At 48.4% G+C, this 57671-nt stretch carries 55 protein-coding genes (2 of these 55 cut by a window edge); 15 read left to right on the forward strand and 40 right to left on the reverse strand.

Translation table 11 applies throughout. The features are described from left to right. Positions 1–115, forward strand: the 3' portion of a protein-coding gene (locus tag ACFPTP_RS17200; protein WP_465269811.1) for a DUF2804 domain-containing protein. The gene continues 905 nt to the left of window position 1, outside the view; the window shows 115 of its 1020 coding nt (coding positions 906–1020); the start codon falls outside the window, past its left edge; its stop codon occupies positions 113–115. A 381-nt stretch (positions 116–496) separates the two neighbouring features. Beyond that, positions 497–967: a YusW family protein gene (locus ACFPTP_RS17205; RefSeq protein ID WP_381447349.1), complete on the forward strand. Its 471-nt coding sequence runs from the start codon at positions 497–499 to the stop codon at positions 965–967. A 67-nt stretch (positions 968–1034) separates the two neighbouring features. Here the strand turns inward: ACFPTP_RS17205 and ACFPTP_RS17210 are convergent, their stop codons facing one another. The 3 genes from ACFPTP_RS17210 to ACFPTP_RS17220 form a co-directional block, all read right to left on the reverse strand. Beyond that, positions 1035–2864 carry an ABC transporter ATP-binding protein gene (locus tag ACFPTP_RS17210; RefSeq protein WP_381447352.1) on the reverse strand — a complete coding sequence of 610 codons (1830 nt, stop codon included), beginning with the start codon at positions 2862–2864 and terminating at the stop codon, positions 1035–1037. Beyond that, entirely contained in the window at positions 2845–4587 is a 1743-nt protein-coding gene (locus ACFPTP_RS17215; protein WP_381447354.1) for an ABC transporter ATP-binding protein, read from the reverse strand. The genes ACFPTP_RS17210 and ACFPTP_RS17215 overlap by 20 nt, the downstream gene beginning before the upstream one ends. A 189-nt stretch (positions 4588–4776) precedes the next feature. Continuing rightward, complete coding sequence (locus ACFPTP_RS17220; protein WP_381447357.1) at positions 4777–5700, reverse strand: DMT family transporter; 924 nt, start codon at positions 5698–5700, stop codon at positions 4777–4779. Between the two features lie 132 nt (positions 5701–5832). On the opposite strand from ACFPTP_RS17220, the gene ACFPTP_RS17225 reads away from it, so the two are divergent. After that, on the forward strand, positions 5833–7482 hold the full coding sequence (locus tag ACFPTP_RS17225; RefSeq protein ID WP_381447359.1) for a sensor domain-containing protein: 1650 nt from the start codon (positions 5833–5835) through the stop codon (positions 7480–7482). Positions 7483–7633: 151 nt separating this feature from the next. On the opposite strand, the gene ACFPTP_RS17230 is transcribed toward ACFPTP_RS17225, so the two are convergent. Beyond that, a complete protein-coding gene (locus tag ACFPTP_RS17230) occupies positions 7634–9550 on the reverse strand; it encodes a beta-propeller domain-containing protein (protein WP_381447362.1) in 1917 nt (638 codons plus the stop codon). Positions 9551–9691: 141 nt separating this feature from the next. On the opposite strand from ACFPTP_RS17230, the gene ACFPTP_RS17235 reads away from it, so the two are divergent. Continuing rightward, positions 9692–11005, forward strand: a complete 1314-nt coding sequence (locus tag ACFPTP_RS17235; RefSeq protein WP_381447365.1) for a short-chain fatty acid transporter — start codon at positions 9692–9694, stop codon at positions 11003–11005. A gap of 43 nt (positions 11006–11048) precedes the next feature. Here the strand turns inward: ACFPTP_RS17235 and ACFPTP_RS17240 are convergent, their stop codons facing one another. Genes ACFPTP_RS17240 through ACFPTP_RS17250 form a run of 3 tightly spaced genes read right to left on the reverse strand, consistent with a single transcriptional unit; the run spans position 11049 to position 13768 of the window. Beyond that, positions 11049–11651, reverse strand: coding sequence for a pyroglutamyl-peptidase I (locus tag ACFPTP_RS17240; RefSeq protein ID WP_381447368.1), 603 nt, complete (start codon positions 11649–11651; stop codon positions 11049–11051). A gap of 36 nt (positions 11652–11687) precedes the next feature. Then, on the reverse strand, positions 11688–12995 hold the full coding sequence (locus ACFPTP_RS17245; protein WP_381447370.1) for a glycosyltransferase family 2 protein: 1308 nt from the start codon (positions 12993–12995) through the stop codon (positions 11688–11690). Further along, positions 12992–13768, reverse strand: coding sequence for a hypothetical protein (locus ACFPTP_RS17250; protein WP_381447372.1), 777 nt, complete (start codon positions 13766–13768; stop codon positions 12992–12994). The genes ACFPTP_RS17245 and ACFPTP_RS17250 overlap by 4 nt, the downstream gene beginning before the upstream one ends. A gap of 129 nt (positions 13769–13897) precedes the next feature. Here ACFPTP_RS17250 and ACFPTP_RS17255 point away from each other — a divergent pair, with 129 nt between their 5' ends. Continuing rightward, the gene (locus ACFPTP_RS17255) at positions 13898–14779 is read left to right on the forward strand and encodes an SDR family oxidoreductase (RefSeq protein ID WP_381447374.1); all 882 of its coding nucleotides are present in this window, start codon (positions 13898–13900) and stop codon (positions 14777–14779) included. 44 nt (positions 14780–14823) lie between these two features. Here the strand turns inward: ACFPTP_RS17255 and ACFPTP_RS17260 are convergent, their stop codons facing one another. The 8 genes from ACFPTP_RS17260 to ACFPTP_RS17295 form a co-directional block, all read right to left on the reverse strand. Beyond that, positions 14824–17025 (reverse strand): YhgE/Pip family protein, encoded by a 2202-nt coding sequence (locus tag ACFPTP_RS17260; RefSeq protein WP_381447376.1) that lies wholly within the window; start codon positions 17023–17025, stop codon positions 14824–14826. A 70-nt stretch (positions 17026–17095) separates the two neighbouring features. Then, entirely contained in the window at positions 17096–17668 is a 573-nt protein-coding gene (locus ACFPTP_RS17265) for a TetR/AcrR family transcriptional regulator (RefSeq protein ID WP_381447379.1), read from the reverse strand. Between the two features lie 95 nt (positions 17669–17763). Further along, positions 17764–18030, reverse strand: a complete 267-nt coding sequence (locus ACFPTP_RS17270) for a hypothetical protein (RefSeq protein WP_381447381.1) — start codon at positions 18028–18030, stop codon at positions 17764–17766. A 14-nt stretch (positions 18031–18044) separates the two neighbouring features. After that, a complete protein-coding gene (locus ACFPTP_RS17275; RefSeq protein WP_381447383.1) occupies positions 18045–18431 on the reverse strand; it encodes an SHOCT-like domain-containing protein in 387 nt (128 codons plus the stop codon). Between the two features lie 12 nt (positions 18432–18443). Next, complete coding sequence (locus tag ACFPTP_RS17280) at positions 18444–18809, reverse strand: DUF2089 domain-containing protein (protein ID WP_381447385.1); 366 nt, start codon at positions 18807–18809, stop codon at positions 18444–18446. A 185-nt stretch (positions 18810–18994) separates the two neighbouring features. Beyond that, positions 18995–20854, reverse strand: a complete 1860-nt coding sequence (gene abc-f, locus ACFPTP_RS17285) for a ribosomal protection-like ABC-F family protein (protein ID WP_381447387.1) — start codon at positions 20852–20854, stop codon at positions 18995–18997. Positions 20855–20969: 115 nt separating this feature from the next. Beyond that, complete coding sequence (locus tag ACFPTP_RS17290) at positions 20970–21092, reverse strand: RAxF-45 family protein (protein WP_381447389.1); 123 nt, start codon at positions 21090–21092, stop codon at positions 20970–20972. A gap of 70 nt (positions 21093–21162) precedes the next feature. Beyond that, entirely contained in the window at positions 21163–22410 is a 1248-nt protein-coding gene (locus ACFPTP_RS17295; RefSeq protein WP_381447392.1) for a serpin family protein, read from the reverse strand. A gap of 125 nt (positions 22411–22535) precedes the next feature. Here ACFPTP_RS17295 and ACFPTP_RS17300 point away from each other — a divergent pair, with 125 nt between their 5' ends. Further along, positions 22536–23111 carry a Uma2 family endonuclease gene (locus ACFPTP_RS17300; protein ID WP_381447395.1) on the forward strand — a complete coding sequence of 192 codons (576 nt, stop codon included), beginning with the start codon at positions 22536–22538 and terminating at the stop codon, positions 23109–23111. A 314-nt stretch (positions 23112–23425) separates the two neighbouring features. On the opposite strand, the gene ACFPTP_RS17305 is transcribed toward ACFPTP_RS17300, so the two are convergent. The 5 genes from ACFPTP_RS17305 to ACFPTP_RS17325 all read right to left on the reverse strand — a co-directional run bounded on the left by ACFPTP_RS17305 (position 23426) and on the right by ACFPTP_RS17325 (position 30181). Then, positions 23426–24616, reverse strand: a complete 1191-nt coding sequence (locus ACFPTP_RS17305) for an acyl-CoA dehydrogenase family protein (RefSeq protein ID WP_381447397.1) — start codon at positions 24614–24616, stop codon at positions 23426–23428. Between the two features lie 28 nt (positions 24617–24644). Beyond that, positions 24645–25811, reverse strand: a complete 1167-nt coding sequence (locus ACFPTP_RS17310) for a saccharopine dehydrogenase family protein (protein WP_381447399.1) — start codon at positions 25809–25811, stop codon at positions 24645–24647. 136 nt (positions 25812–25947) lie between these two features. Further along, a complete protein-coding gene (locus tag ACFPTP_RS17315) occupies positions 25948–27426 on the reverse strand; it encodes an aldehyde dehydrogenase family protein (protein ID WP_381447401.1) in 1479 nt (492 codons plus the stop codon). A gap of 136 nt (positions 27427–27562) precedes the next feature. Then, positions 27563–28603 (reverse strand): YecA family protein, encoded by a 1041-nt coding sequence (locus ACFPTP_RS17320; protein WP_381447403.1) that lies wholly within the window; start codon positions 28601–28603, stop codon positions 27563–27565. Between the two features lie 48 nt (positions 28604–28651). Then, positions 28652–30181, reverse strand: coding sequence for a DHA2 family efflux MFS transporter permease subunit (locus ACFPTP_RS17325; protein ID WP_381447762.1), 1530 nt, complete (start codon positions 30179–30181; stop codon positions 28652–28654). Between the two features lie 186 nt (positions 30182–30367). On the opposite strand from ACFPTP_RS17325, the gene ACFPTP_RS17330 reads away from it, so the two are divergent. Beyond that, on the forward strand, positions 30368–31252 hold the full coding sequence (locus ACFPTP_RS17330) for a TetR/AcrR family transcriptional regulator (protein ID WP_381447405.1): 885 nt from the start codon (positions 30368–30370) through the stop codon (positions 31250–31252). A gap of 59 nt (positions 31253–31311) precedes the next feature. Further along, the gene (locus ACFPTP_RS17335) at positions 31312–32109 is read left to right on the forward strand and encodes a TIGR00266 family protein (RefSeq protein WP_381447407.1); all 798 of its coding nucleotides are present in this window, start codon (positions 31312–31314) and stop codon (positions 32107–32109) included. A gap of 317 nt (positions 32110–32426) precedes the next feature. Here the strand turns inward: ACFPTP_RS17335 and ACFPTP_RS17340 are convergent, their stop codons facing one another. From ACFPTP_RS17340 to ACFPTP_RS17355, 4 genes are all read right to left on the reverse strand, one after another. Further along, complete coding sequence (locus ACFPTP_RS17340; protein WP_381447410.1) at positions 32427–33740, reverse strand: YjiH family protein; 1314 nt, start codon at positions 33738–33740, stop codon at positions 32427–32429. A gap of 91 nt (positions 33741–33831) precedes the next feature. Further along, the gene (gene hutI / locus ACFPTP_RS17345) at positions 33832–35085 is read right to left on the reverse strand and encodes an imidazolonepropionase (RefSeq protein WP_381447412.1); all 1254 of its coding nucleotides are present in this window, start codon (positions 35083–35085) and stop codon (positions 33832–33834) included. Continuing rightward, complete coding sequence (gene hutU / locus ACFPTP_RS17350) at positions 35082–36755, reverse strand: urocanate hydratase (protein WP_381447414.1); 1674 nt, start codon at positions 36753–36755, stop codon at positions 35082–35084. Before hutU ends, hutI begins: the two co-directional genes overlap by 4 nt. A gap of 184 nt (positions 36756–36939) precedes the next feature. Then, the gene (locus tag ACFPTP_RS17355) at positions 36940–37785 is read right to left on the reverse strand and encodes a pyridoxamine kinase (protein ID WP_381447417.1); all 846 of its coding nucleotides are present in this window, start codon (positions 37783–37785) and stop codon (positions 36940–36942) included. A gap of 191 nt (positions 37786–37976) precedes the next feature. Between ACFPTP_RS17355 and ACFPTP_RS17360 the strand changes: the two genes are divergently transcribed. After that, positions 37977–38528, forward strand: coding sequence for an ECF transporter S component (locus ACFPTP_RS17360; protein ID WP_381447419.1), 552 nt, complete (start codon positions 37977–37979; stop codon positions 38526–38528). Between the two features lie 166 nt (positions 38529–38694). Here the strand turns inward: ACFPTP_RS17360 and ACFPTP_RS17365 are convergent, their stop codons facing one another. Both ACFPTP_RS17365 and ACFPTP_RS17370 read right to left on the reverse strand, forming a co-directional pair. Continuing rightward, the gene (locus ACFPTP_RS17365) at positions 38695–40086 is read right to left on the reverse strand and encodes a VanZ family protein (protein WP_381447422.1); all 1392 of its coding nucleotides are present in this window, start codon (positions 40084–40086) and stop codon (positions 38695–38697) included. A 101-nt stretch (positions 40087–40187) separates the two neighbouring features. Next, positions 40188–41660, reverse strand: coding sequence for a helix-turn-helix transcriptional regulator (locus ACFPTP_RS17370; protein ID WP_381447425.1), 1473 nt, complete (start codon positions 41658–41660; stop codon positions 40188–40190). A gap of 79 nt (positions 41661–41739) precedes the next feature. On the opposite strand from ACFPTP_RS17370, the gene hutG reads away from it, so the two are divergent. Next, positions 41740–42693 carry a formimidoylglutamase gene (gene hutG, locus ACFPTP_RS17375; protein WP_381447427.1) on the forward strand — a complete coding sequence of 318 codons (954 nt, stop codon included), beginning with the start codon at positions 41740–41742 and terminating at the stop codon, positions 42691–42693. Positions 42694–42735: 42 nt separating this feature from the next. Here the strand turns inward: hutG and ACFPTP_RS17380 are convergent, their stop codons facing one another. The 8 genes from ACFPTP_RS17380 to ACFPTP_RS17415 form a co-directional block, all read right to left on the reverse strand. Beyond that, a complete protein-coding gene (locus tag ACFPTP_RS17380) occupies positions 42736–43698 on the reverse strand; it encodes a 2-hydroxyacid dehydrogenase (RefSeq protein ID WP_381447429.1) in 963 nt (320 codons plus the stop codon). Between the two features lie 42 nt (positions 43699–43740). After that, on the reverse strand, positions 43741–43893 hold the full coding sequence (locus tag ACFPTP_RS17385; RefSeq protein ID WP_381447431.1) for a hypothetical protein: 153 nt from the start codon (positions 43891–43893) through the stop codon (positions 43741–43743). Between the two features lie 82 nt (positions 43894–43975). Next, a complete protein-coding gene (gene moaA / locus ACFPTP_RS17390; protein WP_381447433.1) occupies positions 43976–44986 on the reverse strand; it encodes a GTP 3',8-cyclase MoaA in 1011 nt (336 codons plus the stop codon). A gap of 5 nt (positions 44987–44991) precedes the next feature. After that, positions 44992–45564, reverse strand: coding sequence for a molybdenum cofactor guanylyltransferase (locus ACFPTP_RS17395; RefSeq protein ID WP_381447436.1), 573 nt, complete (start codon positions 45562–45564; stop codon positions 44992–44994). After that, on the reverse strand, positions 45564–45797 hold the full coding sequence (gene moaD, locus ACFPTP_RS17400; RefSeq protein WP_381447438.1) for a molybdopterin converting factor subunit 1: 234 nt from the start codon (positions 45795–45797) through the stop codon (positions 45564–45566). Before moaD ends, ACFPTP_RS17395 begins: the two co-directional genes overlap by 1 nt. Further along, the gene (locus ACFPTP_RS17405) at positions 45794–46240 is read right to left on the reverse strand and encodes a molybdenum cofactor biosynthesis protein MoaE (RefSeq protein ID WP_381447440.1); all 447 of its coding nucleotides are present in this window, start codon (positions 46238–46240) and stop codon (positions 45794–45796) included. Before ACFPTP_RS17405 ends, moaD begins: the two co-directional genes overlap by 4 nt. Then, positions 46227–46739, reverse strand: coding sequence for a molybdopterin-guanine dinucleotide biosynthesis protein B (mobB, locus tag ACFPTP_RS17410; RefSeq protein ID WP_381447442.1), 513 nt, complete (start codon positions 46737–46739; stop codon positions 46227–46229). Before mobB ends, ACFPTP_RS17405 begins: the two co-directional genes overlap by 14 nt. Next, on the reverse strand, positions 46736–47992 hold the full coding sequence (locus tag ACFPTP_RS17415) for a molybdopterin molybdotransferase MoeA (RefSeq protein WP_381447444.1): 1257 nt from the start codon (positions 47990–47992) through the stop codon (positions 46736–46738). Before ACFPTP_RS17415 ends, mobB begins: the two co-directional genes overlap by 4 nt. A gap of 61 nt (positions 47993–48053) precedes the next feature. Here ACFPTP_RS17415 and moaC point away from each other — a divergent pair, with 61 nt between their 5' ends. Beyond that, complete coding sequence (gene moaC / locus ACFPTP_RS17420) at positions 48054–48551, forward strand: cyclic pyranopterin monophosphate synthase MoaC (protein WP_381447447.1); 498 nt, start codon at positions 48054–48056, stop codon at positions 48549–48551. Positions 48552–48717: 166 nt separating this feature from the next. On the opposite strand, the gene ACFPTP_RS17425 is transcribed toward moaC, so the two are convergent. The 6 genes from ACFPTP_RS17425 to ric all read right to left on the reverse strand — a co-directional run bounded on the left by ACFPTP_RS17425 (position 48718) and on the right by ric (position 53579). After that, the gene (locus ACFPTP_RS17425; RefSeq protein ID WP_381447450.1) at positions 48718–49230 is read right to left on the reverse strand and encodes a MogA/MoaB family molybdenum cofactor biosynthesis protein; all 513 of its coding nucleotides are present in this window, start codon (positions 49228–49230) and stop codon (positions 48718–48720) included. A 15-nt stretch (positions 49231–49245) separates the two neighbouring features. Next, on the reverse strand, positions 49246–50265 hold the full coding sequence (locus ACFPTP_RS17430; protein ID WP_381447452.1) for a ThiF family adenylyltransferase: 1020 nt from the start codon (positions 50263–50265) through the stop codon (positions 49246–49248). Positions 50266–50474: 209 nt separating this feature from the next. Next, on the reverse strand, positions 50475–51122 hold the full coding sequence (locus tag ACFPTP_RS17435) for a response regulator (protein ID WP_381447455.1): 648 nt from the start codon (positions 51120–51122) through the stop codon (positions 50475–50477). Next, on the reverse strand, positions 51119–52186 hold the full coding sequence (locus ACFPTP_RS17440) for a sensor histidine kinase (RefSeq protein WP_381447457.1): 1068 nt from the start codon (positions 52184–52186) through the stop codon (positions 51119–51121). The genes ACFPTP_RS17435 and ACFPTP_RS17440 overlap by 4 nt, the downstream gene beginning before the upstream one ends. Continuing rightward, positions 52170–52646 carry a GAF domain-containing protein gene (locus ACFPTP_RS17445; RefSeq protein WP_381447460.1) on the reverse strand — a complete coding sequence of 159 codons (477 nt, stop codon included), beginning with the start codon at positions 52644–52646 and terminating at the stop codon, positions 52170–52172. Before ACFPTP_RS17445 ends, ACFPTP_RS17440 begins: the two co-directional genes overlap by 17 nt. A 234-nt stretch (positions 52647–52880) precedes the next feature. After that, positions 52881–53579 (reverse strand): iron-sulfur cluster repair di-iron protein, encoded by a 699-nt coding sequence (gene ric / locus ACFPTP_RS17450; protein ID WP_381447462.1) that lies wholly within the window; start codon positions 53577–53579, stop codon positions 52881–52883. A 573-nt stretch (positions 53580–54152) separates the two neighbouring features. On the opposite strand from ric, the gene ACFPTP_RS17455 reads away from it, so the two are divergent. The 4 genes from ACFPTP_RS17455 to ACFPTP_RS17470 all read left to right on the forward strand — a co-directional run. After that, entirely contained in the window at positions 54153–55175 is a 1023-nt protein-coding gene (locus tag ACFPTP_RS17455) for a LytTR family transcriptional regulator DNA-binding domain-containing protein (RefSeq protein ID WP_381447465.1), read from the forward strand. A 249-nt stretch (positions 55176–55424) separates the two neighbouring features. Next, the gene (locus ACFPTP_RS17460) at positions 55425–56273 is read left to right on the forward strand and encodes an ABC transporter ATP-binding protein (protein ID WP_381447467.1); all 849 of its coding nucleotides are present in this window, start codon (positions 55425–55427) and stop codon (positions 56271–56273) included. Then, the gene (locus ACFPTP_RS17465) at positions 56270–56974 is read left to right on the forward strand and encodes an ABC transporter permease (protein WP_381447469.1); all 705 of its coding nucleotides are present in this window, start codon (positions 56270–56272) and stop codon (positions 56972–56974) included. The genes ACFPTP_RS17460 and ACFPTP_RS17465 overlap by 4 nt, the downstream gene beginning before the upstream one ends. Before the next feature lie 106 nt (positions 56975–57080). Further along, positions 57081–57671 carry the 5' portion of a site-2 protease family protein gene (locus tag ACFPTP_RS17470; RefSeq protein WP_381447765.1) on the forward strand. The gene runs 483 nt beyond the window's last position, so the window shows 591 of its 1074 coding nt (coding positions 1–591); its start codon is at positions 57081–57083; its stop codon lies off the right edge, out of view.

The raw sequence follows: 57671 nt of genomic DNA on the forward strand, positions 1-57671 counted from the left end.
GAACGTCAACCAACTCGTCGGCTATTTCAACGGCCGCGTCAAGCTGCACGACGGCTCGACGCTCAGAATCCGGCAAATGCTCGGCTGCGCGGAAGACCACCGCGCAAAATGGTAATGTAAACAACCGGCGAAAGCGCCGGTTGTTTTTCATGTGCAAACATAGTGTTTACCACCGATTCTCGGCACTTTACCACCGATTCGGACTAGTTTACCACCGACTCGGCTGAAATTGTCCATTTCAGGGCGCCCTAAAATAGGTTATCACTGGTTAACAGCACTTTATCACCGCTCGGGCACTGGTTATCACCACTCGCACCATGTTTATCACCGCATAAATAACTTTTATCACCACTCAGACGGAGTTTATCACCACTTGTCCCCTTTTCAAGCGATTGCATGTGGACAGTCCCCGCTCCCTTCGAAACGGCCATTGTGTTTAATTTCGTAGAATGAAGGAAATTACTGAACAGAAGACTACAACAGGAGGTTTGCAATCATGAGAGATACGATGAAGATCGTCATGCTCTTTTTAGCTGCCGTGCTCGTCTTGAGCGCGTGCGGGAATTCGAGCAAGAATGCGGATAATCCTAAGCGGGAAGATGCGACGATTATGTATGAAAATGAAAAAGAAGGCGGCACTATGAATACAGGGGGCGGGTATGGCTTCAATAAGTTCGATTTGGAGATTGATGTCGATGGGAAAGATGTCATCGACGTGGAATATGAAGTCGCGAAAAATCATAGAGCCAAGTATGTGAATAAATTGGCGGGCTTGAATTTGAAGGCTCAGGAAGCTTTCAATGAACTAGATCCGCTTTTCGTGAAATTTGCGACGAAAAAGAGTTTATCGGAAAAAGACGTCAAGGAGAATATTATGGAGTGGTTTGGCGTAGACACGTATACGAAGTTCGATTTGGAAATCGACTTTGATGACGGTACAAAAATGGTTATTGAAGATCATAAATGATTCCCGGTTCTGCCGGGGTGTGAATTGGAACAGGCGGAGGAAAAATTCCCCGCCTGTTTTTATGCGCTCAAATCTTCGAATCCTTCAGCATCGTGTAGTAAACCCCTTGTTTTTCGATCAATTCCTCTTGGGTGCCGGATTCGATGAGCTTCCCTTGGCCCATGACGTAGACGGTGTCGGCTTTCCGGACCGTGTTCAATCTGTGGGCGATGACGAAACTCGTCCTGCCTTGCATCAATCGTTCCAATGCTTCCTGGATTTGCAGTTCCGTGACGGTGTCGATGCTGCTTGTAGCTTCATCTAACAACAGTAGTACCGGATCGGCGACGAGTGCCCTTGCGATGGAAAGCAATTGTTTCTGGCCTTGTGAAATTTCTCCTCCATCGGCTGTCAAAACGGTGTTGTAGCCATCTTCAAGCCTTGAAATGAAGCTATGGGCATTCGCCTGTTTCGCCGCCTCGATCACTTCTTCATCAGTAGCGTCAAGCCTACCGTACCGGATATTCTCCATGACAGATGCTTCGAATAGGAACGGATCTTGCAAAACGAATGCCATTTGACTCCGCAGCGTTTGACGCGGCAGCTCTTTGATCGGGATGCCGTCGATTAAAATCTGACCTTTATTCGTTTCGTAGAATCGGGCAAGAAGCTGCATGATTGTCGTCTTCCCTGCACCGGTTGCGCCGACGAATGCAGCGGTTTCACCCGGTTTTACATGGAAGGAGACATCGTCGATCGTATAGCCGTCCGTGTCGACAGCATAACCGAAGGAAACATTTCTGAACTCGACGTCCCCTGCAAGGATCGTGTCTGCATGTTCAGTCGCGTCATCCTGCTCAATCGGCTCATCCATGATTCTGAATACACGTTCCGCCCCGGCAATTGCCGAAAGGACCGTGTTGAACTGGTTGGACAGATCATTGAGCGGCCGCGTGAATTGGCGGGCGTACTCGGAAAAGATGACGATTGTACCGATCGTGACGAGACCATCACTCTTAAGCGCCAACAGGCCACCGACGCCCGCAACGATTGCGAAGGCGGCGTTATTCAGCATGTTCATCACTTTCGGAATGAACCCGGAATACGTCATTGCCCAAAATCCCGTCCGACGAAGACGTTCGCTTTTTTGTGCAAACTCTTCCATGACCCGTTCTTCTTGGGAAAACGCTTTGACGATCCGCTGCCCGGAAATCGTTTCCTCAATCATTCCGTTCAACTCACCGACAGCTTGCTGTTGCTCCTTAAAAAGCAAACCTGTTCGGCGGGTGATCCACCGGATCGCGATAAACATGACGGGTACGATGATCATCGTCAACAATGTCAAAATCGGGCTTAAGTAAAGCATGACAGCCAATGTCCCCGTCAACGTCAAAATACTCGCGAACACTTGGATGAATGAAGAGTTCAACGTCTGGCTGACGTTTTCAATATCATTCGTCAGACGGCTCATCAATTCTCCATGCTGCCGTCTATCGAAAAACGTTACCGGCAGCTTTTGAAGATGTGAAAATAAATTCGTGCGCAATCTAAGGATCGTTTGTTGCGCGATGCCAACCATCCAAAAGCTTTGGAAATAGGTTGATAATGACAGCCCCGCGTAGATTGCAATCAGCAGCCCAATGATGCCCGCCAAACCGTCAAATTGCATCGGGATGATATACTCATCAATGATCTTCCCAATTAGGAGCGGCCCCAATAGCGCGAAACCGGAGCTGAAAAGAACGAGTACAAGCACAGTAATGAGCAAGCCCCGTTGTTCATCAACGAGCTTCCAGATCCTCGATAAAACAGACTTCCAATCCCCTGCCCGTTCCACCTTTTTCCTGCCTGGCCCTTTAATATCTTCCTTCTTAATAATCGGTTCATATCCGAAAGGTTTACGCGTGATCCTCACCATGGATGACCACCTCCTCTTCTGACTGGGATTCAGCAATCTTCCGATACAATTCGGATTCTGCCATCAAGTCTGAATGGGTGCCGTATGCAACAACTTTCCCCTCATCGAGCAGAAGAATCTGATCCGCACCTCTCGCTGTCTGCACTTTTTGCGTAACGACGAGCATTGTCGCAGCTTCTTCTTCCAATGCATCCCATAAGGCGTTTTCCGTTTTAACGTCGAGCGCGCTCGTGCTATCGTCAAGTATGAGAATTGATGGCTTTCGGACAAGTGCACGCGCAATGGAGAGTCGCTGCTTTTGCCCGCCTGATAGATTGACGCCTTTTTGTCCAACACGCGTTCCGTACCTCTGTGGGAATAAATCAATTGATTCATGAATTTGCGCCTTTTTCGCGGCTTCCTCCAACTCATCCGGCGCTGCATCGGCATCCCCCCAGGAGAGGTTCTCGAGAATGGACCCTGTGAAAAGGATCGATTGCTGCGGAACAAGCCCGATCGTGTCACGTAAATCCTTCAACGGCCAATCATTCACTTCGACTCCGCCGACAAAGATCTTCCCTTCGGTCGCTTCGAAAATGCGCGGAATGAGATTCAGAAGAGTGGATTTTCCGGATCCGGTCGCCCCCATAATGGCAAGCTTCTCACCCGCCGCTACATGGAACGACACATTATCCAATATCGGCTCGGACTTTCCTGGATAATTGAACGAAACGTTTTCGAATCGCAGATCTCCTGTAAACCGAGTGAAGCTGGAACTTTCGGATTCATGCTGTTCCAAGTCTTCGTTCGCAAGCAATACTTCCTCCATTCGTTCGGATGACGCTTTGGCCCGGGAGAACGCAACTAGGATCCACGCGAACATTGAAAATGCACCAGTCATCCGCATTGCATAGTTGACGACGGCAACAAGTTCACCGACTTGTGCATTCCCCGTGCGGATTTCAACGGATCCGAACCAAAGGACGGCCATCAAGCTAACGTTCATGACAAACAACAGGACCGGCAAAATCAGCTCCATCATCCGCATCGCTTTAACGGTATCCTTCTTTAATGCATCTGCCACTTTCATGAATCGGCTTGCTTCGTACATTCCACGCAAATACGCTTTTATTAAACGGACCGCTTGTAAATTCTCCTGGATGACGCGGTTGACGCGGTCAAGCCTATGTTGAACGTTGGCGAAGTAGCCGACCCCTTTTCGCGCCATGATGAATAGGAAAATGAACAGGAAAGGCGCACCGATGACAAGATACATAGCAAGTTTTACATTGACGACAAATGCCATTGCCAAACTCCCGATAACTAACAACGGTGCTCGCATCATGACGCGCAAGCCCATGAAGAGGACGTTTTGCGCCATCGTCACGTCGCTCGTCAATCGAGTGATCAATCCCGCTGTCGGGAATCTCAAAAAAGTCGCCATGGAAAATGACTGCACTTGGCGGAATAATGCCTGGCGCAGGTCAAAAGCGAAACTTTGCGCTGCGTGCGCCGCGAAATAGGAATTGATCACACCTGAAAAGAATGCGATAAAAGCCAATCCCATCATGACGCTTCCCCACGTCCAAATGACGCCAACATCTTCCGCCAAAATACCATCGTCGATGATTTTGGCTATCAATAATGGCTGGATCAGCTCGACCGCAAGTTCCGTCAGCATGAGGAACAGGGCAATGAGTATCGGCCATTTGTACGGCTTTGCATAAGAAAAAACTGTTTTCATCGTACCGGACCCCCAAAAACTCTTTCGTATTACGAATTATTTTTATTGTCACCATTATGACACAGAGAGCGGTTTCTGTATAGGGCGTATATTGATTAGTTAGGATGTTCAGACATCTAAAAATCGCATCGGGACGTCTCTTTCTACATGTAATTAATTTCAAAAAGCACTAAAAAACCGGAACCCTCATTAGGATTCCGGTGGTATGCCCTCTTCTTCCTTCGCCTTGCTTCCCGCCACTGAGAGACCTGTGACGCCGAGGAGCATGATTGCGCCGCCGACCATTTGCCAAACGCCCAATACGCTGCCGAACCAGATGACGGAAATGATCATTGCCGTCAGCGGTTCGAAGCTTGAAAGGATGCTCGTTTCGACCGGCGATATATATTTCATGCTTCCGAGGAACAGGAGGAATGCGACCGTTCCGACGATGATGACGAGCAGCAGCATGGCAGACAGCTTCACATCGGCGAGTGCACCGATTTCATTGCCGAACCTCAATATATTCAATAGAAGGAGTGTGAGTCCCCCGATGAGCATCCCCCACCCTACGGAGAGGAGGACGCCCCATTCATTCATCAGCCGGACAGGATACAGCGTGTAAAATGCGAATGTGAATCCGACAGCGAGTCCGAATAGGAGCGCCACTTTCGTCAAAGCGAAGTCGGAAAGCGACCCGTTCGTCAGAAGGAGGAAGAGGCCTGCCATTGTGACAGCCATTCCGATCACTTGGGATGCAGGCGGGCGCTCCTTTTGCCTGATTGAAACGAAAAGGATGATATAGATCGGCGCCAGGAATTGAAACAGCGTTGCGACGACCGCGTTGCTCGTATTGATGGAGCCCGCGAATGTAAATTGAACGCCGAGCATTCCGACGATGCCGAAGATGACCATTTGACGCAGCCATACTTTGTTGCGAAGCGGGCGGGTTATATGTACGCCTTTCATTTTCAAAACGAGAAGGAGTCCGAGTCCTGCAAGCACCAGCCGGATGATGAGCATGAAGGAGACGGACATTTTTCCGGAGTCAAGAATCCATTCCATCATCGGCCCTGTTGCACCCCAAAGCATTGCCCCCAAGATGATCATGAAAATCCCTTTTGCTCTTTCCATATCATTCCACCACCTTTTCTAGTTGTCTAGTAACTTCTTAGATGTGCTTGTTCCGCCACAAAAGATGTACTGTAAATTTACTGAACTTCCTATATAATAAAATACATATGACATCCGAAAGGGGACAAAAAGATGAAATCGGCAAACCAAGTAGACAGAACCGAGCTGCCGCTTGTTATGGACAGTCTCATTGAGTTCTTAATGGTGACCCGTACGGATGGTGAAGGCTTGATCACTTATACGAATCATAACTTCCTAGCTTCAAGCAATTGGACACCAAAACGTATTCTCGGAAAATCCTTTTGGCAAATGTTTTCCGAGGATGAACATAGCCAAACGCAGGCACATGCGATATGGAACCGAGTGACGAACGGGAAATCCTGGTTCGGCAAAGTCGAAAAACTGACCCGGCATGGCGAGCCCTATTACGTCCAGATGATGGCGATCCCCGTACTTGATGCGGAAGGAAAACTTGAGTCCTGCACGTTTTTAGAGCTTGATATTACTGAAGAAGTTGAGCTGAAGGAGAAACTGCAGCAAATCGCCTTCATCGATTTTGAGACCGGACTGATGAGCCGGCACAAATTGGAGACGTTGGTCAATGAATACATTCATGAGGATCGACACTTTTCGTTCGTCTACATAGCAATCGATCACTATTATACACTGAAAGATCTGCAGTCGTATGATTCGGAATCGGTTTTAGTTCAAGAATTTACGAACCGGCTGAAACGATATTTCCAAGGAGACCCAATTGCAAGAATCGGCGTCAGCCAATTTGTCGTATTGACGTCCTTCGGAGATTGGTTTGTCCAAGGGTTCCTGGAATTTTTGAAAGAACAGCCGATCTACGTTGAAAACCATTCATTGCCGTTATCGGTAAGCGGCGGAATCGTCCGCTTCCCGGAGGATCAGCTCTCTTATTCCCATCTGTACAAAGCTGCGTTGGCGGCGACGAAGAATATTACCGAGCAAGGCGGAGGACGCATCGCTTCCTTATCCGCGGAGTCCCACAAAGTGTTGAACCGCCGTTCGCTCATCGACAAGAAGATGCTGACCGCGCTGGATCACAACAGCTTGCAGGTCGTCTATCAGCCGCAACTGGATATTGTGACGGGCAAGGTTCTTGTGTACGAAGCGCTTGTCCGCTGGGAAGACGAGGAAATCGGGCATATCCAGCCGGATGAACTGATTCCGATTGCAGAGGAAAACGGTTTGATCCACGCAATTGGGGCCTACGTGCTTGAGGAGGCGGCAAGACTTGCAGTAAAGCTGACAGCCAATAAGCCGGATATCCGCATTTCCGTCAACTCATCCGTGCGGGAGTTCGGCGAAGCTTCTCAAATGAAGGAAAAACTGATGGGCATTCTTGAAAAGACGAAGTGCCCGGCGGATAAGCTCGAGTTGGAGATCACGGAGAAATTCGCCTTCCAAGCTGAGCAGGAACATGCAATCATCCAACAAATGAAAGCGTTTGAGGAGACGGGCATCCGTTTCATCCTGGATGATTTCGGAACGGGCTATGCCTCTTTCCGGTACATGCAGCAATTGCCGATTTCCAAAGTAAAAATCGATAAAGTGTTCATCAATTCCTTGCTGACGATGCCGAAAACGCGGCAGCTCGTCGAAGGCATGATCCTTTTCGGCAAATCGATGGGCCTTTACGTCATCGCTGAAGGCGTTGAAACCGAGGAGCAATTCGAAGCATTGAAGGAAATGGGCGTCGATGCTGTACAAGGTTATTATATCGGAGCACCTGTAAAAGGTAATGAAATTTCATAAGGAACGGAGCCGCTTCGGTGCGGCTCCGTTTTTGTTTGTGTGATTAATGGAGTCTTTGTGCAAAAGAATGGACCTTGGAACGGGATAAATGGACCCTTACAGGATTTCCACATAAAAAAGAGGGAGCGCAAGGCGCTCCCTCCCCCATACATCATTTCATCTTCAACGTGCCGATCTCCTTGAAGGAGTCGAGCTTGTAGCTTTTGACTTCATCCATCGATAGCGTGAACACGCTGTCCCCGCTGTATACGAGGCGCTGGATCTGCTTCTCCCAGTCTTCGTATTGTTCGCCGGACGCTTTCTTCTTTACCAAATCGCCTTTCAGCACGATTCCGTGTTCAGGGGTAATTTCATAGACGAGCGCTCCTGAACCTTTATAGTCCACTTCGAATTCCTTGGCGCCCTCTTCATAGATGCTCACCGGGAAGCCGAACAGATTTCTCTTTTTATGTTGGAGCAACGCTTTATGGTCGTATTGGAGAGCCGAATACGTACCCCGTCCCCCGATGACTTCCGTGTACTTCTCTTTCGGATTATGAAAATCGGTGACGTCGAACAGCGAGATTTTCATCCCCTTCGTCAAAATCAGCGGCTCGCCTCCCGATGGATTTTTCTGCGCGACTGTGTCATATCCGAAACCGATCAAATGATTTTCATCCAATGGGTGCAAATAATTCGAGAACCCCGGTATCTTCAATTCGCCCAACACTTTCGGCTTTGCTGGATCCGCGACATCGATGACGAAAAGCGGGTCGGTCTCCCTGAACGTCACCATATATGCTTTATCCCCCATGAACCGCGCCGAATAAATGCGTTCCCCTTTCGCCAGGCCATTCACTGAACCGGTCGTCTCCATCTTTTCATTCAAAATATAGAGATGGTTTTTCGAAGGGTTTTTCTGATCCCACATATTCCCCTCCGTCATGACGACCCGGAAATTCCCTTTGTATTCGTCCATCGAAAATTGGTTCAAAATCGTACCGCTCAACTGTGCCGATTGATAAAACTTGACGTCCGTCCCGTCCAGCTTGAATTTGAAGATCTCCGTATCCGCTTTGCCAGGATTCCAGATCAGCGTTTCAATCCCGCGGGAATTTGTGCGCGCTTCATACTTCAAAGCCGTCAAATACAGATGGTTTTTCGTCATGTACATCTGATCGCTGCTTCCGAGAAAGCCTTTCGTTTTGAGCTCGGAAGTTTTCGGCGACGACAGGTCGATTGCCGCGATGACGGAATAGGAAGGGTCCACCGCGCCTGGCAGAATGGAGATATCCTTGAATTCCATGAATTTCTCTTCTTTTTCATTCGAATCAATGATGCGCGGACGCAGTGCATCGCCTTCGATTTCATTCATCGCCCAGAAGTTCGGAAACACATTCGTCACTAGATAAAGCATGCCGTCTGTCTTCCTGGCACTTTTCAAATAGCCTTCCACGCCAATTTCACGGATGAACTCCGGCTTTTCAGGCTTCTCGATGCTGTACAGCCGGACCGTCGTCAAGCTGTTCATCGGCATGATCCGATCCATAGCTGCTGATTTGTCCATGGCATCCGATGGATCCGGATAGCGAATCATTTTTTCCCCGAGTACAACGAGCAAATCGTCATGTAAAAATAACTGGGATGGATAATAGTCGTCATCCGGTTTTATTTCAGCGGCAACTTTCATCTGTTGAGGATTCCGGATATCGACGATCTTCACGGACGTGCCTGCGAAAATGGAGTACAGATATTCGCCATCCGTTTTCACCATATCCGATTCATCGACGCCTTCCACTTGATTATTCGTCGTCGAATGGTCGCCCCCTCCTACCGCGTTTGATGACTCCGAACTCGCGCTATCCATGGAGGCTTTTTCTTCCGCAACTTCGGAATACTTCACTGCAGCGGACTGCTGCATCTTTTTCGCTCTTTCAAAATAAGCTTTCAAATCAGCTTCGGACTTGATCGTTTCGATAGAATCATAGGCGGCAACATTCTCCTTCTTCATGAACATCGCAACCGCCATAACGACCATAACCATCATCAAAGCCACACTGTACCAAATTACCTGTCTCCTCAATTTCATCACCTTTCCTCATCTGCTTCTTTACAAAGTAGACTTGTTGGAAACAATTACGTTTCACATTTCGGAAAAAACATTTTTGCGGATAATTCGAATATGGTAGTCTAGTAGGGCAGGTAAAAAAATATAGGGGGTAAAAAGGGAATGAAAACACTTACTAGATGGTCGAACACCATCATGGAAAGGTATTTGCCAGATCCATACATATTCGTTGCCATTCTGACATTGCTCGTCTTTTTGCTTGGCATCGGCCTGACGGATTCGGGTCCGCTCGATATGACGGTCCACTGGGGAAATGGGTTCTGGGGGCTTCTCGCCTTTACGATGCAGATGGTCATCGTGTTAGTCGCGGGACATGTATTGGCAAGCAGTCCATTTTTCAAGAAGTTATTAAGTACATTGGCAGGATTGGCGAAGTCGCCTGGCACGGCGATTCTACTTGTGACAGTCGTATCGCTTATCGCTTGCTGGATCAACTGGGGATTCGGTCTCGTCATCGGGGCGTTGTTCGCTAAGGAAATCGCCAAAAAAGTGACGACTGTCGATTATCGGCTGTTAATTGCAAGCGCTTACTCAGGTTTCATCATCTGGCATGGAGGGCTTGGCGGATCCATTCCCTTGTCCATCGCAACGGCGGATCATCCGTACGCCAAAATGATGGGTGTCGTTCCAACGTCCGAAACGATTTTTTCAACGTATAATCTATTCATTATCGCAGTCATATTTATAACGTTACCGTTGTTGAACCGTTTCATGATGCCAAAACCGGAGGACACGGTTACCGTCGATCCGAAACTGTTGGAAGATGAAATCGAAGTGGAAGAGGCTGAAGAGAAAACACCTGCAGCGCGGCTTGAAAACAGCGTGATTCTTTCCATGCTGATCGGTGCATTGGGTGTCGTCTATCTTGTGCAGCACTTTGTCACGAAAGGGTTCGACTTGAACCTGAATATCGTCAACTTGATTTTCTTTATTCTAGGTATCATTTTCCATGGCACGCCGAAACGTTTTCTTGCGGCAGTTGCGAATGCTGTGAAGACATCGGGCGGAATCATCATCCAGTTCCCGTTTTACGCAGGGATCATGGGGATGATGGTAGATTCTGAACTAGCGAAAGTCATGTCCCAATGGTTCGTCAGCATTTCAACCGAGGCGACTTTCCCGCTTTTCACATTCTATGCGGCGGGGCTCGTTAACTTCTTCGTTCCGTCAGGCGGCGGGCAGTGGGCTGTACAAGCGCCGGTCATGCTTGATGCGGCGCAAACGCTTGGCGTCAGCTACTCGAAAACTGCGATGGCCATCGCATGGGGCGATGCGTGGACGAATATGATCCAGCCGTTCTGGGCATTGCCTGCACTCGCGATTGCAGGATTGCGCGCGAAAGACATCATGGGCTATTGCGTATTTGTCTTGTTGTTGAGTGGTATTGTCGTGAGTATCGGGCTTTATTTCTTTTAATGAATCAAAAAGCTGGGAGAGCCATTCTCCCAGCTTTTTTCATTCAACCCAACTGTTCAATACACGTTACAATTGCCCGCTTCAAATCTTCATGCGACCAGCTTGGCACCCGGCCGTGTTCGACGGCGAGTTCGTGGGAAGCTGGGATGTGGATGAAACCCGCTTGCATATCGGGACGTTGTTGATTGACGAAATGAAGGACACGGTACATGACATGGTTGCATAAATAGGCGCCGGCCGTATTCGAAATTTCGGCCGGCAGTCCAGCATCCTTCAGCGCATCGACCATTTTCCGGATCGGCATATTCGTGAAATAGCCGTCCGCTCCCTCATCGATAATCGGCTCGTCGACTGGGGCATGGCCGCTATTGTCCTTCGCTCCGTCATTCACATTGATGGCGATCCGTTCGGGCGTGATCTTGAATCGGCCGCCAGATAAACCGAGCGACAGGACCGCATCCGGTTTGACCGCTTCAATATGCGAAATGACGCGGTTCCCCGAAACGCTGAAATCGACCGGCAGCACTTCACTATGGATCCGATATCCCCCGATTTCCTTCCCATGCAATTCTTCAACAATCCGCGCAGTCGGATTGACAGGAAAATTCAAAAATGGCTCAAAGCCGGTTAACAGCAATGTTTTCATTTCCACACATCCCCTTTTCCCCTATTATAACTCATATCATTTCGATTTGAATCGAGCGGTTTTATCCCAACCGATGATTTGGCGATTTTTCTTCGCCTTCACGTAACGGACCAGGCTCCGAACGAACAAATATGAAAATAGTTGAGCATACGTAAAGTACATAATGATGCTGATGAATATGTTAATCGGCGTAAACGTCCGTTCCGCGGCTTGTGCGGCAAACAGCTGGGATGTGTAGACGATGTAGGAAAGATACCAAATGAACAGCAGCGGATAACTGTAGTGGACTGAAAAAATATCAAAAACCCCTAGAATGAACCACACATAGGAGACAATCAGGAACAACCAAAAAATCACATACACCATGAGCTGATGGATGGAGTGGACGAGTAGCTTCCCTTTAAAATACCCGGGTTCCATCAACGTCTTTTCGACGATGTACAGGTTCCCCTGCAGCCAGCGTGTCCGCTGCTTCACGTAAACGGAGAGCGTTTCCGGCTCTTGCTCCCATGTGACGGAGTTCGGGACGATCGGCAATAAATACCCCTTTTGGGTAATGCGCAATGTCAATTCCGCATCTTCCGCGATTGCGTAAGGGTCATATCCACCCAACTCCTCAATGACGGACCGTTTCACGAGCATATTCGTCCCGGTCAACGAACCCGTCTTGAACAGTTGCCATCTACCTGACTGCATGAGCAACTGGAACACTTGAAATTCGATCGAAATCATCCTCGTCAGCCAATTCGTAGACTCATTCAACGTCCGCACATAACCGACGGCGCCTGCGGATTGCACATTTTGTTCCGCCGTTTCCACCAATTTAGTGAGCGCATCAGGTTCAGGCTGATTGTCCGCATCATACACGCAATAATATTTATTGCCCGAAATGCTCAACCCATAGTTCAGCACCCTTGACTTGCCTCGGGGCTCCCCTGGCGGCACTTGGATATGATGCACATTCCTATACGTATCATTGAAGGCCTGGGCGATTGCAGCCGTTTCGTCTGTTGAATGGTCGTTCAATATGTATATCTGCAAATCGCCTGGATACTCAAGTTCGACCATCGCTTCAATCGTCTCTTTAATGACAACCCCTTCATTATGGGCAGGAATGAGAATATCGACGCCCGGATAGTGTTCAAGCGGCGGCAGCCTTTTTTTCCCTACTTTCATCCGATTGTAAAGACCCGCAATCATCAACAATGTGTAATACGTCAGGAGCAATAGGAATAATGAGGTCGTAAACAACAGCAGGAAAAGGATATTGTATGCCGCTCCCACGATGATCATTGCGATGAATAACAAGAATACGAGAAGCAAAAGGCCCGTCCTCCTAGTCATGAGATCACCTCATCCATCACTGCCGTCTGCCCCTCGATCCGTTCCGTCGTCCACGTCATTTTGTCAATCGCCCGCTCCTCAAAAGCTTCCCTCAGCCTTTTGTCAATTCTGCTTTTCACTACCTCCAACCCGTCCGCATCCGTGTTTTGTACTAAAACCACTAGACCTTCCTGCGATTTCCCCACGATATCAAAATGTTGACGAACGGACATATGTAAAATGCTTCCGACCGATGCAACCGCGGTCCGCTTCGTTGAACGCGGCAGTTCGGAGAGGTCCACACGAATGAAATATCCTGTCTCTTCCCTTCGAGCCATCGCCGATAAAATGAAACTCGCCCGCTTTTCAAATTCCATCCCCGACAGTACACCCTCTTCCGACAGAAACCCTTCCAAGCGCAACACCCGCTCCCTCAGAAAATAGTTTTCACTTCTGAATTGATAGGCGTACTTCGCCAAACTATAGAGGGCGAATAGATGGACGAGGAACAGGAAATGCAAGAAGATCGCCATTCCTTGATCCGCCGGGGACCAATTCTCGCGAAAAGCGAATACGAGAAATAAAAAAACCGTCCCTACCGTCAAAATGACATAATAGAAAAAGGCCAATCGATCGGATCCGCTGAAAAACAGGATGGTGACCAATCCTAAAATGGAATAGGCAGCAAACGGAACCGTTTTAAATGTAAATAGAATGATAACGACCATCGATAACAACCAAACAATCGATGCTACAGGCATCTTCAGTTGATTCCAAACGATAGATTTCCCCATAGACATAACACCTCCTATTACCCAATTCCCTGCTTGCTGAAATAAAAAACCAAATCCCGCCGCAACGTTTATCAGACCCCATACAGGGAATATCCCAACTAGACGATTTTTTAAAGGAGGATACCATGAATGCCTGAAGATAAATATGAAAAAAAGGATGAACAAGTGACACCTCAAACGCAGAATCGACAGCCCGGAATCGAAGCGGAAATGGATCCGCTCCCCCTTTACGACGATGAAAACTACAAAGGCTCCGGCAAGTTGAAAGGGAAAAACGCCTTGATTACCGGCGGGGATAGCGGCATCGGCCGCGCAGTGGCTGTTGCATTTGCAAAAGAGGGAGCCAATGTGGCGATTGCCTACTTGGATGAGGCGGAAGACGTCGATGCGAATAAAACCGTCGAGCTCATCGAACAATATGGCGGCAAAGCGATGAAAATCTGCATCGACATCAGCGAAGAGGAAAATTGCGAGAAGCTGATCGACGATGTTATCCAGGAATTCGGCAGCTTGAACATCCTCGTGAACAATGCCGGCAAGCAGTTCCCTCAGGACGACATCTCCCAAATTTCAGGCGACCAGCTGCGCGAAACGTTCGACACCAATTTCTTCGGCCTGTTTTATTTATCGAAAGCAGCGCTCGCCCATATGAAGGAAGGCGATTGCATCATCAACACTTCCTCCGTCACCGCTTATAATGGCTCGCCGGGATTAATTGATTACTCGGCAACGAAAGGCGCAATCACGACATTCACACGCTCCCTCGCCTTGAACTTGGCGACAAAAGGAATTCGTGTCAATGCGGTTGCGCCCGGTCCGATTTGGACCCCGCTTATACCGGCGACGTTTGATGCACAAAAAGTCGAGCAGCACGGGGCGGACACACCAGTGAAGCGCCGTGGGCAGCCGGCAGAAAACGCACCGGCTTATGTCTTCCTAGCTTCTAGCGATTCCAGCTATATGACCGGGCAGACGATCCATGTGGATGGCGGGGATTATGTAGGTTCTTAATAAAAAAGCGATTTGCAGATTTCTCATCCGCAAATCGCTTTTTCTTATGCTTCTACAGTATCCTGTGAATACCGCTTTTTGAAAATCAACGCAAAATAGCCAAACGTAATCGCCAAGCATGCGGCCATGAAGCCGATCAGCACACCGTTGCTCGCCCATAGATGCGCAAGGTCCCCAGTGGAGATCGACGCCTTGAACGCCTGGACGGAATATGTCATCGGCAACAATGTGTTGAACACTTGAAGAGGTTCAGGAATTAATTCCAACGGGAACGTTCCTGCACTCGTCGTCAATTGCAAAATCAAGATGATGATCGCCATGAATCGTCCCGGATCACCGAATAGCGACACCAGCATCTGGACAATCGCGATGAATGTGTAGCTCGTAATGATCGCCGTCAAAATGAACAACGGCAAGTTGACCGTTTCCATGCCAAGTGCACCTTTGATGATGCCGACCGCGACGAGTGCTTGCACGAGTCCAACAATCGCAAGGACAGAAACCTTGCTTGCCATCCATCCGAAAGCGCCTGTTGGCTTGATCGCCGGTTCAACTAGCGGGAAGACGATCGATAACAGCAATGCCCCGACGAATAATCCAAGAGAAAGGAAGTACGGTGCGAAACCGGTACCGTAGTTCGGTACTTCATTGATGCCTTCTTTCTCGACATCAACAGGAGATGCTGCCATCTCATACGTCTTCTCGTTCGGATTCACTTCGCTTGCAGTCGCATTCGCTTCCGCAAGTTTCTCCTGCAATGTCGCTGTTCCTTCATCCAACTCTTTCATGCCATCCGTCAACTTCGCTGAGCCATCCGCAAGTTCCTTCGATTTCGAAGCCAACGTTCCGGTACCTTCTTTCAACGTACCTGTTCCCGCATTCAACTCATTCAAGCCGGACGCCAAATCGGATGACCCTTTTTGCGCTTGTGCGACGCCTTCCGCTAGCTGACCAAGACCGGATGCCAATGCACCGTTCCCTTGCGCAAGAGCGGAAGCCCCCTCCTTCAATGCTGCGGAAGATCCATTCAATTGATCAAGACCTGCGAATGCCTGCGCATGGCCGTCACGCAATTGACCTGCCGCTCCGCTCAACTGGGCGGCACCGTCGCTAAGCGCAGCCGTACCCGCAGAAAGCTCGGACATGCCGCCTGCCAGTTCGGCACTTCCTTGTTGCAGTTGACCCAATGCCGCCTTCAAACCTGCTTGTTGTTCCTCAGGCAATGAAGCCAACAACGGCGCCAATTTTTCGGATAGGTCATTGATGCCCGCATTCACATTTTTTGAGCCTTCCGTCAGCTTTTGTGCCGCCCCATTCAACGCAGCCGATTTATCCTTGATTGTCCCGACCGCCTTTCCGAACTCGGCTTCTTTTTGTGCAATTTGAGCGTAGCTGTCTCTCAATTTCTGGACACCCGCCGTGTAATCGGCAATCCCGCCTTGCATATTCGCAGCCCCTTCACTTGCCTGAGCCGCTCCATTTTGAAGATCCGCCACACCTGAAGAAAGTGCGCCAATTCCTTTATTCAAATCAGCCGCACCTTTCGCAGCATCAGCAGTCCCTTTCGCCAAACGGTCCGATCCATCTTTCAACGTCACCGTGCTGGCCGCCAACGTTTCCAAATACCCTTTCAGATCATCCGCACCTTTTGCGAGTTCGCTGGCACCGTCATGCAATTTGCCTGCACCGTCCGCAGCCTCGCCAAAACCATTGCCCATCTCGTTGATGGAGTCAAACAACTGCTCTGCATACGTCGAAGCAACCTTCTCATTTACTTCAGCACGGATCCGATCCATCGCCGTCTCCCCGATTTGAGCAGACAAGAAGTTGAAGCCCTCATTCGGCTTGTACACGATCGTCAGCTTCTCCGGATTTTCATCGAGCAGCGTCGTGGCGTGCTGCGAGAAGTTCTCCGGTATTTCAATCGCGATATAGTAGTCCTGGTTTTTCAGGCCTTTCTCCGCGTCCGCCTTGGAGACTTCTTGGATATTGAAATTATTTCCTTCCATCAGCTTGTCAACCAACTCATCCCCAAGCGCAAGCTGTTTACCTTCAAAATTTGCGCCTTCATCCAAATTGACAATCGCCACAGGTAGTGCATTCATATTGGCATAAGGATCCCAAAAAGCCCATAAGAACATACCGGCATATAAAACCGGAATGAAGAGGATCGCAATCATCGGTACAAGCATTTTCCTTGTACGTAGAAGCTGCTTCCATTCCGCGAATATCATTGATTTTTTCATCCGTTCATTCCTCCATTTGTACTGACTGACCAAAACCTTCATTCAGTCAATCGTGAATAAAAAAAGAGTCTCAAGCTAAGAGACTTGTAAAAATGGTGCTGCGCAATAATCCCGCAATCCGTTCTTCGGACAGCTCTTCGTCCTCGTGGGTTTTTCCCCAATCGATGACAAGCGCCATATACGATTTGAACAGAAGGTATGCAATCAGCTCGCTGTCGCATGGCTTCAGTTCGCCTTTCTCAATCGACCGTTCAATTTTCGATTTTATATACGAGACGATTTCATTTTCGATTTCGGCGAGCACTTCAATGACTGCCGGTGTGCGCAGTTCTTTGCCTTCATCAATCAATTTGGCGTACAATTGATGCGTCTCCCGGAATTTCAGCATTTGCATGAGCCGGGCGTGGGCGTTCTGCTCGAAGGAAGCACCTTCGACTGTCGCTGCATCCGATGCCGCCCGCATCTCTTCGATCATTTTAAGGACAATTGCGTTGAACAACTCTTCTTTGTTTGCGAAAAACGTGTAGATCGTTCCTTTGCCGACATTCGCTATTTTAGCGACTTGGTCCATTGTCGTCGCTTTATAGCCGAACAGTGAAAACGATTTGGCAGCTGCCTCAAGGATTTCTTGCCTGCGATCCATTTCTCCACCTCGCTTCATTGACCGAAATACGTTTTCGGTCATCTAGTCATTATAATACTCCCTTGTTCAGCAGATTGCAACAAAAAAAGAAGTTATCATAGTTTCACGATAACTTCAGTTCCGTCTTTTGCTTTGACATTCACGAGCCCAAGTCCCCTGTGATTTTTCAACTCGGCTACAATGCCTCGCAGCTCTTTTTTATCTATATGTGGCATTATAAAAGCTTTTTCCTTGTCTTCTGCTTGCTCCACGATCCATTTGTTTATGAGTTTTTGCAGGCGCTCGGAAGACAGGATCATGATGCCAAGTGTCAAAAACCCATATGGGATCGGGATGAACAACCGTACTTTATCCGTCTTCACTTTGACTTTCATCATTATTCGATAAATACGGAAACTGTATCGCCGTCTGCAGATTTGACATCAACGATTTGTCCGTCCAGTTCATTGTCAATCGCTTCGATGAGCACGTCAATATCCAGGTCTTTCACGTACTTCTCGGATTGGGGGATGTTCCCCGCAATATTATGGCCAGCCTTCAACAGAACTTTGATGAGCTTGATCGGCAAATTGACCGAGACATTGTCATTGTCAGCCGAAACGACCCGGATTTTCAACGTTTTATCCGCATAAGCAGTCGGCTTGGATGACGGTCCGCCCCCGGATTCCCTGTTTTTCAATACCTCGATGAGCTCTGACGCCTTCTCCGCATCCACTTTCCCCTCTTGGACCATCGTTAACACTTTTTCAATTTCCGTTTTCATCATGAACTCCCCCTATTCATCTTTTAACAGCTTGATCGCTTCTTCCGGAGTGATTTCCCCGCTTTCCAACATGGCAACGACTTTTCTCTCATCCACCTCGTTCTTCTTTTTTATCTCATATCCGAGTGAACTGACGACTTCATTCAACTTGCCTCGGACCGTCGGATACGAAATCCCAAGTTCCTTTTCAACTTCTTTAATATTCCCCCTGCACGCCAAAAACACTTCGACAAAATGGAGTTGTTCCCCCGACAACGCTGCCAACTTGGACAGCTCAAACTCATTCTCGATGGACGTATGGCATCTGTTGCAATGCAGCTTGGTGACTTTCAACGTTTCATCGCAGACAGGGCAGTGGCTAATAACGGGATATGCCATAATTTCTGAACTCCCCTTTCATTTGAATCCATCATATACCATTATTTTAAGAATAGCAAGCAGGAAATTAATAATTTTAATTACAACCTTAATAATATTAATATTCAACATTAATTTATAGAAGATATTCAACCATAAAATAAAAAACAGGCAGGGGATTATCAATCCCCCACCCACTTCATTCCTCATTCATTTTGAACAAGCCATTGCTCATAATAGATATCCAGTTGATCCTTCAAGGCCCGAATTTCTTTCGCCATCGATTCGTAGTTGGCCCAATCGTTTTCAGTCGATATCTCTTTTTCCAACCGCTCGATGCGGAGCTCCAACCCGGTAATCTCTTCCTCAATGCTCGTTTCCTTCGTCAGCTTCGTCTTTTCGACGACGGGCATTTTCATAGGCGGCTCAGTGATCTGTGGTTGTTGCAGTTCATCCCATTTTCGTCTTGCCCATTCGAACGGGCCTTCGAACATCGTCATTTTACCGTCTTCCAGCCATGCTGTGCGGGAAAATAATTTATTCAAAAAATACCGGTCATGCGAAACGGCGAGAAGCGTTCCTGAAAAATCCTCCAATGCGTCTTCCAGCACTTCGCGTGATTCGATGTCCAAATGGTTCGTCGGTTCATCCAATATGAGTAAGTTCACGTCCTGATGCATCAGCTGTGCAAGCCTTAATCTCGTACGTTCCCCGCCGCTCAAGTCGCCGATCCGTTTGAACACGTCCGGTCCGTAAAACATGAATTTCGCAAGTATATGCCTCGCTTCGCCCTCCTCGACGCTGACCTCTTTCCGGAAGACATCCAGCAGGCGGGCTTTCGGATCCTCGATGGCAAAATGCTGTGAAAGGAAGCCGACTTTAACATTGCTCCCCAATTTGCATACCCCATCGTCAGGGTCAAGCTCGCCAAGTAGCATTTTCAGCACCGTCGATTTGCCGCTTCCATTCCGTCCGACAATCGCGGCACGGTCTTTCCAATACACTTGCAGATCGGCGCCGCGCAATAATTCATTTGAACCGAATGATTTCGCAGCGTCCTTCATGATGACGACTTCCTTGCCGCTTCTCGGAGCCGCCTCAAAGGACAATGCCATTTTCCGCGGATCAATCAATGGCTTCCTCAGCTTCTCCATCCGTTCCAGCGCCCGCTCCATATTCGTCGCTTGCCGGTGAAGGCCCGCATTTGGCGGATTCGCTTCATTCGCCCATATCCGCAGCCGCTTGATCGCTTCTTTCATCTTCTTGATCTTTTTCTGCTGCTCTTCATAGTCCTGGAATTCACGCAGTAGCCGCTCTTCCTTTTCTTGAACAAATGAACTGTAATTGCCGATATACTGATGCAGCTCCCCGTCTTCAAGATCCGCAATCCGCTTCACGACATTATCGAGAAAATAGCGGTCGTGCGAAATGATAACGACTGTTCCCGTATAGTCCATCAAATAGGCTTCCAGCCATTCGACCGCGAATAAATCCAAGTGGTTCGTCGGTTCATCCAACAGAAGCAAGTCTGGTTGGGTGAGCAGAAGTTTGCCTAACATGATCTTCGTCTGTTCCCCGCCGCTCATCTCGCTGAATTCCTGCTCGACAAACGCCCGTAATTGAAGACCGTTGATGATCTTTTCGATTTCCGAATCCATCGCATACCCGTCACGCCGGACGAATTCATCCTGCAATTGGCCGTATTGGTGGAGCAGGCGATCCATATCCTCTAAATCCGGATTCGATAATTGCATTTCCATTTCGGAAAGCTGCTGCTGAATGGCTCGCAGTTCCTTGAACGCACTTCGGAGTACGTCATATCCCGTCACCGGCTCATCGAATGAAGGAATTTGCGATAAATAACCGATCTTCGTTCCTTTTTTGAAATGAATGCGTCCAGCATCCGGTTGCTCGACAGCCGCGATGAGTTTGAATAACGTCGTTTTCCCGCTTCCATTCCGTCCGACGACGCCTAGCTTGTCACCTGTTTTGATTTCCAATGATAGATTTTCAAATATGGTGTTGCCACCTAACATTTTGCTCACTTGTTGGATTGTACAAATCATGGTTTTCCGCTTCCTCTCTGATTTAACAGCTTAGGAAAGCACAAAAAAAGACTGCGTTTAAGCAGCCTTCCCCCTAAAAGTATTGCAAGGAATGATGTGCTAAACAGCTGTGTGATTACTGAAATTGTCTAAAAAAGGGCATACGTATCCCGTTGAGCGCAATTTCATGAGTAATCGCACATGAAGTGGCTAAATATTCCAATAAAACTTCACGTGCATTCACAGTGTCCAACATCATCCCTCACCTCCGTCCGATTAATAGTAAAAATAGTGTAGCACGAATGTTTCGTTTTCACAATTGAATTTTTCTACATTTCAGGATTTGCGATAAGCCCCATGAACAGGATGGCTCCGGTTTCATCGTCCGTAATCGCAAAGAAAAACGGGCGGTTCACATCCATGACAAACGGGTCGTCCGGCGGGGCGGAACCGGCATCCATTTGCACGCCTGTCACCGCAGCCGCTTCCGTTCCCTCCTCATTCACATCGATATATGTTTTTTGCTTCACTTTACTAATGAAAAGTGGGGCATCCTCTTCAATCATCTTGCGGAAGTTAGCGCCTTCCTCGAATGCACTTGACATGCCAAGGGCTTCCAGTGCATCATTCAGTTCCGTTTCATATGACATTTTGAATTTCGGAAGAAGAATCGTTCCGCGTGTACGATTCATGTCGGATTTGATTTCTTCCCACTTCTCGCTCGTTAAAGTGCTGTGAAATTCGTCTAGGTCAACACCTTCATTCGGCAAGACGACTATCATGCTCATTTCACCATCCGCATATGGCAGTTGAATGGCCTGGAATTCACTGTTCGCCGTGTAAGCTAATTTTTCCTGCAAGTTCATGAAAGGCACTGCTTTTTCGGTTCCGGCCATCAAACGAAAGTTCCGATTTTCTGTATCCTTCTTATCAAATGGATATTTCCAATCTCCTTTGAAATAAATAGCGTTCAACAGCATGGCTACAAGATCGTCGTCTAACGGCGCATCGACCATTTTATCGATTTTTCCATTTGTCGCCTTCTCCACCCAGTCATTGATCCGTTTCGGCGAATCATTACTAGTGATGTCGATTTCCTCAATTTGCGCATTGAAATATTCCTTTGATTGATTAGCGAATTCGTCTTGGAACTTATATTGATTGTTCAGCCAAATGGAGTTGGCAACTTGCAGTTGAATTGCGTTGTTTTCTTTATTCAACATCGTCATGAGGGATGCATTTGCTTTATTCAAATCCATCGGGTCTATGCCTTCCATTTGCAAAGCTTGTGCGATTTCTTCCTTCGTCACCCCATCCGCTCCGTTATACACCATTGCCAATGCCATGAGAAGACTTGTTGGTGAAATGAATAGATTTCCGTTGTCATCCGTTTCGATTTGATCCAATAATATAAATCCCAACTCATTATTCGGTTCAACAATCTTTTCATAATCCATCTTTCCGAATTCAACTCCTTCAGCAATTTGAAGACTGCTTTGATTGGCACTTGTGCCACAGCCCGCGACGGGCAACAATAGGCTCAGTCCAATGAGAGTGGCAACAATTTTTCGTTTCATGATGAACACCATCCTTTGTTCATTAGACTGAATATAACCGGGAAAGTTACAATTCCCGCCTATGCGATCACCATATAATTTGTGCTATAATCATAATAATCAAATTTCCATAACGGGGTGGTTAGATGGTATTCCCTAAAGGAAAGAAAACGTATAGCTATGCCGATTATTTAGAATGGGACAATGATTTCAATTCGGAAGCGATCGACGGGGAAATTATTAGCATGTCGCCTTCTCCGACGCCAAAACATCAGGATATCTTAGGTGAATTGTTTGCCGAGCTAAAGATGTTTTTACGTGGAAAGGATTGCTCTGCATTTTCAGCTCCAATGGATGTTTGTTTATTCGCCAGTAAGGAGTCGGCGCCAGACACAATTCTGGATTGGGTGCAACCTGATATCCTTGTCGTTTGCGATTCTGATAAAATCGGCGATAAAAATATTTGCGGCGCACCCGACTTAATTGTTGAAGTATTATCACCATCGACTGCGAGAAATGACCGTTTGGTTAAATATAATAATTATGAGAGAGCCGGTGTCAAAGAGTATTGGATTGTCGATCCGTATAATATGACGGTTGAAGTATATTCCCTTGAGGGAGCTTCCTTTGTACAATCTAAAATCCTTGGGAAAGATGATTTGTTGACTGTGGAGATTTTCCCAGAGTTAGAAATTGATTTGAAAAATATTTTTAAGGAATGAATATGCCAAGAGGTACAATTTCTCTTGGCATTTTATATTTCCTACTAATTGAATAGGCGCGGCAAAAAGTTTTGCTCAACTTTCAGGGAAATATGTGCGAATTGCGGGTTGTTTTGCGCGACTTCTGACAGGTTATGCGCGGCTTGGAGTGAGTTATGCGCGTTTTCTTCCTAGTTATGCTCATTTTGTGACCTTTGCCCTAGATCAATTATCTCACTAGCCCGCTTGGAGAACCTAATGAGTGATCATAAACCGCAGGCTCCCCACTCAAAAACGCCGAGAGCACAAAGCTCTTGGCGTTTTCAATCTCTTATTCAGTCAAACGGCCATTCCGGCAGCATATGGCTCAACTTTTTATCCTCACGGTAGCCTAATACATACTCCGCCTGCATGATTGTATGGATTTCACGCGTTCCTTCATAAATGACCGGCGCTTTCGAGTTGCGCAGGAAGCGTGCGACCGGATATTCGTCTGAATAGCCGTACGCGCCGTGGATTTGGAAGGCGTCGTCTGCGGCTTTATTCGCGAAATCGCATGCTTGCCATTTTGCAAGAGACGTTTCGCGTGTGTTGCGTAATCCTTTATTCTTCAATTCGCCCGCACGGTAGACGAGGAGGCGGCTCATTTGGTAGCCAGCTTCCATGTTGGCGATCATTTGCTGGACAAGCTGGTGCTTTCCAATCGGCTTGCCGAATGTTTCGCGCTCGTGGCAATACTTCACGCTTTCCTCGAGGCAGCCCATGATCAAGCCGACCGCTCCAGCTGCGACAGTAAAGCGTCCGTTGTCGAGAGCGGACATGGCAATCTTAAATCCTTCGCCTTCCTGACCCAATAAATTCGCAGCCGGGATACGCATGTCTTCAAAGAAGAGTTCCCCCGTATTGCCTGCCCGGATGCCGTATTTCCCTTTGATCGCTTTCGATGAAAAGCCCGGCGTTGTGCGTTCGACGATGAATGCGCTGATGCCATGGTGCTTCTTCGACTTATCCGTATATGCGAACACAAGGAAATGATCTGCCACGTCGCATAGGGAAATCCACGTCTTTTGCCCATTGATGACATATTCATCCCCATCACGCACTGCAGTTGTCGCCATCGCCGCGACGTCGGAGCCTGCTCCTGGTTCGGTCAGACCGAATGCGCCGATTTTCTCGCCCTTCGCTTGCGGCACCAAAAACTTTTGCTTCTGCTCTTCCGTTGCCCATTGCATGAGTGTCATGGAGTTCAAGCCGATATGGACGGAAACCGCCGTCCGGAATGCCGTGTCTCCACGCTCAAGCTCTTCACAAAGGATGGCGAGCGAGTTGTAGTCCATCCCGCTGCCTCCGTATTGTTCAGGCACACAGACGCCCATAAATCCTAAGTCCGCAAGCTTTTTCCATATCGATGGATCAAACCCGCCCTCCGCATCCCATCGCTGGATATGCGGCATAATCTCTTCATCTACAAATTGACGCGCAGTCTTGCGCAACATCTGCTGTTCTTCCGTAAATCCGAAATCCACTTCCCCAACCCCTTTCCCTCACTGTCTATTAAACGTGAGCTTCTTGTGTTTTAACTGTTTCTTCGATAACAACGCCGCGTTTTTTCATTTCTTCAATGTATTCTGCGCCCGGCACAATATTCTCCGGTGGATGGACGCCGCGTTTCGTAATGGTGCCGTTTCCGATCATTTGCGCAACAATTGAAATCGTATTCGCTGTCGCCCGAGCCATCGCCGTTTCATTTACCGACAGATCCTTTTTCGTCACCAAGTTATATTCGTATGTCGCCGGCATCCCATGCGCTTCGCCGCTCACAATGACGCGAAGGAGCACAGCGTCGGACTTCTCACCCAATCGCAGTTGCGGCGAAAGCTGTTCACGCATAACATCGCGCACTTTTACACGCTTATCCCCTACTGTCACTTCGTTGTCGCGTGACAATAAACCGAGATCGACAAGCAATTGGAACTTCTCGGCATGCCCTTTATACCGGATCGTCTTATATTCCAGCGTTTGCACGTTCGGGAATGTCTTCGTCAACGTCGATGTGCCGCCTGACGTATGGAATGCCTCCAGCTCGCCGAATTCATCGAAATGTATCGATTCCACTTCGGATAATGAAGGGACCTCAAGCAGCTGCCCGTTACGGATGACGTGGGACGGGTCTGTATAGTGGTCGAAAACGCCTTCCAATGAAAACACAACGTTGTAATTTAGCGGAGGCTCAGGCTTCACAGGAATTCCGCCTACGTAAAGCTTGATGCTATCCACTTTGTCGAGCTTGCTTGCGCCGTAGCCTGACAGGATGTTGATCATTCCAGGCGCCACCCCGAGGTCCGGAATGATCGTGACACCTTTCGCTGACGCTTTTTCCGCCAATTCCAATACAGCGTCCGTCGCACCGCCGATATGTCCGCCGAGGTCGATGGAATGAACTCCGATTTCCACCGCGATTCTCGCTACCTTTTCATTGAATGTATAGAACAGCGCATTGATGACGACATCCCCAAGCGCCATCACTTCTTGCAACTGAAGGTCATTTGTCGCATCGAGCTGCAAAAGATCCAATTTGTCGGACATGAGCTGTTCCGCAAAATCCTCTGCCGCTCTTAAATTCAAGTCCGCCAAATACACTTTCGTCACGTCATCGCTTTTCACTAGATCCCGAACTGCTTCTTTCCCCATTAAGCCTGCGCCTAATACAACCACTTTCATGTGAACATCCCCTTTAATCCCGAATTATCCCGCATTAACTGGCTTTAAGACCCTCTGCGAGGGGTCAACAGCCAGTAAATGCCCGATTGGTTCAACTAACAATCAGTGGAAAAACGCCACTGATTGAAGTTTTACTTTATTCCGTGTCGATTTGTGCCCGTTGCAATTTCCCACTGAAGTCGACGTAAATGCTCTTCCACTCTGTGAACACGTCAAGCGCCGCCACTCCGGAATCCCGGTGGCCATTGCCCGTTCCCTTTGTCCCCCCGAATGGAAGGTGAATTTCCGCGCCGGTCGTTCCGGCGTTCACGTAGACGATTCCCGTGTCGAGATCCCGTTGTGCACGGAACACTTTATTCACATCTTTCGAGAAGATGGAACTGGACAGGCCGTAAATGACGCTATTGTTCACTTCGATTGCTTCGTCCAGGCTGCCGACTTCAATTAGAGATACGACCGGGCCGAAGATTTCCTCCTGCGCCAGACGGCTATCCCATTTCACGTCAGTGAACAACGTCGGTTCGAAATAATGGCCCTTCGCAAAGTCGCCGTCTGTCAGCACACTTCCCCCTGCCAACAGCTTCGCGCCTTCCTCTTTTCCGATTTCCACGTAGCTTTGAATTTTCTCCAGCGCCTTCCCGTTGATGACCGGCCCGATTTTCACGGACTCGTCCAAGCCGTCCCCGATCGTCAAATGCTCCATCGACGCCAATAATTTCGTTTCCAATTCTTCCTTAACATCTTTATGCACGATGACCCGGCTGCATGCTGTACATCGTTGGCCCGCCGTTCCGAACGCGCTCCAAAGAATCCCTTCCACGGCTAGGTCAATATCCGCGTCATCCATGACGATGACCGCATTTTTCCCGCCCATTTCAAGCGACACTTTCTTCAGATGGCGCCCGCCCGTTTCAGCGACATGGCGCCCTGTTTCCGTCGATCCCGTGAATGAAATGACACGGACATCAGGGTGCTCAATCATCGCTGTTCCGACTTCAGAGCCCGATCCGAATACGATATTGGCGACACCTGCAGGAAGTCCGACTTCCTCGAAAATCTTCGCCATTTCATACGCCATCATCGGTGTTTCCGTTGCTGGTTTCCAAACGAATGTGTTTCCTGCCACAATCGCCGGGAATGACTTCCATGTCGCAATTGCCACAGGGAAGTTCCACGGCGTGATCAAACCTACGACCCCGATCGGTGCGCGGACGCTCATCGCGAATTTATCCTGCAGCTCGGAAGGAACCGTTTCCCCGAACAGCCTGCGCCCTTCGCCGGCCATATAGAATGCCATGTCGATCCCTTCCTGCACCTCGCCGCGGCCTTCCTCGATGACTTTCCCCATTTCCTTCGTCAACACTTGGGCCAAATGCTCTTTTCGTTCCTTCATGAGATTGCCGATTGCATATAAGTAATCCGCCCGCTTCGGTGCCGGAACGAGCGCCCATTTTTTCTGCGCTTCCTTCGCGGCCTTCACAGCCAGATCCACATCTTCACTAGTCGATAAGCGCACTTGCGCCAGCTCTTCCCCATTCGCCGGATTCGTGACAGCCGTATATTTCGCACCCCCGCTTTCCTGCCAAGACCCTCCGATAAAGTTGTTCAATTGCATGTCTTCATTTCCCCTTTCCAACACGAACTATTTGCAACCGCTTACAGTCTATCTATTTCGACATTATCCTTCCAAATTCCTTCTTCTCTGAATAAAAAATAAAATCCCGTACAGGATATCACCTGTACGGGATTTTTCATTTTTGAACTACTTCCGCCACGTAGGACGTCAATGTATCGACATTTTTCATCATGGCCGATACGGAAACGCCAAACAATTTAGCAGCATCCGTTTGTGTAAACTGAACATCTCCGAGCATTCCGATTTCGTGGGCCGTTTTGAAGAGGGAGGCCGCGAGAACTTCCGGCTTCCGGATGATCGGCTCCTCTTTTAGGCAAAACATTTCAAAGTCGTTTTTCAACCTATTTTTCATAGATTCCTCAATTTGAAAATCATCCAGTTTCGCAAATGCAATTTCGAGCACTTCGCGTTGAGGTTCCGTTAGAGATGTTTCAATATCCGGTACGGCCACCTCCTCGGAATCAGATTCGCGGACGCGCGATAGCAATGTTTTATAAACATCCAGCATATGTTCATTATAGAAATCAAAGCTGTTCGTGAATCCGCTCGATTCGGCCAATTCAACGATATTCCGCTGCATCGAACCGGACTGATCAGATACACGGTATAAGCCGTTGATCAAATAGGCATTCGTTGAAGGTTTCCGATCATCATACAAGGCGATGCCGAAAAAGATATCCCCTTCCTTCAATTCATTACGAGGGGATAATGGAAGTATGTACGTATCTTTATCCAAAATCTGTTCCACCGTCACCGTATCTTCAGTAAAACCTTTCACTTTTGCCAGTAAAACGATAGGGTCATTCCAATGCTGCAACAGCCGACGCGTATCCGACCGTACTGTGCCATCCAACTCTTTCAGTACACGGCTCCTCCATAAGTCGCGCCGCGCAATGAACAAATAATATTCCCCTGTCACCCGTCCGATTTCCTTGCCGCTGATAAATCTGCCAAGACCGGATCGCCATTGCCTTTCATATCGGTCGTACTCGGCAAATTCAGCGGGAAGGCTGATTCCGTTTTCGAAATAGCCGGAGATGATCCGCCTCAGCTCTTCATCAACCAGTTGCTCATTTGAAATCCCGGTCTTCGAAGCACAGCATCTTTTATATTTCTTTCCGCTTCCGCATGGGCAGGGATCATTCCTTCCAATCATTCCGCTCACACCTTTCCTCTTAATTATACCAAAAGACGGCGCAGGGGACTATCCCTGCACCGTCTTCGCTTTTATCGAATCATCCGTTGCCGGTGATTTCATTTCCTCATATTTTGGAGGGCGGACTCTTTTCACGAAAAGAGTGAGGATCAAAGCAGCTAACGCAATGAACGTCGCAATCAAGAAGGAGTAGTTGATGCCGTCCAGCATCGCTTCCAAGCCGATTGTATGCTGCAACTCTGCCATTCCAGCTTTATCTGCAGGTATATTCCCGCTTGCCGCTGCATCTTTAAAGAGGGATTCCCCCGATTTCTCCATGCGCTTCGTCATGATCGTAAGCAAAATCGCGGAGCCGATCGCCCCGGACACTTGCTGCAATGTATTGTTCATTGCTGTGCCGTGCGGGTTCGATTTCATCGGCAATTGGTTCAAGCCATTCGTCATGATCGGCATCATGACCATCGACATTCCGAACATCCGGATTGTGTACAGCGCCATCAAGTAGTAATACCCTGAATGCAATTCAAGTCTACTTAAATAAAACGTCGTAATGACTGTGATTGTAAGCCCGGTGATCGCTAGGACCCGCGCACCGTATTTATCGAACAGCTTACCGGTGATCGGCGACATGATTCCCATGAGCACCGCGCCCGGAAGCATCAAGATCCCTGCTTCAAACGGCGAAATGCCGCGTACTTGCTGAACGTAAAGTGGTGTCAGGATCATTCCCGAGAACATTGCCACCGACAAAACAATCGAAATGACTGATGCAAGAGCGAACATCGGGTATTTATAAATCTTGAAGTCCAGCATCGGATCTTCCATCCGCAATTGGCGCAGGATGAACACGATCAGTGCAATTGCCCCGATTGCGATTGTTCCATAAACGACTGGAGCACCCCATCCTTTATCCCCTGCCGAACTGAATCCATATAGAAGACCGCCGAAACCGATGCTCGATAAAACGAGGGAGAAGACATCCAGCTTCACCGAAGTATTCGGCGTAATGTTTTTCAATTTCCAAAGCGCAAATACAATCGTCAGAATCGCGAACGGCAAGACGATTTCAAAAAGCGTCCGCCAAGAATAGTGTTCCACGATCCATCCCGACAATGTCGGCCCGATTGCAGGCGCCGTGAACATGACAAGCCCGAACATTCCCATCGCGGATCCCCTTTTCTCAATAGGGAAAGCGACAAGCATGACGTTCATCAATAACGGCATCATCAAAGCTGAACCCGATGCCTGGATCATACGTGCCATAACGAGTAATCCGAACGTCGGCGCAAAGACGGCAAGAGCCGTTCCGATCGTAAATAACGTCATCGCCGTCAAAAACAATCTGCGGTTCGTAAATTTCTGGACAAAGAACGCACTTGCCGGAATCATGATCCCGTTCACAAGCATATAACCGGTCGTCAGCCACTGGACAGCCGACGGTTTCACTTGAAATTCATTCATGATGACCGGCAAAGCAATATTCAATAATGTATTGTTCAAAATCGCGACGAACGCCCCGAAGAATAAAATCGCTATCATTCCATAAGGAGGCTTTTCGTGCATCTTCTTTATATCCATTTCCAATAGAATTCCTCCATTCAACTTTCCTTACACAATTTAATAGTTTATACCCTCAGTACAAAATGAGCAAGTAAAAAATTTCAAAATGGAATAAAAAAGTATTCAACGCTGTCATTATAGCGTTCCGTCTGATAAAATCAATTTGTACACACAGTCTAAATCTGAAAATGCAAGGTGATATAAATGAACGAGCGCAAACGCCAGGTGATGCTCATTGCGAAAAAACTATTTATCGATAAAGGATTCACAGCCACGTCTGTGCAAGATATCTTGGAAGAAGCAAAAATCTCCAAAGGGACGTTTTATAATTACTTCACTTCCAAGAACGAATGCCTCATGGCCATATTGGAAGACGCACATAACGAGTCGGTCATCCGTCGGCGCGAATTGTTGGTCGGCCGCGATAAAAAGGATAAGGATCTATTAGCCGGGCAGATTCTGGTCCGGATGCAAGTGAACCGGGAATTGAATCTGCTACCAATTTACGAAGCGGTTTTTTATTCCAATGATGAAGAACTGCGGAATTTCGTGAAAGCTTACCATCTTAGCGAGTTGAAATGGATTGCCGGACGCCTTGTCGACGTCTATGGAGAGGAAGCGGAGCCCCATGCCTTCGATTGCTCCGTCATGACGCTCGGGATGATCCAGCAACTGAACCATTTCTGGAAAGCCGGCTCATCCAAGGACCCCGACATTGAAAAACTAGTCCACTTCACGTTCCGGCGGATGGACGCCCTCATGTCCGATATGATTGAACAGAAGGACGTCCTGTTAGAAAAACATTTCATTTCATCATTAGAAGTTCCTGCTGGAGATCTGAAAGGAAAACTTCAGGAGGATCTACTTGAGCTGAAAAAGAAATTGGAACAGGAACAGTTTATGAACTGTGTGGAATATGCAGACTTCCTACTCGCTGAATTGCAGTCCGAAAAGCCGAGAGTTTCCCTCTTGGAGGCGGTCAGCCGTTCATTCCGCGAAGCTAGCAATAGCACGATGCTAGCTGATCGTGTGAATGAAATCTTATTCCTACTATGGAAATACATCGACTCGAATAAAACAAATTCGTGAAACTTTAGGGTTCGCTCGCCGTACAATTAATCAGCAACTAAACTTTTAGGGGGCATTTTATGAACAATCACGAAATCGACTTCAAATTGTACGGAGATGATATGCAATTTGTAGAGGTGGAATTGGATCCGGGCGAGACTGTTGTCGCTGAAGCAGGATCATTGATGATGATGGAAGACGGGATTGAAATGGAGACGATTTTTGGGGATGGCTCAGGAAATTCCGGCAGCGGATTCATGGGTAAATTAATGGGGGCAGGGAAACGTCTGTTGACCGGTGAAAGTCTTTTCATGACAACATTCACGAACGAAGGATCCGGCAAAAAGCACGCCTCCTTCGCAGCTCCATATCCAGGGAAAATCATTCCGATGGATTTAAGTCAACTTAACGGCAAGATCATTTGCCAGAAGGATGCGTTTTTAGCGGCAGCAAAAGGTGTTTCCGTCGGAATCGAGTTCCAAAGGAAAATCGGCGTCGGCTTTTTCGGGGGCGAAGGCTTCATCATGCAAAAGCTTGAAGGGGATGGCATGGCATTCGTACATGCGGGAGGAACGATTATCGAGAAGACTCTTTCCCCGGGCGAAACATTGCGTGTCGACACAGGCTGTCTCGTCGCCATGACGCGTGACGTCGACTATAATATCGAAATGGTAAAAGGCGTTAAAACGGCGCTGTTCGGCGGCGAAGGATTGTTCTTCGCGACGTTGAGAGGGCCGGGCAAAGTCTGGATCCAATCCTTGCCATTCTCAAGGCTCGCAAGCCGCGTCTTCGCAGCAGCGCCGCAGATGCCAGGCGGCGGATCACGTGACGAAGGCAGTATCGCAGGTGGATTGTTTAATATGTTGGGTGGAAAATAAAAGAGGAAAACCGGAATGCCGCGGCGTCCCGGTTTTTATTTTGCGCTCGAACTTCTCTTTCAGCCTCGATAAGTTCTCGTTTCCATTTTAAACATCGCTTTCAATAGGAAGCTAGCGAGGGGATGTCGTATCGCCCTACTTTCGCGGGGGCCGAAAGTCCCGAAATGACGATAACTTTGTGAAATTGATCGATAACTCGCTCCAACTGACCGATAACTTCTAGAAAGTGACCGATAACTCGCTCCAGATGACCGATAAACCCCGGGAAATGACCGATAAGAAAAACACCCGGGGCTCCCCGGGTGTTTCTACACAATCTATAGCAATAAATACGCAATCGGTGTCACAATAATGATAGTCAAGATGACACGTTGCACCCAAATCGCGATAAGTTGCGGAATGGAAATCGGAATTTCCGTTGAAACGATGCACGGCACGACTGCCGAGAAGAAGATGATCGACGAAACCGATACGACCGCAATGACAAATTTGACGACCAATGCCGATTCCACAACGAGCAACGCCGGCAGGAACATTTCCGCGATGCCAAGTGCGCTCGCTTTTGCGACAAGCATCGGCTCCGGCAATTGCAGCGCCCATGTGAATGGATAGAAGATGTATCCGAGCCAGTCGAATACGGGCGTGAATTCAGCCAACACAAGCCCCAACAGACCGATGGACAAGATAGAAGGCAGGATTGCCATCGCCATCAATAGTCCATCCTTTACGTTAGCCGCAATGTTTTGTGCAAACGACGGAGCTTTCGAAACCGTGTCCATCGCTTCGCTCCAGGCTGCCGCGATGCGCTTCCCTTCCGGCTTCAATTCCGGTTGCGGCGTCGAGCCTTCATAATACTCGTTTTTAATCGAACGCAGCGGCCATAAGTGGACAGTGATTGCCGTAACGATAAATGTGACGACCAGCGTCACCCAGAAATACAAATTCCACATGCTCATTAAGTCGAGCGTCTTCGCAACAACAACCATGAATGTTGCGGAAACTGTCGAGAATCCTGTCGCAATGATGGCAGCTTCCTTCGCTGTATATTTCCCTTCTTTATACACACGGTTTGTAATCAACAGCCCCAATGAATACGATCCCACGAATGAAGCGACGGCATCAATCGCAGACCTGCCCGGCGTTTTCCACACAGGACGCATGACCGGCTGCAATAGGACTCCGACAAATTCCAATAATCCATATCCAACTAATAGTGCAAGGAATACCGCCCCGATCGGAACTAATAATCCTACGGGAATGACTAGTTTATTCAACAGGAATGGCCCCATGCTTGGCTCAAACAGCCATGCGGGTCCGATATTGAAGACGAGCATGATACCGACGACTAAGCCGATTACTTTGAAAAACGAAAAGACCATATCGACCGTTGATTTCTTCCACACGCCTGAAATGAATGGATAAACCGCCCCCGCAAGAATGACGACTAATGCAACGTATGGCAATGCCCCTCCAAAATGCGTTTGTATCCAAGTGACAATATGATCCAGCATGATCGAATTCTTCTCACCGATTGTGACCGGAACAAAAAACATGAATGCCCCAATTGCGCTGAAAACGAAAAACTTCCACATACCTGGATTCGAACGTGTTTTTTCCCCTACTTGTTCCATAACTTTTTCACCCTTCCCCCAATATTCTGTCAAATCCAATGGAAAGAAAGCCGTGAATGAAATTCTGCATGTTTTCATTCACGGCAAGGCCTTATCCTACGACCTGTTCTCCCTTTTTCCAAACTTTATCGACATGATTCACGCCGAATAAATACTGCAGCTCCTGGTAGTTCGAAACATTCCACATGACGACGTCCCCTTGCTTGCCCACTTCAAGCGATCCGACTTTATCCTCCATCCGGATGGCGCAAGCGGCATTCATCGTTGCCGCGACAAGCGCTTCCGCAGGCGTCAAACGCATCGAGATGCACGCCAAATTCATGACGAGCGGCATCGAAGTCGTCGGTGACGAGCCCGGATTGCAGTCCGTTGAAATGGCGACTGCTACGCCTTCATCGACCATCTGGCGCCCTTTCGCAGCATCCTCGCGTAAGTACAAAGCAGTTGCCGGCAATAAACAAGCGATCACTCCCGCTTCCGCCATCTGCTTGATCCCTTCGTCAGAAGCCTTCAACAGATGCTCCGCCGAAATGGCGCCGACTTTCGCAGCTAGTTCTGCCCCCCCATACGACTCAATTTCATCCGCATGGATTTTCGGAATCAAGCCGAGCTTTTTGCCTGCTTCTAAAATGCGTTCAGACTGTTCCGGAGTAAAAACACCGACTTCGCAAAACACATCATTGAACACTGCAAGCTTCTCTTCTGCCACGACAGGAAGCATTTCATTGATAATCCTATCAATATATCCGTCTTCATTCCCTTTATATTCTTGCGGAACAGCATGCGCCCCCATGAATGTCGGCACGAGGTCGATCGGATGGGTTTCATTCAACCGCTTCGTCGCCCGCAGCTGCTTCAGCTCCGTCTCGAGGTCAAGGCCATATCCACTCTTCCCCTCGACAGTCGTGACGCCGTGCTTAAGGAATGAATCGAGCCTGCGTGAAGATTGCTCCACCAATTCATCTTCCGTCGCTTCACGCGTCATCCGCGTCGTCGCGTGGATGCCTCCGCCCGCATTCATGATTTCCATATATGTCGCGCCTTCAAGCCTCATTTCAAATTCACGCTCGCGGCTGCCCCCATAAACAACATGTGTATGTGGATCGACAAGCCCAGGTGTCACGAGACGTCCCGTCGCATCGATGATGTCCGCTTCGGACGCACGGTCGCCGAATTGACGCTCCAACTCCTCGGTCGTCCCGATGGCTGTGATGATCCCATCTTCAATCCACACACTGCCGTCTTCAATGATGCCAAGTTCGGACATTTCCTTGCGCTTACGCGGCTTATTCTCACCCGCGATTGTCGCTAGTTGTGCTGCATGTTTGATCCAAATTGGTTTCAAAGATTTCCACCTTCCATCATTGGGATGTTAACCCCTTTTTCCTTCGCTGTTTGAATAGCGAGATCATAACCCGCGTCGACGTGGCGGGCGATACCCATTCCAGGATCCGACGTCAACACACGTTCAAGTCGCGCTTCCGCTTCCTTCGTTCCGTCAGCGACGATGACCATGCCCGCGTGTTGCGAATAGCCCATTCCGACACCACCGCCGTGGTGGACAGATACCCAAGTCGCCCCACCGACCGCGTTGATCATCGCATTCAGGATCGGCCAGTCCGAAACGACATCCGAGCCATCCTTCATCGCTTCCGTTTCACGGTTCGGAGATGCAACTGAACCTGAATCGAGGTGATCGCGTCCGATGACGATTGGCGCACTTAATTCACCGCTCGCGACCATATCATTGATGATCTTCCCGAAACGTGCACGTTCGCCATACCCTAACCAGCAAATCCGTGAAGGCAGCCCTTGGAATTGAATTTTCTCCTGCGCCATTCTGATCCAATTGCAAAGATGCGTATTATAGCTGAATTCACGCAAAATGACTTCGTCCGTTTTCCGGATATCTTCCGGATCGCCTGAAAGCGCCACCCAGCGGAAAGGTCCTTTCCCTTCGCAGAACTGCGGACGGATATATGCCGGAACGAATCCAGGGAAATCAAATGCCCGTTCAACGCCTTCATCCTTCGCCACTTGACGGATGTTGTTCCCGTAGTCGAATGTGATGGCGCCTTTATCCATCATCTCGATCATCGCGGCAACATGCTTCGCCATCGATGCTTTCGAACGTTTTACATACTCGTCCGGATCCGCAGCTCGGAGCTCTGCCGCTTCTTCAAGGCTCAAACCGGACGGGATATAACCGTTCAACGGGTCATGCGCAGATGTCTGGTCCGTCAATACGTCCGGATTGAATCCGCGTGCAATCATTTCTGGCAAAATGTCTGCGGCGTTACCAAGAAGACCGATTGACAATGCCTTCCCTTCCGCCTTCGCCTCTTCAGCAAGACGGATCGCTTCATCAAGAGAATCTGTCTTCACATCTGTATAACGTGTATCAATGCGGCGATCGATCCGCGTTTCATCGACTTCGATGCCGATGCAGACGCCCCCTGCCATCGTGACCGCCAATGGCTGCGCGCCGCCCATGCCGCCGAGACCAGCCGTCAACGTGATCGTCCCTTTCAATGACTCCCCGAAATGCTGCTTCGCAAGCTCTGCAAACGTTTCATACGTCCCTTGCACGATCCCTTGCGACCCGATATAAATCCAGCTGCCCGCCGTCATTTGCCCGTACATCATCAAGCCCTTTTTGTCGAGCTCATGGAACGTATCCCAATTGGCATATGCCGGAACGATATTCGAGTTGGCAATCAATACGCGAGGCGCATCTGTATGTGATTTGAAAATCGCAACCGGCTTACCCGATTGGATCAATAATGTTTCATCATTCTCAAGTTCTTTCAACGAACGGACGATGGCGTCAAAGCTCTCCCAGTTACGCGCAGCCTTCCCGATTCCCCCATAAACGACGAGCTTCTCAGGATGCTCCGCCACATCGGGATGCAAATTGTTCATGAGCATCCGAAGCGCCGCCTCCTGCTGCCATCCCTTCGTATTCAATTCCGTGCCTGTATATTGAACTACCTTCTCTACTGTATCCGCTTTCATTTTCTGATGACCTCCCTTTCGTTACTATCATTCTATAGGGAAATTTCAGTCATTTGTTAATGAATTAATTGCAATCTTATACTTTCTTGATGCGATAGGTGTTTATTTATTCACTTTGTTGATGTTTATTAATAAATAGCGAGCATTCACTTGATTCATTCAAGAAAATGCTCGCTTTACTTGTTTATAGCAACATCCGCAAAAACGATTCAAAGTTCACACCCGCCACGCTTGGGATTTGTTCTTTCGCCGTCGCTTCGATGGCGGCAGATAAGAATTCCTCCGCCAGCTTCATCGTCTCGGCAACATCTTGACCGCGCATCATGCCGCCCATGATGACCGATGCAAATAAATCACCCGTTCCGGAATAGCTCATGCCATTATACTCCTGGAGACTGTGAAACGAGCGATTCTCATCGATATACATATTACCTACATATCTTGTTTTCGAAATAGCCGGCGGGTTCAATCCGGTAATGATGACTTTAGCGTCAGTGGCCGACTGCAACATGCGTCCCGCCTCTTCGATTGCAGATAAATAATCCTCGTTTGACTGATAGCCATGCAATTTTTCATACGGCAAGCCCGTCAGTAAACAGCACTCCGTTACGTTTGGCGCAATGATATCCGCAAGCTTCGCCAGTTCCTTCATATAGCCGACCAATTCATCCGACAAAGCTTCATACATCTCTCCCCGATCACCCATGACCGGATCGACAAGCAACGTTGTACCTTCTTTATAAAACGTATCTAAAAACGAAAAGATATTTTCAATCTGCTCTTTTCCTGTCACGAATCCCGTATGAATGCCGTCAAAAGCAGCGCCCAGCTTGCTCCACTCGTCCGTAAAATGATTCATCTTCGACGTTAGATCCTCACAATAATAGCTTGGATACTCTGTCTGCGACGTCAAAATGGCAGTAGGCAGCGGCACTGCCTGTACGCCCATGACGGACAAGACCGGAATTGCCGCCGTGAGCGAGCATTTTCCGAAGGACGACATATCTTGGATGACCGCAACTTTCTTCATTCAAATTCCCACCTAACTCGTCGATACTTGCTTTTCTACATCGTACCACAAGAAGAAAGAGGCAAGAATACACGGACGACAATTTAATCTGACCTCTACCGTTTTTACCAATCTGGCACTTTTGTGATGGTCAGCTCTTTAGTACTATTGAGTTAATCAAAAAACTATGAAGCGAGGAAGGGAAAACGCCTATGCAAAATATACAACGAAGCACTCATTCTGCAACACGGGCAAAAACATTCGATTTGGTGCTTACTGCCGTTCTATCGACACTCGTCCTAGTGTCAACTGTATTCATCAACATCAAACTCCCAATCGGCCAAGGGGGCTTGATCCACCTAGGCACTGCTGCCCTTTTCATCGTATCGATCCTTTTCGGACCGAAAAAAGGGGCACTTGCCGGCGCCATTGGAATGGGCTTGTTCGATATTTTCGGCGGCTGGGCAATTTGGGCGCCTACGACAATCGTCGCCCGTGCTCTGCAAGGCTATATCGTCGGTAGGATCGCTTGGTCAAAAGGGCATCAAGGAGATCATATAGGGCTCAACATCTTAGGTGCCATCGCATCCATTCCTGTCATGCTGGCAGTCTACTTTGTTGGCCAAGGCATCATGTTCGGCAACTGGATCCAACCGTTCGCATCGATTCCGGGTGACCTCATTCAGAACATCGTCGGTCTGCTGATCGCCATCCCGCTATGCGTGGCATTGAAAAAGACTCCTTTTTTCCGGAAGAAATTTTAAACAAAAGCCAGTGAAGAAAAACGCTAATAGCAAATCAAACTGGAGCAAAATTAACGTATGCTTTAAACACAGATTGACAATAGAAAATGCAAGTAAAAACGCACAGCTCATTACGTCTGTGCTTTTTTACTTGCTATATTGATGGTTACACTTTTGTAACACCTCATTATATGCCAGGAATGTCAATCGTCCTTTCCATTCCATTCACTGCACCATGGAAGACATATATTGGCTGATAAAAACCTTTTGAATCCAAATAATAGCCTGTTTCCACGTGATCGATCTTTACATTTTCAATCTGTCTATCATCCATGGCTTGCAGAAACCCGCCTACCAAAACCTCATTATACGCATCTTTTTCACTCTTCATCTGCACATCGCGCACCTTCTCATAGGTAACTAAATGATTCTCAATACTCTTGATCGTTTGATCGTTGTAAAATACGGCGGTGAGGGAACCGTTCACTAGCTGATCTCCCGTTTCTCTCATATTCATTACCCATTCATATGTACCTACGTCGAGTTTTCGGAATTCAGCTTCTCCCGGAATAACGATCCCGAACGCCGTCAGATTTTCTTTTAACGTTTCTTCATCCGTGTCGATTGGCTCTTTTCCTTCATCATGGCTAGAAAAATCCGTGTATTGATAGCTTCCATCCAAATAATCGAACCAAATGTTATGGGAACGATCACTTCTAAGCCAGTAGATACCGACTTCCGGATAATCGATGATTTCCATATTGGTGGTATCCAAGTCCAGATTTTCGAAAAAGCGTTTCACGAAATTATCCGCCTCAGCATTCGTATAGCTTGGCGCATTATAAACCGGCATGACGATTTCCTTGTCGTTCAGTTTCACCTCGAGTGAAATCGCAGCCTGGCGCATGTCCGCCTTATGTACAGGTACAATGGCAAGGTTTCCGAACTCCTTGAAATGATAGCATGTAAAGATGACCCCAAAAGCCATGCAAGTTGCCAAAAGGGGCGAAAAGTAAATAAGCAGCTTCTTGACCCCCTTGCTTTTCACTGTCAGAAGGCCCATTACCATTCCGTAGCCGATCACTGCTCCAAGCAGGTTATTGAATAGATCATCCGCTTCAAACATGCCATACCCTGTCAGGAGCTGGAATGTCTCGATGGAAAGTGTAAATAAGAGCGCCGCACCGATGGTGAATGTCGCGCGTCGGAATCGCTTCTGCCATAACGGCAGAAGGAAGCCGAAAGGTACAAACATCACGATATTCAAAATGACGAATTGCCAATGTCTCACGCCGAAACGATACCAAGCTTCTTTGTAAGAACTGAAGAGTGTTAAATCTATCCTGCCTGGATAACTTCCTCCCCTATTCAAAAAGGTGACACCGATCACCATCACTACATATCCGACCAACAGTCCGCCGATTAGCAGTTGTTGCGGTCGAATCCTTTTCTTTCCTTTAAAAAGCTTTTTATAGACAATGAAGTATCCAAAAACAAACACAATCCCTAAAAACACAATAGCAACCATCACTAACATAAAATACTCTCTTGCGATGCCAATCAGTTCTTGTATTCGCAATTTGCACCACCCTTTCCCCTATCTAAAAAAACAAATCTACGCAAAAGCTTTCAATCGACTCCTCGGACATTATCCCCTGCATTTTTTACGTTTTTAAAATGTTAAAGAAAAGCTGTATCCTTCACTGCTTTTCTTTCAATCACTCTCTGCCTCATCCTAAACTGATAAGGCGTCATGCCCGTTTCCTCTTTGAATCGCCGGCTGAAATACGTCGAATGGGTAAAGCCCGCGGACTTGGAAACTTCGGCAATTGGCAAATCCGTCTCTTTCAACAGGCGCTTCGCTTCTTCGATGCGGGTTCTCAGCAATGCCACGCTGAAAGACTCTCCCGCTTCCGCTGCATATTTCCTACTCAACGTACTTTTATGAATTCTCAACTCTTCCGCACATGCCTCCAAGTTCCAGGAGGCGTCCCAATAATTAGCCGCAATCCGTTCCTGCACTTTATCGGCTAGCGATCTTTTTCCTTCCGCGATCCCTTCGGTACTTTGGAGCAGCTCCGCAATGAATGCCAGGAAGGACCGGATGATATGGTACATGACCGGTTCACGGATCACCGTTTCGAATAGTAAATGATAGGCGTGCTCCACTGCCTGCGACTTCAATGATTTCGCTGTCATATAACGTCGGATTTGCGCTAGGATGCTCGTCAGCCGGACGCGGACCATTTCAGGGTCGGGGAATGGGGATTCGAGCGTCAGGAAATCCTGCTCCATCCACTCCCTGATCGCCGCCACTTGCCGCTTCTCGAGCATTTCTACCCATTTCCGCTGCTCAAGCGGCGATAAAAACGGATCCATATCCCGCCAATGAAAGCCCTCCTGCTCGATCGTCAAAATATCGTAGCCGTCATAAAAGATACGTTCGTGATACTTGCGCATTTTCTTATAAAGTTCCCGGTACGTACGGCCCCGGCTTTCATCCGCATGCAAATAAACCGTCAGCAAGGCGTCCGATTGGCGCTTCCACTGTGCGAAAAAGATTGAATATGCCTCTTGTAGGACGTGCAGATCTTTCAGCTGATGGACGACGAGCACAAAATCCGAAAACGGGAAGATGTCATAGTGGAGCGGAAAATCATGCATTTCGAGTTCGCGGACAAGATGGTCGAGCTCCTCCAACCGTGATGGCGCGATTAAACTAAAAAGCACTGGGGTTTCCGCCTTTGTCTCCCCGATAAGGAAATCCTCGTATGTGACGATTGCTTCCCTTTGTTGGACGGGGCCTTTCAGCTGCGTCTTTTCATTCCGCCAGCGGAAGCGGATTTGCTGGACTTGTTTGACAAGCCGGTCGGGCTGGAACGGCCGGAAGAGGATGTCTTCCGCCTTTAGGGAAAGCGCTTTGTAGACCGTTTGGAATGTCCTTTCGGAGGAGATGCCGAGCCAGATGGCGTGCGGCGGCAGCTCAAATTCCGCTGTCATGATGTAGTTCATGTCGATGATGTAGAGGTACGCATCCGTTGAGGCGTCCGCGCTCTCTGCAATGTCGACTTCCACGTCATTCCATTGTGATGTGAGCAGCCATTTCAGCCCTTGCGCTTCGAGCGGGTCTTTGATGAGCAGTCGAATTTTCATGCGATCACCTATTTTCGGGATTTGATTTATTTGAAACTGCCTTTATACTGATGGCAAGAAGTCTTTCATTTCAGAAAGGATGAGTGCTTTGAATAAAGTCAATGAATCTATTTGGACCGGCCGGACTGATGATACGGAAGACCGTGTGAGTTTCCGCTATCATCAAGTCGTTGAACAACTGGCCGATATTGAGCAAGCTTCTGGCGGATGCGCCATCATCGGGTTCGAATGCGAGGAAGGCGTCCGGCGGAATAAAGGCCGTTTGGGTGCTGCTGAAGCTCCGAATGCTTTGCGCAGCGGACTTGCGAACCTTCCTTGGCGATTCCCGGAAACTGCTCGCCTATCCGATGTCGGCAATATTGCGTGCGACGGCGAAGACTTGGAGTCCGCTCAACAGCAACTCGGCAAAGCGGTGACGGCAATCCTTTCGAAAGGCGTGGCGCCGATCATTCTCGGCGGCGGGCACGAAACGCTATACGGGCATTATCTCGGTGTCCGCGAATTTATCGGCAAGGACGCAACGCTCGGCATCGTCAACATCGATGCACATTTCGATTTGCGCCCGTATGACGAGCAGCCCTCTTCCGGCACGATGTTCAGACAGATTTTGGAGCAGGATCCGAAAGCCCGCTATTTCGTTGCCGGCATCCAGCGGTACGGAAACACGCAGGAGCTGTTCGATCGGGCAGATTTGCTAGGTGTTACATACGTGCATGAAGACGAAATGATTCCTGGGCATCTAGATGATTTGATGGCTGCATTGGATGATTTCATTGGTCAGCATGACTCGGTGATGCTCACTTTATGTACAGATGTCTTGAACGCGGCATTCGCACCCGGCGTCAGCGCCCCTTCTCCATTCGGGCTGGAGCCATCCACTGTACGCGCCATTATCCGAAAAGTTGCGGGTCATGAAAGAACGCGTTCCTTCGATATTTGCGAAGTGAATCCTACTTTGGATGAAGGCGGACGGACTGTGAAGCTTGGTGCTTATTTTGTGAATGAAGCGATTGTGAGTTTGATGAATAAATGATAGGAAGTTGCCCGCCATTGCATGACCGGCGGGCTTTTTTATTCAGACGACGCGGTTTTCCGGCTCTTTCCCTTCAAGCACATCGGTGATTGCTTCTACATTCAATTGCATCATCGCATGGCGCGTCTTAACGCTTGCACTTCCAATATGCGGAACCGCCGTGACGTTCGGCAATGTGAGCAATGGATGACGGACGGGGACCGGCTCGGTTTCATAGACGTCCAATCCAGCAGCGAAAATCGTTTCGTTTTTCAACGCGTCATAGAGAGCCACTTCATCGACGATGCCTCCGCGTGACACGCTGATGAGGGTTGCCGTTTTCTTCATGAGTGCGAGTTCACGTTCGCCGATCATTCCTTTCGTCTCTTCCGTGAATGGGACGAGGATTACCACATGGTCAGCGCGTTTTAATAGATCGTCCAATTCGGCGAATTCGGCTTGGTATTCTTTTTCTGCATCGGATTTCCGGCTGCGGTTATGGTAGAGCACATGCATGTTGAACCCTTTCGCCCTCCGCGCAAACGCCTCGCCGATCCGGCCCATGCCGATGATGCCGACTGATGTCCCGTGCACATCCATCCCGGTGAAACCCATCGGCGTCCACGAAAGCCACCCGCCTTGCCGCAATTCCTTCTCCGCTGAATTGAAGCGGCGAGCAGTAGCGAGGAGTAATCCGAACGCAAGATCCGCGGTTGTTTCCGTCAACACATCGGGCGTGTTCGTCACGACGATGCCCTTCTCCTTCGCCGCTTCCGTATCGATATTGTTGAAGCCGACCGCCATATTCGAAATCACTTTCAAATTCGTTGCGCTTTCCAACATGTCCCGGTCAATTGTATCGGAAAGCATCGTACAAAGCGCATCGACTTGCGCGATCTCTTCCCGCAATACGTAATCGGTCACCGCGACGTCTTCCGAATCCCACATCCGGACAGTGAACTTCTCTTTAAGCGGCGCGATGATTTCCTCTGGCAGCTTTCTTGTAATAAACACAGTCGGTTTCATTCCAGCCCCTCCCGTTTCTCTTTTTATTTATTTTAGCACAATTCAGTCGGTTCTTTTTTCGCCTTGCATAAAGTTATCGGTCAGTTGGGCGGAGTTATCGGTCAGTTGCCGACATTTATCGGTCACTTGCCTGCTTTTATCGGTCACTTGCCTGCTTTTATCGGTCACTTCAGCCGACTTATCGGTCATTTTCACAAAGTTATCGTCATTTCATGACCTTCGAACTATGTCCAAAACAAACAAAAAGTGCCCCGCCCACTCGCGAAGCACCCGTCAATCAGCCACCAATATAACTCATATCAATCTTCTTCCTATTTTTCACTGTCTGTTCCGTCCGCTCGTCAGAATAGCGGTCTGCTCGGCGTTCCCAAACACCCGTTATCGCATCAAGAAGCTCTTCATCCGACATGCCGCTGCGGATTAATTCCCGTAAATCGAATCCATCCGAAGCGAACAAGCAAGTATACAGCTTTCCATCAGAAGACAGCCTTGCCCTCGTACATGTCGAGCAGAACGATTCCGAAACCGATGTGATGAAACCGACTTCCGCACCGTTGTCCAAATACCGGTAACGCTTCGCCACTTCGCCGTAGTAGTCCTCTTCAGCAGGCTCCATCTCGTACTCCGCGTGAAGCATTTCATAGATCTCTTTCTTCGTCACGACCTTCTCGAAACTCCATCCGTTATCATTGCCGACATCCATGAACTCGATGAACCGCAATGTGATGCCGCGTTCCTTGAAGTACGCCGCCATCGGGAGAATTTCACTTTCATTCACACCTTTTTGCACGACCATATTCATTTTGATCGTGAAGCCGATGTCCCTTGCGCGATCGATATTTTTCAAAATAAGCTCCGGCTTGATGCCGCGGCCGTTCATTTTCCCGAACAGCTCCGGATCCATCGCATCAAGGCTCATATTCAAGCGACGAAGGCCCGCGTCGTACAGCGGCTGCGCATATTGCCCGAGCAGTACACCGTTCGTCGTCAGCCCGATATCCTCAATTCCTTCAATCTTCGTCAGCTTCGCAATCAAATCCGGAAGCTCCCGTCGCATTAGCGGCTCGCCGCCGGTCAGCCGCAGCTTTTTCACGCCGAGAGACGCAAATAGCTTCGCGAATCGCTCCATTTCCTCAAACGACAGCAGCTCGTTTTTTGGCAAAAACACATAATCGTCCCCGAAAATCTCCTTCGGCATGCAGTATGTGCACCGGAAATTACAGCGGTCCGTCACCGAAATCCGCAAGTCCCGGATCGGGCGGCCTAATTTATCTAGAATCGGATTCATTCTCGTCAACTCCCTTCCAGGATATCCAGAGTGTTCGCATTCATAAATATCCGGCAGGCTTCGTCTTCCGTCAGCAATTCGCCTTCTATCCACCGAACTCCGTGTTTCTCCTGAACGTCCATCACCCGCCGCTTCCCGTTTTCAAGCGCTTCATGTAAATCCGGAAGTGCAGCCGCATCCCACACGGATACGAGCGGATGAAGTTTTCCGTCCAAAACGACAGCGGTCACCCCGGAACTATGGCATTCGAGCAAACGACCTATTACATCAGCTGTCATAAAAGGCATATCACAAGGCAGTACGATATAGCGTTCAGCGTGCAATTTCTCCATCCCGGATAAAATCCCTGCGATCGGGCCTTGGCCCATAAACGGCTCAATATCTGTCGTAACATTCAAATCACCAGGAAAGCGCTCCACCAATTCGGGACGCGTCACAATAATGCTTTCTTCGCAATACGGGGACAATGCATCCAATGACAATTCATAGAAATACCGATTCTCCCATTCGGCAAACGCCTTCGGGGAACCGAACCGGCTCGACAAGCCACCGGCAAGCACAATCCCTGCCGTCTTCATCAGCCACCGCTCACTGGTGGAATGAAAGCACAAACATCACCCGACTCGATGACATCGTCTTTCAAAGCATATTCTTCATTCACCGCCACTTGGACATTGTCCGAACCGAATCCCGGATAGGACTCCTCCGCCCAGTTCAGCAGTTCCGCCACTGTCATCGAATCGCGGTCAATCGTCTCCTCCCCTTTTCCTGTCACTTCACGAAGCCGCGCGAAATAATTCACTTTGATCATGTCAGTCCAACCCCTTTTTCAGGATATTTCTTCTGTGCACCGATCCATTCTTCGCCGTCTTCCCAAATTTCCTTCTTCCAGATAGGCACGACTTCTTTAATCCGGTCGATCGCGTATTCATTCGCTTCATAAGCCGCTTTCCGGTGTGGCGAAGATACGGCGATGACGACGGCGATGTCCGAAATTTGCAGTTCGCCGATCCGGTGTGCGATTGCGACGCGTACACCTGGCCATTTCGCTTCCATTTCCGCACCGATCTCCGCCATTTTCTTTTCCGCCATCGGGACATACGCTTCGTACGATAGATACAGCGTCTTCACGCCGTGCGTCCATTCCCGCACATTCCCGGTGAAAACCGTGACGGCGCCCGCCGAAGGATGCAGCACATAATCCATATATTTTTGAACCTCTATCGGTGTTTCCACGATTTCATACTGTTTCATTGCCATCTCCCCTTCCGATCCACTCCACAAACCATTCGTCAATCTGCGCCGCTTGCTCACGCGAATGAATATGGGGACAATCCGTCGAAATTTCCGGACATCCGATCACCAGCTGACGACCTTGCAAATTTTGAAGCGAATCCCAGTCTTCCCGATCGCGAAGCAGGATTACTTTATCTCCATATTCCTTCTTAAACCCTTCGATCAATAACACATCCGGTTTTCCGGTCGAAGCCATTTCTTTAAGCTTGGCGAAGCCCGGCTCTTCATTCCAAATGAACTGAACTGCTCCGCCTCCAGCTACGAGCGTCGAATCGGCTCCGTTTGCCAGAAACTGCGCAGTATCTGTTGTGACATCGCTCATATCCGGCTGCCCGCCATGCCCATGATGCTTCAGCACGGCAACCGACAAACCTTTCTCCTTCAATAAACGGACCCATCTGGCAACCAATGTCGTTTTGCCGCTGTTTTTATAGCCGACGACATGAAGTGTTTTCACAATGTCCACTCACTAATGCCTTGCTCGCTGCCGACCAACAGGATATCGACTTCATCCCCTTCAGCATAGCCTCTCGTTCCGCTCGGCAGTACGATCAGGCAATTCCCACGGGCAATCGACGAGACTGCATTTGATTTATTAAAACCCGCAGGCACCGCTTCAATCCTGCCCTCGGTGAATGTCCAAGTGGCGCGGATGAAACGCGTAAACGGATTCGGCTTTGTAAAGTCCTCGCCCAATTTCGCCGTCATCCTTGGCATATAAGGGGCTGTTCCCCCCATCATCGCAAGGATCGCCGGCCTTGTAAACAGTTCGAACCCTGTGAAGCAGGCGGATGGATTGCCCGATAGACCGAACAAGTATTTATTCCCAAGAACCGCGACAGTCGTCACACTTCCGGGGCGCATCGCCACTTTGTTGAATAAAACCTTCGCGCCGAGCCGTTCGTAAATGGCTGGCAAATAATCATAGTCTCCGACAGAAACGCCGCCCGTTGTAATAAGAAGGTCGGTTTCTGCAATCGCCTTCTCGACAATCGACGTGCAAGCGTCCAAATCGTCCACCGCCATCCCGTACGACTTATAGTCGATGCCCATCCGCTTCAATTGGGCGCGGATCATCGGGCCGTTCGAATTCCGGATTTTGCCCGGCTCAAGTTCATCCGCAACATCGAGCAATTCCGTACCTGTCGATAAAATCCCGGCGACCGGCCGTTTTGCCACCTTCACTTCCGCATAGCCGAATGTCGCGAGCAATGCAACCGTCCCCGGGTGGATGAGCGACCCCGCCTCAATCAGGAGCTCTCCTTCCCGGGCATCCTCACCCTTATAGGAGATATTTTCTCCCGCTTCAAACGGCTTCCGCAGCGTGAATCCGCCGTCCGTTTCCACCGTCTGTTCGAGCATGACAACCGCATCCGCGTTTTCCGGAATTTGCGCGCCCGTCATGATCCGATATGCTTCCTTTTCACCGATCGGCTTGTCTCCGACGTAACCGGCACCGATTTCCCCGATGACTGAGAAGGGAACCCGGTTTTCGCCAGATGCTCCTTCAGAATCGAGCGACCGGATTGCAAATCCATCATAAGGTGATCGGTCAAAAGGAGGTACATCGTGTTTTGCGATAATCGGCTCGGCAAGCACTCTTCCGTAGGCTTGCTCAAGGTCGACCATTTCCGTTCCCAAAGGCGCTGCGTGCTCCATGACTAGCCTGACAGCCTCCGCCACAGGAATCGGTCTTCTCATTTCCACCATTGCGTTTCCTCTCCTGTCTTCTGCTATACTAAATGCACTATGTTTGAAGGGATTGAATCCAATGTCCGAATTGACGCATTTCAACGAGCAGGGGCGCGCCAAGATGGTCGACGTCTCCGACAAGTCGGTGACGACAAGAACCGCGGTCGCTGCTTCATCGATTGTTGTGAATGAATTGATCCACTCGCAAATTACGGAAGGAATGAATAAAAAAGGCGATGTATTCGCTGTCGCACAAGTCGCTGCAGTCATGGCTGCGAAAAACACATCTTCCATCATTCCAATGTGTCACCCACTTGCCCTTACCGGCGTAGATGTCCGATTCGAATGGCGGATCGACGAGGCAAAGAGCCATTATGAAGTGCTCATCGAAGCCGAAGTGAAGACGAAGGGTCTCACCGGCGTCGAAATGGAAGCCTTAACCGCCGCTTCTGCAGCCGCCCTCACGATTTACGATATGTGCAAAGCGGCCGGCAAAGAGATGGTCATCGGTCCGACGATGCTGCTGAAAAAAACCGGCGGGAAAAATGGTGACTTTGAACGGACTAATAACAGGTAAAAAGTCATGAAATGACGATAACTCATTAGAAGTGATCGATAAAATTGTGAAATTGACCGATAACTATCTGGAAGTGACCGATAAATTTGTGACAATGACCGATAACTTGCCAGAAATGATCGATAACTATTGTAGGAACCTTTCGAGCGACTTCGCGAGCTACTGATCACTTTCGATGCTTCGTCAGTTCGTGCACGATATGATGAAGCTCCGGAAGGATCAGTTTTTCCATCGCCAGTTTCACCGCTTTCGACGATCCCGGCAATGCGAACAACACCTTTTCATCAATCGACCCCGCAGTTGCACGGCTCAACAACGCCTTCGAGCCCACATCTTCCGTATAGCTCAAAAACCTGAACAGCTCGCCGAACCCATCAATCGTCTTCGTGAAATACGGCTTTACCGTTTCAATCGTCACATCGCGGTAGCCGATTCCCGAGCCGCCCGTAATGATGATTGCCTCAACCGCAGAATTGCCGATCCACTCCTCTACATTACCGGAAATCTCCGCAGGATTATCTTTCGAGATCCGATAATCCGCGATTATGTGGCCCGCTTCCTCCGCCATCCGGATGATCGTTCCTCCGCTTTTATCCGTATCCTTATCCCGCGTATCGCTCACCGTCAAAACAGCAATCGCGATCGATTTCTTCTTGTCCTTGTCCGTAAGATTCGACACCCGATCCACTTCCTATCACCCAAAAAATTGATGATACAGCTTCCGCCCTTGTTTCATATCCTTCAATCCATGGATGAGCAGCCGGCCGTTTTGGAATAAAACACAGCGATACCCTTCCGCATGGAATTCCACGAAAAATGGCGTCGTCCGATATTCCGTACCCAACCGCTCCGCCACTCGCACGCCGTCTGCCACAGACAATGTCCTGCCACCGTCCGGAACAATCTGGACGGTTTCCCTCCCGCAAAGGACAGCGTAATGCGTACCTTCGGGTTGATGCAATGAAGGATATGTAGGCGACTCTCCACAAGTTTCACAATTCGCTTTCCGAATCCGTGAAATGCCCGCTTCTGCCTGAGTATTATTCCAGACGTCAAAGTGCAGGAGCTTTGTCATCATCGCGTCATGGTTGCCTGTCAGCCATTTCAACGCTTCCGCGGACTGCCTCGCCGCAACGATCTGGACGGCTGGTGCAATAATACCAGCCGTATCGCATGTTTCATTGACCGACGGGAGGACCGGCAGCAAACAACGGAAACAAGCCGACCGACCCGGGACGAACGGAAAAACAGTGCCCGAACTGCCGACGCATGCGCCGTGAATCCAAGGGATCCCCTTCTTCCAGGCGACATCATTCATGAGAAGTCGCGTTTCAAAGTTGTCCGTCGCGTCCATGATCAAATCGGCGTTTTCCGCGAGCTGTTCAAGAAGCGGGCCGTCCACATGGTCGAGCACTGTATGTATTTCGATGTCCTGTCGGATCTCTTTTAGCCGTCGTTCTGCGGCGACGACTTTCGGCACACCGTCCAACGCGTCTTGTTCGGTGAATAACTGCTGCCTTTGCAAGTTGGACATTTCGACGTAATCACGATCCGCAATCGTCAGTTTGCCGACTCCCGCTCGGACAAGCGTCTCGGAGACGGGGGATCCGAGCGCCCCGCAGCCGATGACGATGACGTGTGCATTTTTCAATCGTTCCTGCCCTTCTTCGCCGATCGGCTTGAAAAGCGTTTGACGCGAATATCTCGTTCCCACTTCCCCTTCACACCCTTACTTTTTTTACATCTAGCTCCGGCAGGCCGCCTTCGACTCAGAAATGAAGCATAGGGCTGCCGATCACTTCTCCTTCAGTATAGACTGTAAATTGTGCAAATGCAGTATTTACCGACAAAACTATATCATTCGGATTGGTGACTAGACCGCAATGCATGCAGTCAAGATGGAATTATTCCCCTGCCGTTCCATTAGAAATTGAGGAACTTCTTTCGTAATGCATATTCGACAAGTTCCGGCCTGCTTTTCAAATTTAGCTTTTCCATGATCTTCGCTTTGTGCGCTTCAACTGTCTTGACGGAAATATAAAGCATTTCCGCAATTTCTTTATTCCCGTATCCTTTTGCAACGAGTGGAAGGATTTCAATTTCCCTTCTCGACAAAATTTTATAAGGATCCGTCTCCACTTCACCGACGTCCTTTGTCACGAATTGCCGGACGAGGGATGTCGCCATGGAAGGATGGATATACGTACCTCCGTCGTACACCGTCCGTATTGCTGTTAGCAGTTCCTCGTCGGGGGAGTTTTTCAATACATAACCTGACGCCCCGTTCTTCAATACGTGAAATAAGTATTCCTCGTCATCGTACATCGTCAGGATGATGACTTTCGTTTCGGGAAAGTCCTCTTTGATCTTCCCTGTAGCGATCAACCCGCTCTCCCCAGGGGGCATGCTCAAATCCATGAGCAAAATGTCAGGACGATGCTTCGCCACTAGTTCATACGCTTCCAATCCGTCTGCCGCCGTCGCTACTACTTCCATATCGTTTTGAAAGTTCAATATGTGCATGAAACCGCTGCGGACGACCGCATGATCATCGGCAATGATGATCTTCAATCTTCAACCCCTCCTTCTGCAACTGGGATTTCCAGCCGAATGACGGTCCCTTTCCCCATTTCGGAACGGATATGAAGGCGTCCGTCCACGAGTTCCGCCCGCTCCTTCATCCCGTAGATGCCAAGGCCCGTGCCTTTCGGGTCCGTGTTTTTCAACTCGAACCCTCTTCCTTCATCCACGACCCATAAATTCAACAAGCCGTCAGCTTCATACAAGCGAACGACCATTTCATCGACTTCCGCATATTTCAACGCGTTGAACACCGCTTCCTGGCATATGCGATAGACGACCGTCTCAATCTCACCTTCATACCGTTTCGATTCAAGTTCTGGATGGAAATGGATGACGAGCCCATAATTCTTCTCCACCCATTTGAAATGGGTGCGGAAAGCCGCCTCCAATCCGAGATCATCGAGAGTGGCAGGACGCAGTTCAACGGATAGATGGCGGATATCATCCAGTAAACGCATGAGCGAGCCTTCCGTCTGCTGCACTTTCTTCAAAACTTCCTCTTCGATGGTCATATACTTCAAGACACGCAAATCGACTAATGAACTGAGCATTTCCTGCGCCACGCTGTCGTGGAGTTCACGGGAAAGGCGTTTCCGCTCATCCTCCTGAGCTTTGATTACCCGTTTCATCAGCTGCTTCTGATTCAGTTCCTCTTGCGTCTTGTATTGCTGAGTCAAGTCCCTTAGCATGAAGACTCGGATTCCCGTCTCTTCATCGATGGTCTGGATGCTGCCGGAATAAGGGATGATCCCCCTCCCTTTCGTATCGAAATACACTTGGAAGGAGCTGATGTCCTCGTCTGGATTAGCCATATAGCACGAGACGCACGTCAAAGATTCGTCCGAGCTCGTAAAGCCTTTGCACGCTTTGCAGATCGCTCCGGCGCTGCCCGCCATCATCTGCTCGAAGACATCCTTTTCAATAATCTCTTCCGCAGCCGTATTCATTGCCAGCGTCTTCCCTTGACGGTCAAAAAAGAAGATGGCTTCATCGGAATTACCATATAGTTTCATTAATAGATCCGACAAATGCACATTACCGGCCCGACTCATCATTCACCATCTCCTTATTATAAAATGGACCGAACTCAGTCCCGATTTCCTGCTTGAATTGCTCGAACTGTTCACCGGTCAGTCTCCCGCCCGTCCTGTACCCAACGAGCAAGACGCCGTTAACCCGGTTGTATTTATAGAGAGGGATTGCTCCGAAGCTTTTGAGCCCTTCCGTAACGATAATTGGATAGTTGAACAGATTGTCAGCGCTCCATTCTTCATCCACATCCCCGACAAACATAGGCTTGCCTGTCTTGAAGACGAGCCCTGCCAATCCTTTTCCCGATTGCAATTTCAGGCGTCGATAGCGCTCGCTCCGATTCCCTGCCACATACATCCATCTCAATTCAAATCGGCGTTCTGGCGATTGGACGAGCGCAATGCCGATGTAATCGAAGCCGAACAACCCTTTCAAACACTCTATTTCTTGTTGAAAATCAAAACCCACCCGTTCTTTCATAGCCAATGCTCCCCACGGAAAATCGTTTATCTATTTCCTACTCTACTAGATGACCTTCTATTCAGGATATAGCTCCTACCGATATAATTCAATGGAGCGGCTGTCATATAACCGCTTCCAGTCTGAAGAGATGATTTCATTCCTTCTATAAAAAAATGACGTACAAATAAGGGAATTCTACCTAACTATTTTTCCATATACCCCACGTATTACAGATTAACCAAAACAGAAAAACTATAACGCCTTTGCAATCCGCTCAAACAAGACGTTATTCTCAAGATGGACATGTTCGAACGTCTCTTTTTCAAGCTGCTCTAGTCGAGCATAAACGAGCCGATATGTCCCGCAAGCTTCTTCCGGCGGCGTAAAGTTATCAGTGATTTCCCTAAGCTCGTAAAGCAGGCGCCCCGCATTGTCATGTTCCGCTTCCAATTCGGATACGAGAGGCTTCAATTGTTCTTTCAATTCAGGCGTAGGATTCGTTAAGAATTCAAGAATAATAGGGAAAACATTTTGATCTTCATCATCGGTATGGTCGAGCAGTTCTGCACGCAACGTCTTGAAAATTTCCTGCACACGCAGCAAATGCGGGTAGTTCTCACCATGGACGCGCGCAACCTTCGTAATATAAGGCGCTAGCATCGGAAGTTCGTCGCGCAAACCATCATGGTATTTTTCCTTGATATAAGCGACCAATGTCTTCTCCCCGAATGAAGAAGGATCCATGCTCATGCGGTTTTCCTGTTTCTCTTCTATTGAATGGATGCTGCTTAACACTTCCTCTGGATTCAAGTTCCGCTGCTCCGCGGCTTCCTTCAAAGGGATCTTCCCGCCACAGCAATAATCGATGCGCAGATTCCTGAACAAATCGGCGCTTTGCGGCAACGCTGTAACAATATCCGAGACGCGTGTATCGATGGTAAGTGAAGACATAATGAATTCCTCCCAATTATTATTTTCGTTTTTCATCATAAAGAATGTGCTTCGGAAGCGATATTAGGGAATTGCCTATTTCCCTTCCGTCCTATCATCATAGTGGAGCGGATGCCCGCCGGATGTGATGCATAGCTCAGTTTTCGCGATGTCATAAATTGTTCAAAATGTCGTTGGAGGGGGGGATCACCGGGGGCTCGGGGGTTACCACCGATTCGGACGACTTTACCACCGATTCTCAAGGGTTTACCACCGATTCGGGCAACTTTACCACCGATTTTCAGGGGCTTACCACCGATTCGGGCGACTTTACCACCGACTCCATGTTTACGCTCCCACTTTCAGCTCTTTATCACAGCTTCAACATCGGTTATCACCGTTCGCGCACACTTTATCACCGTTCACACGGGGTTTATCACCGCTTAGCCAGACTTTATCACCGCTTACACAGCTTTTATCACCGCTTGCCCATATTCTTCCACAAATAGACACATTTCAATAGAGATTTCATTCCCCTTTCAAATAACTGGTATACTACTCTTAATAAATAGACTATTAAACGGGGGTTGTTGTGTGTCTCTTCAATTTATTAACGCGGAAAAGCGGATTCACGATTCCGTCGTCTTTCCTCCTTTTGACTTGTCTGTCGACGCCGGGAAAGTCGTTGCTGTCTATTCGAGTGTCAATGTCCGCGAGCAGCTTATCGGGCTGCTGCTTGAAAAATCAAAGCTCTCGAATGGAGAAATCCGGATTGGTAATAGCAACATCTCAGAAAACAATTTGAAAATCGGATTCTATTTTCTTCAAGATGGCTTATATGAACGGTTATCGATAGAAGAAATGATTCATTTCACAAAGCAGCTATATTTTTCAACTGATTCTGTCCAGGACGTTATTCAGACAGTTCAATTGGATTCAAAACGATGCGTGAAAATTAAGCAGTTGTCCTATTCGGAAAGAAAACGTGTTCAGCTCGCCTGCCTACTTATGCAGGATGCAACAATCAATATTTTTGAAGAACCTGATCAAAATCTTGATTTGGAATCAAAACGGATTTTCCTTTCCGTGCTACAACAGCTGAAACAAGATGGCCGCAGCGCATTTATGTTAACGGGAAATATGGAAAGCGCCTTCACAGCCGCCGACCAGATCTTCCGTTTGGATGAAAATGGTCTACATACCGTTCAAATAGAGGCAGAAGAGGAATCACAAAAAGACAGTGAAAGCTCACATTCTATCGCTGATTCCATCTCGCCTGTCCGATTCGAAAAGATTCCAACGAAGGTCAATGAAAAAATCGTCTTATTTGAGCCACCGGAGATCGACTATATTGAAAGTAATGACGGACAATCCTTTTTACATATTAAGGGGGAATCTTTCCCTTCCCCTTCCACATTGAATGAATTGGAAACACGTTTGCTTCCGTTCGGCTTCTTCCGCTGCCACCGGTCGTATATCGTGAATTTGCAGAAGGTGCGGGAGGTTATCACTTGGACGAGAAATAGTTATAGCCTTGTTTTGGATGATGCCGAAAAATCGACAATTCCTTTATCGAAAACAAAGATGGTGGAGCTGAAAGAGATGCTTGGACTATAAGTTTGTAGAAAATTGTATTATTTCCTCGGAAATATCTTGACGCAATTTGACGATTCGGCCCCGGAAATGCACCGTTCATGAAAGAGAAAAGGAAATCCACTTTATAAAAAGGTTCATTCACCTGTGATTTTGCGCTATTCACCCTCTACGATGCTCTTTTCATCCAGAATATGATGCTGCCTATTCCACTTTCCCCTATTCTGGAGATGCGAATACGAAATGCACGAAATCCAACAGAGGGGGATGGAAATGGAAAATATTATTGAAGTGAGCAGCTTAGCAAAAGTCTTTGCGAATCAAACAGCACTTGAAAGTGTCGACTTCCATGTAAAGAAGGGGGAAATTTTCGGTTTCCTAGGACCGAGTGGATCGGGTAAAACAACGACGATCAAAATTCTGACCGGTCAATTAACACCTACAAGTGGGACGGCAAACGTTTTCGGGGAATCCGTTTCGCAGCTCAAGAAATCGGAGTACCGCAAGCGTTTCGGAGTGTTGACTGATAATAGTGGATTATATGGACGACTCACAATCTACGATAATTTGAAGCTCTATTGCAATCTTTATGATGTTCCTTATACGAAAATTGACGAAGTGCTCTCCACGGTTAATTTGAAACAGGAGAAGTCGAAAAAAGTTTCTTCTTTATCCAAAGGGATGGCTCAGCGGGTGACCCTCGCGAGGGCTTTACTTCATGAACCAGAATTGCTTTTCCTTGATGAGCCGACGTCCGCACTCGACCCGATGAATTCACTTCATATACATGAAGGGCTTCGGGCACTCAACGAGAAAGGTACAACGATATTTTTGACGACGCATGATATGTATGAAGCCGAAACATTATGCGACAGAATCGCATTTTTGAATAAAGGAAAAATCCAATTGCTGGATACACCTGGCCGGTTGAAGAAGAGTTATTCTGATTCGACAATTACTGTGGAGTTATTGAATGAGGAAAAAGTGATCTTGCCTGCAGGTTCTGAAGGAGCAGCTCAGTTATTTGAGTATATGAATACGAATCGAGTCGTAACAATCCATTCGAACGAGCCGACTTTAGGGGATATTTTTGTACAAGTGACAGGGAGGAAATTGACATGATTTCATTAAAGCGCATGAATGCAATTTTGCAGAAGGACTTTAAGGACTTTTCAAGGAATTTCGCGGTATCTTCAATAATTTTCACCCCCATTATTTTAGGCGCTTTTTACGGTAGAATCGGTGTTGATTCGCTCGAATCCCATTACATGCTTATCAATATGGCATTTGCAATGGTAGCCTCATTTGTCCAATGTTGTTTGATTGCTGAAGAAAAAGAAAAAAACACGTTACGCGGGCTTATGCTTTCTCCAGCGACTACAGCTGAAATTCTTGGTGGAAAGAGTTTACTGACGTTCGTTTTCACAATGATTGTCGTCTTTTTCACTGGATACTTGGCGGAATATAAGCCTGCAAATATCGCGATCATTGCAATAGCAGTCGTTTTATCGTCATTCTTTTATATTGCATTAGGGACGCTGCTAGGTCTTTATTCTAAGTCGGTAATGGAAGCATCGGTCCTTGTTATGCCCGTATTCATCATCTTTTCATTCGGTTCTTTCCTTACACATTCTGTGGAAAAATACCCGATTTTGAAAGCAGCGACATACTTGCCAAATATCCAATTAATTGAATTGGCGACAAAAGTGGAAACAGGTGCTGGTTTCGCGGATGTTCTTGTCGAATTGGCGATCATTTTGGGATGGGTCATTGCATCCATCATACTGACGGTTGTCATCTACCGCAAAAGGATGGTGGATTGAAATGAAGCAAGCACTTAGGTTTTTTATTGGAATCTGTGTGGGGGCGATTGTCATCGCTGCCTATAAAATGTTTTTCGCTTGATTTGAGGTGGCATTTTTGAAAAAAATGATTTCGTTTTTACTAGGAGGATGCATCGGGTTTTCCGCCGTCCTGTACTTCATCCTATTCCCGGAGCCTTGGTCGATGCGCACTTTGCTAACCATCACTGCGAGCATCATCGTCAGCTTTCCGCTGACCATATTACTCCACGAATTGGGGCACCTCCTTGCCGGTCGGCTTCAAGGGATGCGACTGCTCAATATGAGTGTCGGTCCCTTCGTCATCGAAAGGCACGAGGGAAAGCATCATTTCCATATTGCCCGATCCGCCCTCGGTTATCTAGGTCGGGCGATGATGTATTTTCCTAAGCATTTGGAACAGGACATGATGCGGGACAAGCTGGTCCGTTATATATACGGTGGCCCGTTGATCAATATCGTTACCGGCGTATTGATGATCGGGAACGCATTCGGAATTTGGCATCACCCGTTCTGCATCCTATTCGGTTTGGCGAACTTGCTTGTCGGCATCACGAACTTACAACCTAACATGGCTAAAAGTGCAATGACCGATGGTTTGGTCATCCATAGGCTTCGGACGGTCCCCCTAGAGGAATCTGTCATAGTGACAGCCTATTCAGCTTTAACTGAGGGAATG

Origin of the sequence: Sporosarcina koreensis (assembly GCF_042655825.1) — a bacterium.
Classification (GTDB): Bacteria; Bacillota; Bacilli; order Bacillales_A; family Planococcaceae; genus Sporosarcina; species Sporosarcina koreensis.

Bases quoted from the DNA above. Each gene is read 5' to 3' on its own strand.
- ACFPTP_RS17360 (WP_381447419.1), top strand. From the start codon at position 37,977: ATGCAAAATATACAACGAAGCACTCATTCTGCAACACGGGCAAAAACA.
- ric (WP_381447462.1), bottom strand. From the start codon at position 53,579: ATGTCTTCACTTACCATCGATACACGCGTCTCGGATATTGTTACAGCG.
- ACFPTP_RS17205 (WP_381447349.1), top strand. From the start codon at position 497: ATGAGAGATACGATGAAGATCGTCATGCTCTTTTTAGCTGCCGTGCTC.
- ACFPTP_RS17355 (WP_381447417.1), bottom strand. From the start codon at position 37,785: ATGAAGAAAGTTGCGGTCATCCAAGATATGTCGTCCTTCGGAAAATGC.
- ACFPTP_RS17210 (WP_381447352.1), bottom strand. From the start codon at position 2,864: ATGGTGAGGATCACGCGTAAACCTTTCGGATATGAACCGATTATTAAG.
- ACFPTP_RS17335 (WP_381447407.1), top strand. From the start codon at position 31,312: ATGAACAATCACGAAATCGACTTCAAATTGTACGGAGATGATATGCAA.
- ACFPTP_RS17380 (WP_381447429.1), bottom strand. From the start codon at position 43,698: ATGAAACCGACTGTGTTTATTACAAGAAAGCTGCCAGAGGAAATCATC.
- ACFPTP_RS17445 (WP_381447460.1), bottom strand. From the start codon at position 52,646: ATGAAAGAACGGGTGGGTTTTGATTTTCAACAAGAAATAGAGTGTTTG.
- ACFPTP_RS17460 (WP_381447467.1), top strand. From the start codon at position 55,425: ATGGAAAATATTATTGAAGTGAGCAGCTTAGCAAAAGTCTTTGCGAAT.
- ACFPTP_RS17255 (WP_381447374.1), top strand. From the start codon at position 13,898: ATGCCTGAAGATAAATATGAAAAAAAGGATGAACAAGTGACACCTCAA.
- ACFPTP_RS17300 (WP_381447395.1), top strand. From the start codon at position 22,536: ATGGTATTCCCTAAAGGAAAGAAAACGTATAGCTATGCCGATTATTTA.
- ACFPTP_RS17220 (WP_381447357.1), bottom strand. From the start codon at position 5,700: ATGGAAAGAGCAAAAGGGATTTTCATGATCATCTTGGGGGCAATGCTT.
- ACFPTP_RS17395 (WP_381447436.1), bottom strand. From the start codon at position 45,564: ATGAAGACGGCAGGGATTGTGCTTGCCGGTGGCTTGTCGAGCCGGTTC.
- ACFPTP_RS17340 (WP_381447410.1), bottom strand. From the start codon at position 33,740: ATGGAACAAGTAGGGGAAAAAACACGTTCGAATCCAGGTATGTGGAAG.
- hutG (WP_381447427.1), top strand. From the start codon at position 41,740: ATGAGTGCTTTGAATAAAGTCAATGAATCTATTTGGACCGGCCGGACT.
- ACFPTP_RS17245 (WP_381447370.1), bottom strand. From the start codon at position 12,995: ATGACTAGGAGGACGGGCCTTTTGCTTCTCGTATTCTTGTTATTCATC.
- ACFPTP_RS17240 (WP_381447368.1), bottom strand. From the start codon at position 11,651: ATGAAAACATTGCTGTTAACCGGCTTTGAGCCATTTTTGAATTTTCCT.
- ACFPTP_RS17250 (WP_381447372.1), bottom strand. From the start codon at position 13,768: ATGGGGAAATCTATCGTTTGGAATCAACTGAAGATGCCTGTAGCATCG.
- ACFPTP_RS17215 (WP_381447354.1), bottom strand. From the start codon at position 4,587: ATGAAAACAGTTTTTTCTTATGCAAAGCCGTACAAATGGCCGATACTC.
- ACFPTP_RS17280 (WP_381447385.1), bottom strand. From the start codon at position 18,809: ATGGCATATCCCGTTATTAGCCACTGCCCTGTCTGCGATGAAACGTTG.
- abc-f (WP_381447387.1), bottom strand. From the start codon at position 20,854: ATGATTTGTACAATCCAACAAGTGAGCAAAATGTTAGGTGGCAACACC.
- ACFPTP_RS17290 (WP_381447389.1), bottom strand. From the start codon at position 21,092: ATGATGTTGGACACTGTGAATGCACGTGAAGTTTTATTGGAATATTTA.
- ACFPTP_RS17230 (WP_381447362.1), bottom strand. From the start codon at position 9,550: ATGAAATTGAGGAGACAGGTAATTTGGTACAGTGTGGCTTTGATGATG.
- ACFPTP_RS17315 (WP_381447401.1), bottom strand. From the start codon at position 27,426: ATGCAATTGAACAACTTTATCGGAGGGTCTTGGCAGGAAAGCGGGGGT.
- ACFPTP_RS17225 (WP_381447359.1), top strand. From the start codon at position 5,833: ATGAAATCGGCAAACCAAGTAGACAGAACCGAGCTGCCGCTTGTTATG.
- ACFPTP_RS17325 (WP_381447762.1), bottom strand. From the start codon at position 30,181: ATGGATATAAAGAAGATGCACGAAAAGCCTCCTTATGGAATGATAGCG.
- ACFPTP_RS17415 (WP_381447444.1), bottom strand. From the start codon at position 47,992: ATGGTGGAAATGAGAAGACCGATTCCTGTGGCGGAGGCTGTCAGGCTA.
- ACFPTP_RS17310 (WP_381447399.1), bottom strand. From the start codon at position 25,811: ATGAAAGTGGTTGTATTAGGCGCAGGCTTAATGGGGAAAGAAGCAGTT.
- ACFPTP_RS17260 (WP_381447376.1), bottom strand. From the start codon at position 17,025: ATGAAAAAATCAATGATATTCGCGGAATGGAAGCAGCTTCTACGTACA.
- ACFPTP_RS17330 (WP_381447405.1), top strand. From the start codon at position 30,368: ATGAACGAGCGCAAACGCCAGGTGATGCTCATTGCGAAAAAACTATTT.
- ACFPTP_RS17265 (WP_381447379.1), bottom strand. From the start codon at position 17,668: ATGGATCGCAGGCAAGAAATCCTTGAGGCAGCTGCCAAATCGTTTTCA.
- ACFPTP_RS17295 (WP_381447392.1), bottom strand. From the start codon at position 22,410: ATGAAACGAAAAATTGTTGCCACTCTCATTGGACTGAGCCTATTGTTG.
- ACFPTP_RS17320 (WP_381447403.1), bottom strand. From the start codon at position 28,603: ATGATTGGAAGGAATGATCCCTGCCCATGCGGAAGCGGAAAGAAATAT.
- moaD (WP_381447438.1), bottom strand. From the start codon at position 45,797: ATGATCAAAGTGAATTATTTCGCGCGGCTTCGTGAAGTGACAGGAAAA.
- moaA (WP_381447433.1), bottom strand. From the start codon at position 44,986: ATGAATCCGATTCTAGATAAATTAGGCCGCCCGATCCGGGACTTGCGG.
- ACFPTP_RS17275 (WP_381447383.1), bottom strand. From the start codon at position 18,431: ATGAAAACGGAAATTGAAAAAGTGTTAACGATGGTCCAAGAGGGGAAA.
- hutU (WP_381447414.1), bottom strand. From the start codon at position 36,755: ATGAAAGCGGATACAGTAGAGAAGGTAGTTCAATATACAGGCACGGAA.
- ACFPTP_RS17440 (WP_381447457.1), bottom strand. From the start codon at position 52,186: ATGAGTCGGGCCGGTAATGTGCATTTGTCGGATCTATTAATGAAACTA.
- ACFPTP_RS17465 (WP_381447469.1), top strand. From the start codon at position 56,270: ATGATTTCATTAAAGCGCATGAATGCAATTTTGCAGAAGGACTTTAAG.
- ACFPTP_RS17370 (WP_381447425.1), bottom strand. From the start codon at position 41,660: ATGAAAATTCGACTGCTCATCAAAGACCCGCTCGAAGCGCAAGGGCTG.
- ACFPTP_RS17405 (WP_381447440.1), bottom strand. From the start codon at position 46,240: ATGAAACAGTATGAAATCGTGGAAACACCGATAGAGGTTCAAAAATAT.
- ACFPTP_RS17235 (WP_381447365.1), top strand. From the start codon at position 9,692: ATGAAAACACTTACTAGATGGTCGAACACCATCATGGAAAGGTATTTG.
- moaC (WP_381447447.1), top strand. From the start codon at position 48,054: ATGTCCGAATTGACGCATTTCAACGAGCAGGGGCGCGCCAAGATGGTC.